Genomic DNA, 54,523 nt, shown 5'->3' with positions numbered 1-54,523 from the left:
GTCCGCGATCGCTGCTCACCGTCATCGAGAACGAAGCGTCCGCGACATCGAAGGCAAGCTCGGCGCGGTCGTCACCAGCAGCCCACATCAGCCGTGCGCGTGCGCCCCGGACGTCCCAGGAGAACGTGCCATCGAAGGCTGCGTGCGCGGTGCGATGCCGGAGGGCTTCGAGCTGGGCACGCACCACAGGTCGCGCGAGGTCGAGGGCGACCTCATCCGGTGTGTAGTAGTGACGATTGACGTCTCGGCCGACCCCGGTCCGGCCGAGGAGGTCCAGGTCGTTCGTGCCGGCGAGCAACCCGACGTAGTAGACCTGCGGAGTGCCCGGCACGAACAGCTGGATCAGGCGGGCAAGCACGTAGCGCCGATCGTCTCGACCCAGGGCGTCGTAGAACGTGCAGTTGACCTGGTAGAGGTCCAGGTTCGACGCCGCTGCGCCGGTTGCCAGTCTCGACGTCCCGCCGCTGTTGGTATGGATTGCTTCGACGAGCGCATCGATCTGTTCGAGCCTGAGCAGACCAGCCTCGCCGGCTCGCAGGTCGGAGGGCCCCACGTCGACGATCCCGATGCCGTCGTGCGTGTCGAGCACGGTCACGGCGTTGGTCGGTCGGATCTGCAGCCAGTGATCCAGGGGAGCCAGGTCCCCGGCGGTCAGCGCGTGGAGCACCAGGGGCGGCAGAGCGAAGTCGTACACGAGATCCACCTTGCGAGCGATGTCGATCTGCTGCGTGTGGTGGCCGTGAACCTCGACCAGGACGGTCGCGCCGCGCGCGTGCGCCTGCCGGACGATCCTCTCGGTGTACTCGTCCGTGCTGGGCGTCATGAAGCAGTCCGTGCCAGCCTCCTTGCCCGTGTATCCGACGGCGTCGAGCCGGAGCTGGGTCACGCCGCCGGAGATGAGGGCGTCGACGACCGACTCCAGGTACTCCCAGGCTTCGCTCGTTCGGAGGTCGATGTCGACCTGATCCGCTGTGAAGGTCGTCCACACGAGACGTCGCTCGTCGCCGAGCTGCATCGCGGTGAAGGGCAGGCCGGGGCGCGGACGATAGATACGAGCAAGGTCGGCTTCGGTGGCGCCGTCAGGGAACACCGATGACAGCGTGAGGAACATGGGCGCCCACGGTGATGCCCCGCCGCGCTCGCGAACATCAAGGAACTGCGCGGACTGCGCGGAGACGTGGTTGACGATGACGTCAGCCATCACGGTCCGTTGCTCAGCGAGACGCCGTATGTCGTCCCACGTGCCCAACCGCGGGTCGACGACCGTGTGGTCGCGCGGGTCGAACCCCGCATCCACGCCGTCGTGCGGTGTGAAGAACGGCAGGACGTGCACTCCGCTGAAGACTCCGGCGAGGGGTCCGTCGAGAAGGTCGGCGAGGCCGGAGACCGTGCCCGCGAGCCGGTCGGCATACGCGATCAGTTGAGGACCGTGGCTGTTCACAGAGTGACTCCGTCGAAGGAAGTGCTGCATGGGGTCGGATCAGCGGCGCAGCAGGCGCGCCGAGGTTCAGGCGGAGCGGTGCAGGAGCCGGTCGAGCCAGCTCGCACGGGCGGCTCGAGCGGCGCGCGACAGCCGCGCACGTGGCGCGAGCCCATCGAACCCGTGGTAGGCGCCCGGCCACACGTGCAGCTCAGCATCGCCGCCCTCCGCCCAGATGCGGGCGGCGTACGCGACGCACTCGTCACGGAACGTCTCCGCCGAGCCGACGTCGACGAATGCCGGCGGTAGGTCCCGCAGACTGGCCGTCCGTGCTGCGGATGCGTAGCCCGGGGTGTCCGGACCGCCCGCCTTCGCGCCGAGGTAGGCCCCCCATCCGGTGGCGTTGGCGATCCGGTCCCACGACCCCGTGCCCGCCATCTGATGGCCAGAGGCGCTGTCGTTGCGATCGTCGAGCATGGGGTAGATCAGCAGCTGCCCCAAGATGGGCGGCCCGCCTCGGTCGCGGGCGAGTATGGCGAGCGCAGCCGCCAGTCCTCCGCCGGCGCTGACTCCTGTGACGACGATGCGGTCGGGGTCGAGACCGAGCTGACTCGCCTGGCGAAGGAGCCAGTCGAGTGCGGCGTACGCGTCCTCGATGGCCGCCGGGTAGGGGTGTTCGGGCGCCAGTCGGTAGTCGACAGAGGCGACTGCCCAGCCGGGAGCGACGTCCACAGCCATGTCGATGTTGTCGCGGACGTCGCCGGCGACGAGGCCGCCTCCGTGCAGGTGCAGGAGAACTGGCACTGGACCCGTGGGGCGCTCGGGTCGGACCAGGACGATGCGGACGTCTCCCGCTGACCTGGGCGCGCGATGCTCGCTCACGGTGCAGTGGGCATGCGCAGCGACAGTGGCCAGGTCGGGCACGGTCGCTCTGGCGCGCAGGTCCTCGATCTCGTCGGGCGCGAGCGACGTCACCACGTTGTCCGCCTGGGAGACGAGCTCCGCCGCGATCTCTCGGTCGAAGAGCGGCCGGGCGTGTTCGAGATCGGTCACCCCTTCACCGAGCCTTGGAGCAGCGCGGCGACGAACTGTCGCTGGAAGACCAGGAAGATGATGAGTGTCGGCGTCAGGATGAGGAGCGAGCCAGCACAGAGCAGGGGGATGTCGGTCCCGTACTGGCCCTGGAACGCGCCGAGAGCTCCGGCCATCGTCCGCTTCAAGGGGTCGTCGACGAGCACCACGGCAAGGAGGAACTGGTTCCACGTCCACAGGAACATCAGGATGCCGAGCGAGGAGAGCGCCGGGATGGAAAGGGGGACGTGGATCCGCCAGAAGAGCTTCCACGTCGAGGCACCGTCGATGCTTGCCGCTTCGGAGAGCTCGTGAGGCATGTTGATGAAGTGGGCCCGCATCCAGAACACGGCGAACGGCATGTACAGGCCGATGAGCGGCAAGATGATCGCCCAGCGGGTGTTGAGCAGGCCCATGTCGCGGATCGAGTTGTAGAGCGGCACGATGATGCCCTCGAACGGCAGCGTCAGGCCCAGGAGGAACGCGAGGAAGATCCAGCGACCGCCGGGCGGGTTCAGGTGCCCGAGCGCGAAGCCCGCGAGTGTTCCGATCAGGAGCGCGATGGGCACGACGCCGAGCTCGATGAGGAAGCTCGACACCAGGAGCTGCCACATGTGCGCCGACTGGAAGGCCGTCACGAAGTTCGACCAGTGCGGCGTTTCCGGCCACGACAGCCCCGCCGGATACGTTCCCGCTTCGTGCAGTGCCGTGAAGAACAGGCTGACGAACGGCATGACTGTCACGAGCATGAGGAGGACGAGCAGGATGCGTCCGATCCATCGCTCGCGGGCTGAGACGATCATGACTTGTCGCTCCTGGTCAGACGCTGTACGGGCAGAACGACGACGAGGACGAGGACCATGAGCACCACGGCGAGCGCGGAGGCAGTACCGATCTCTCGCTGGAAGAACGCGAGGTAGTAGATCTCGAGCCCAGGCACGAGCGTGCTGTTGCCTGGTCCGCCTTGCGTCGAGATGTAGATGATGTCGAAGCTCGCCAGGGCCGCGATGATCGTCACGGTGAGGCACACGCCGACCTCTTGGCGAAGGCTCGGCAAGGTGATCGAGAAGAACTCCCGGAGCGCCCCCGCGCCGTCGATGCGGGCCGCCTCATAGAGCGACGGATCGATCTTCGTCATCCCTGCCAGCAGCAGGAGCATGCACAGCCCGAACAGCACCCATGCCCCGATGACGCCGACCGCGGGCAGCGCGGTGTCGAAGTCACCGAGCCAGGCCTTGGTGACCGAGCCGAGTCCGATCAGGCGCAAGAACTGGTTGACCAGACCGTTCGTCGACAGCATCCAGCTCCACATGATGCCGGCGGCGACCAGCGGGATGATCTGGGGCAGGAACAGGACGGTGCGCGATCCCACGGCCAGAGGACTGGTGGCGAACTTGCGGATGGTGGCAGCCGTGGCCAGGCCCAGTGCCACCGGGATGAAGCTGAAGAAGATGATCAGCTCGAAGGCGTTGACGATCGAGCCGCCCAGCTCCGGGTCTTGGAAGACCCTGACGTAGTTGTCGAGTCCGACCCACGTCGCCGCAGTCACGCCGTTCCACTTGTAGAACGAGTACTGGACGGTCAGAGCGATCGACCTGAGGACGAATACTGCGTAGAACAACGCCGCGGGCAGCACGAGGGCCAGAGCAAGCCACCCGCGACGCAGGCGCCGCGCGCGCAGCGCGCGGCGCCTGCCTTCGGAGGACGACGAGTCCTCGTGCGATACCCCGCGGCTCGCCGGCCCTGGCCGGACCAGCCGCTGGTCGGTCATGTCAGCTACCCAGCTCGCTCTCGTAGTCCTTCTGGACGGCGGGCAGGAGCTCTTGCGGCGTGATCTCGCCCGCGACCAGCTTCTGCAGGTTCGGCGTCCAGCTCTTGGCGTAGATCGAGCCCGTGGCGTTGGCGATGAAGTCCATCGCCCCGTTGTCCTCGCTGACCTTCGAGCCGGCGGCGAGAGTCTGCGCGGTCACCGTGTTGGGGTCGACATCCGGCATGAAAGCGTCCGGCGCACCCATCGGCCGAGATCCACCCACCTGGACACCGATCGTCCGGGCCTCTTCGTTGGTCGCCGTCCAGTTGAGGAAGAACGCCGCACAGTCCGGGTGCTCGGCCTTCGCGGAGACGCCGTAGGTGAGCGGAGCAGACATCGCAGCCTGCGGCCCACCCTCCGTCGCGGACGGCATCAGGAAGAAGCCGGCGTTGCCCGGCATCTGCTTGTCGAGGTTGCCCGACTCCCAGTCGCCATCAAAGATGAACAGGCTCTGACCACCGATGAAGCGGCTCATCATCGTGGCGTAGTCGAGGGAGTTGATGTCCTCAGCGAAATAGCCAGCCTTGATCCACGTGTCGAGGTGCTCGGCGGCCTGCTGGTTGGTGTCCGTGTCGATCGTGGCGTCCGACTTCTGGAAGATCCAGTCGTTGATCGGTGCGGGGTCGCCGTAAGCCGCCATGAGGTTCTGCAGCGGGAACGCGAGACCCCCGGTCGCGCCGCCGTTGAACTGGGCGATCGGAGTGATGCCGGCGTCCTTGGCCTTCTGCAGGTAGGAGTCCAGCTCCTCGAGGCTCGTCGGAGCGCTCGTCATACCGATCTGCTCGGCAAGCTGCTTGTTGTAGAAGACGCCTGTGACGGAGGAGTTCAGTCCCATCGCGTAGAGCGGTCCGTCCCCGCGCTGGCCGTCTTCGTCGACACGCATCTGCACCAGCTGCGAAGCGGGCCACTTGTCCCAACCGAACGCCGCCGCGTACGGGTCCATGTTGTAGAGAAGTCCGTCCTTGGCAAGCTCGGACATCTGCGGCAGGCGCATGAGGTCCGGCGGGTCATCCACCAGGACTCGCGGAGCATTCTGCGTGATGACGGCGAACTGGTCCTCGCGGACGTCGAAGGTCACGTTCGGGTACTGCTTCGTGAACTCGTCGAACAGCGCCTTCGGCAGCGGGAATCCGGTCTCGATGTACGCCTTGAGCTCGACGGGGTCCGTGCCGCAGGTCGGGGCGGCGCCGCTGGCGCTGGTGCTCCGGGCAGTGGGGTTCGAGTCGGAACTGTCGGTGCCGGGCGCACTGCATGCGGCCGCGGCCATGACGCTCGCGAGGCACAGCGCCGCAGCGGCTGTCGCGCGACGGGTCCTCTTCCTGGTTCGAGACAACGGTGTCTCCCTTTCATCGAAGCGCGTCCGGGTGGGGAGGCCGGATCGGTTGCTAAATCGGCTTAGCACGACCGATACTCGCTATGCGAGACCAGTGCTGTCAAGCACGCTCCGGTTACAGATCGATTACGCCCAGGCAGTTCGGCCGGGGTTGCGCATCGACGCGCAGAGGGGTCGTCCGTCTAGGATCCAAGCTGGCAGAAGGAGTCATGTGGGTCGTAGTCGAGTGACGTTGGCAGACGTCGCCCGTGCAGCGGGCGTGTCATCCACGACCGCTTCGTTGGTCCTGTCCGGCCGCGGTGACGAGCTGAGGATCTCCCAGATCGTCCAGGAGCGCGTCCGCGCCGCCGCCGTGGACCTGTCGTACCGACCGAACATCGTCTCGGTCGGGCTGCGGAAGGGTAAGACGCGCACCCTCGGACTCGTGTCTGACACTGTGGCGACGTCCCAGCTCGCGGGAGACATGATCAAGGGGGCGATCGAGGCCGCCCGGGACCACGGCTTCATGCTGTTCATCGGCGAGACCGAGGGCGACGACGAGACCGAGGCCGCGCTGCTCGACGCGATGCACGACAGGCAGGTCGACGGCATCATCCTGACCTCGATGTTCACGCGCACACGACAGGTGCCCGCCGTTCTCGACCGCGTGCCGACCGTGCTGCTCAACACCCTGTCGCGAGACACGACGGTCGCCCCGGCGGTCGTGCCCGACGAGATCGAGGCGGGGCGGGCCGCCGCCAGGCTCTTGATCGAGGCGGGCCACCGCGAGATTCACCTCATCGGTGCTGGCCCCGAGCGCGACGACATCCCGCCCACCACGGTCGCGGGGGCAGAACGACTCGCTGGGATCCGCGAGGCGCTCGAGGCTGCCGGACTGGAGCCGGCGTCCGGCCATCTCTGCGAGGACTGGCTGCCACCGTACGGCTGGAAGGCAGCGCGCGACCTGCTCGAGAAGCATCCTCGGCCGGGCTCGATCATCTGCTTCAACGACCGCCTCGCCTTCGGCACCTACCAGGCGCTGCACGAGGCCGGGCTGGCGATCCCCCATGACGTTTCCGTCGTCTCGTTCGACGACTATCCCCTGGCGGAGTGGCTCCGGCCCGGGCTGTCGTCGTTCGCCATCCCCCACGAGCAGCTGGGACGCCGCGCGGTGGAGCTTCTGATCGAGATCGTGCACAACGGCGTCGGCGTCGAGAACGGACGCGTGTACCGGTATCCCCTGCCCTTGCATGCCAGGGAGTCCGTAGCGCCGGCCAACAGCCCGGGCGCCGAGATCTTCGGTGACCGGTCGCGCGATGCTGCCCCGAGCACCACGTCGCGCACCTAGGGCACAGACCGATCGACGCTCGCGTAGCTACGACCACGTCACCGCATGTTCGGTCAGGGGCGCGTCCGGGAGGATCAGCTCGGTGAATGTGGTGACCCCGTCGACAAAGATCTCGAGGATGCTTGCGTCCACCACGATCCGCAGGTTGGTCACGTCTCGCGAGTGAAGTGGCCCGACCGCGACGGAGGAGAAGTGCTCGCCGAGGGCCGGCCCACAACGCGAGCGATCGACCGTGACGGTGCCCGCCTCGCGGTCGACGTTCACCTCGACCTCCGACGAGCCCGCGTCGGCCGCGGTGTGCAGGCGCACCCGGCCGCTGGCCCGGAGGTTCAGCACATGCTCGACGACGTCGTGTCCGTCAGGCAGGACAGGGGCCTGGTGCAGGACGAGATCCCCGTGTGGACCACGCACCAGCTCGAGGATCCGGGCGAGGCTCATGGCTGAGCGCCACGGATGGGTCGGTACCCGTTCGGCGTACTCCCACGAGCTCGCCCAGCCGATCGTGATCGCCGCACCGCCCGGTGCATGGTTGAACGACACCGCGGCGTAGTAGTCGTGTCCATGGTCCAGCCAAGCCGCGTCGGGCCGGGTCGGGGAGAAGGTATGGCCATCGAACTCACCCACGAAGAACTGGGTGCCCGACCCGCCCGTCGCGCCGCCCGGGCTCAGGCTGATGATCATCACCCATGCGCACGCGTCCTCGTCGCGGACCGGCACACGAACCAGGTCCGGACACTCCCAGATGCCTCCGACGTTGCCGATCGGCCCGAAGGTGGAAGCGCGGGCCCACGTGCGCAGGTCGGGCGACGTGTAGACGCCGACGCGGTGGTCGTGCGGCTCGGCGACGATCATCACCCAATGTCCGTCGTCGCCGCCGAACCAGAAGACCTTGGGATCGCGAAAGTTGGCCAGGTGCTCGTCGAGCACCGGGTTGTGGGCGTGCCGTTCGAAGGTGTAGCCGCCGTCCACGCTCACCGCGAGCGACTGCGCCTGAACCCCCTCGCGCGGCGAGCCTGGTCTGTAGCTGCTCGTATAGACGGCGACGATCGCGCCAGCACCGAATCCTGCGGTGTTGCGCACGTCAACCACGGCGCTGCCGGAGAAGACCATCTCGTCGGCTGTGGCCGGGATCGCGATCGGCTGGGCCGTCCAGGTCAGCAGGTCGGGAGAAGTCGCGTGCCCCCAGGCGATGTCTCCCCATCGGTCCCCGGTCGGGTTGTTCTGGAAGTAGAGGTGATACACGCCGTTGTGAAACACGAGCCCGTTCGGGTCGTTGAGCCACGTGTCGACAGCGGTGAAGTGGACGTGAGGTCGCCAGAGCGGGGTCGCCTGCCTGGCGCCCGTGTCGATCTGAGCCATGCGAGGCAGTCTGACAGTCGGATGCGGTGCTCGAGCGAGCCGACCGACCCCGATGCGCACGTGGACAATACGCTCGGGGCCGGTGCCGGCTGCCGTGCCTCGACACAGCGGACCCGTCGGGACGTCACCGCTGCACCCGCCCGGCCGTCGTGTTCCTGGGAGGTCTGATGACCGAGCTCACCACCGACCGGCTGCTGCTGCGGCAGTGGCGCGACGACGACCTGGACGCCCTGGCCGCCATCGACGCGGACCCGGAGGTCATGCGCTGGATCGGCGACGGGAGCCCGCGGGACCGTGCGCAGACGGCCGCCGCGCTGGACCGGTTCCGCGCGGCGTGGGAGGCCCAGGGATTCGGGCTGTTCGCCGCCGAGGAGGACGGCGACCTCGTCGGCTGGGTCGGCCTGGCCGTGCCGGCGTTCCTGCCGGAGATCCTGCCGGCGGTCGAGATCGGCTGGCGGCTCTCGCGGGCGGCGTGGGGGCGAGGGCTGGCCACGGAGGGTGCGGAGGCGGTGCTGGCGTTCGCGTTCGAGGACGTGGGCCTGGACCGCGTGGTGAGCGTCTGCCACGTCGAGAACACGGCCTCGGAGCGCGTGATGACCAAGCTCGGGATGCACCTGGACCGGGACACCGTCGTTCCGTCGAACGGTGTCCCGGCCCATGTGTACGCGATCGACCGCGCCGGGTATCAGCTGCGCGGCCCCAGGTAGGACGCGTCGCCGTCGGCGGTGTGGATGCCGACCTTGACGGAGGCGTTGGGGTCGGTCGGGGCGTCGACGGTCTGGCTGCCGTCGCGGGCCGCGATCGTCAGGGCGACCGGTTCGCCGTTGCCGTAGACCGTCACGTCACCGTCCGAGGCGCGGGCGTCGATGTCGCCCTCGACCGCCTCGACGGTCGTGTGCCCGTTCTCGGTGTGCGTGGAGACCTCGCCCGTCACGCGGGAGACGTCGATCCAGCCGTCCGAGGTCCGGGCGTCGACGTCGCCACGGACGTCGTCGATCGAGACGCTGCCGTCCGACGCGTGCAGCGAGACGTCGCCGGAGACGTCCTCCACGACCGTCGACCCGTCGCTCGTGCGGATGGTCAGCGGGCCGGTCAGCGAGGTCGCCTCGACGGACCCGTCGGAGGCCCGGACCACGACCTCGGTGCCCTCGGGCACCCGGACGTTCAGGCCGGCGGTGCAGAACCCGGGCCGCCACCAGTCGCAGGTGTGCTTCACGATCAGGCGTTCCCCGCTGAGGGACGCCGTGTACTTCGCCTCGGTCGACGCGGTGCGCGACGTGCGCTCGACGTCCACACCGGTGTCCCCGGTCGTCACGGTGATGTCGCCGTCGGCCACGATCTCGACCACGGGTGCTGCGTCGTAGGACGCCGTGCCCACCACGGTCGACGGGTCGCCGTTGGTGTACACGAGCAGGTTGACCAGGCTGTAGGCGCCCGCGGCGAGCATGAGCGCTCCGAGGATGGCGCCGAACCAGAGCAGGACGCGCGCCCCCTCGGACCGCTGCGGCGGTGCGGGCGGACGGTCGAGGGTCGTGGTCATGAGTGGTCTCCCGGTTCGTGCTCGAGCCAGCGGAGCACCGCCAGCACGCGACGGTGGTCGTCGGCGTCCTGGGCCAGCCCCAGCTTGGTCAGGATGGAGGTGACGTGCTTCTCGACGGCGGGCAGGCCGACCACCAGCCGCTCGGCGATGGCCGCGTTGGAGCGGCCCTCCGCCATGAGGCCCAGCACGTCGCGTTCGCGGGGAGTGAGGGTCTCGAGGCCCGACCGTCTGGTCCGGGCGAGGATCTGGGCGACGACGTCGGGGTCGATCACGGTGCCGCCGGACGCGACGCGGCCGAGGGCGTCGAGGAACTCGTCGACGTCGGCCACCCGGTCCTTCAGCACGTACCCCAGGCCGCGCACGTCGCCCGCGAAGAGCTCCTGGGCGTAGCGCTGCTCGACGTACTGCGAGAGCACGAGGATCGGCAGCCGCTTGTGCAGGCTCCGCAGGTGCACGGCCGCGCGCAGGCCCTCGTCGGTGTGCGTCGGGGGCATCCGGACGTCGGTGACGAGCACGTCGGGCAGCTGTACGCCGGCCCCGAGGGCTGCCACGGTCTGATCCGCCGTCGTATAGCCGGTGACCTCGTGGCCCTCGGCCTCGAGCAGCCTGGTCAGGCCGTCGAGCAGGAGGACGGAGTCCTCGGCGATCACGATGCGCACGGCACCTCCACGGTGAGTCGGGTGCCGGCTCCGGCCGGGCTGTCCAGGTCGAAGGTGCCGTCCAGCGCGGCGACGCGGCTGCGCAGCCCGTCCAGACCGCTCCCGGGCGTCGGGGTGGCGCCGCCGGCGCCGTCGTCGGAGATCTGCAGCCGCAGGTTCTGCGACGGGGTGATCGTCGCCGTCACCGTGACCTGGGAGGCCTGGGCGTACTTGGCGACGTTGGTCAGGGCCTCGGCGACGACGAAGTACGCGGCGGCCTGCGCGGAGGTGCTGGCGCGGTTGAGCGGCCCGGGCACGTCCACAGTGACGGGCACCGGGCTGCGGGCGGCCAGCGCCGACAGCGCCGCGTCGAGCCCGCGGTCGGTCAGGACGGCCGGGTGGATGCCGCGCACGAGGTCGCGCAGCTCGGCAAGGGTCTCCTTGACCTCCTGGTGCGCGTGCTCCAGCGCCGCGGCGGCCTCCGGGTCGCTCGACGCCTTGCGGCGGGCGGCACCGAGCTCGACGCCGAGGGCGACCAGCCGCTGCTGCGCGCCGTCGTGCAGGTCGCGCTCGATCCGGCGGCGTTCCTCGTCGGCGGCACCGACGGCGGCCGTGCGGGTCTGCGTCAGGACGACGGCGCGGCCCTCGGCCTCGTCGGCCCGGGCCCGTGCCTGCCGCGCGGCCTCCATGGCCTCCGCACGCGGCGACCCGCCGAGCATCGACCGGGCCGCGCGGACGAGCCCGAACGACGAGGCCTGCACCCCGAGCGCACCCACCCAGGCCGCGACGAGCGCCGCGACGACCAGGAGGGGCGCGGGCACGGGCATCGTCACCGTGTCGCCGTAGAAGATCACGAAGCCCAGCAGTGCCAGCGCGCCCGAGAGGCCGAACGAGACGATCACCGTGGAGACGGTCAGGATCAGGCTCCCCACCACGAGGTAGGCCAGGTGCGCCCAGGAGCGGCTGTCGCCGAGCACCGCCGTCCAGGACGCCCACCAGCCCGGCCGACGCGGACGCTTGTAGGTGGGGACGTCGATGTCCACCCGCAGCATCGCGTGCAGGCGGGCCCGCTCGAGCCGGGCGAACGGGCGCGCGGCGAGCAGCGCGACGACGAGCATCGGGATGCCGACGAACAGCACCAGCACGCCGGCGGCGACCGAGAGCCAGACGACGGCGGCCGTCAGCACGGCGCCGACGAAGAACGCGCCGATCACCGTCTGCGAGATGCCCGCCCAGGTGGCACCCGACACGGGAGCGAGGAGGAGCGGCCGCCAGCCGGTGAAGGCCGGCGCGACGACACGCAGGTCGGCGGCGCCGGGGACGCCGGCGCTGCCCGCGTCCAGGTCCGTCGAGAGGTCTGAGGTCATGACACAGACGCTAGGGGTCGCGGGCCACGACCAGACAGCCAGCCCACCCACCAACGCGTGGTGGGGCCAGCCCTACCGTTTGGTCGGGACCCGCGCGCCGCGCACCAGCTGGTCGTAGACGAGAGCGAGGACCGCCGCCACGAGCAGAGCGAGCACGCTGCCGAGGAGGAGGCCGCGAACACCGCCGAACAGCCCGGTGCCCCACCCGAGCAGGCTCGACAACGCCAGGAGCGGGCCGACCGTCAGCGGCAGGGTCAGCGTCCCCCACCAGCCACCGCCCCGCAGGTAGACGGCCGCGACGAGCAGTCCCGACACGTACGCGACGACGAGGGTCGCCGCGTTCGCGACGAGGAACGCCGCGAGGTACGAGCCCGACGACCCGACGTTCACGGACACGCCCTCGGCGATCTTCCACTGCCACCCGAAGGCGGCGTACGTCGCACGCTCGGCCACGAGGAGGAGCGCGTACCCGCCGCCGTACAGCAGTGCGGTGCTCAGGGCGCCGATCACCGAGCCCCGGGACAGCGAACGACGCGTGAGCCCCGACGCCACGTGGACGGGCAGGTAGACGGCGGTCAGGCCGATGAAGATCGAGAACGGGACCCACATGGTCGCCTGCCGGCCGAAGGCGACGACGCTCGTCGTGACCTCGTCGGCGACCAGCGCGTAGACCGAGATCGCCAGCACGGACACGACGACGGCGATCGCCCAGAACCACTTCGCGACGCGGAGCTGCGCGCTCAGGAACCAGCGGGCGGTCAGGTCCACGGCCCCGCGTCGCACGGGCGCGTCCAGGGTCAGGGTGCTCATCGGACGGCCTCCGTCGCGTGGTCGGTGAGGTGCACGAACAGGTCCTGCAGCGGGACGGGTCCGAGCTCGAGCCCGCCCAGGCGGGCGTTGCGCTCGTCGTCGGGAAGCGCGCCGACGACCGTGGCCTGGACCGTGCTCCCGAGTCGCTGGCGGGCCACGACGTCCCTCCCCACGACGAACGCCTCGACCGCGTCGACCGGACCCGTGACCGTCATGCCGCGCGTGCGCAGCGACTCCGCGTCCTGCTGCACCAGCACCGACCCGCGGTCCAGCACGACGACGTCCTCCAGCAACCGCTCGACCTCGCCGATGAGGTGGCTCGACAGGACGATCGTGCGCGGGTGCTCGAGCCAGTCGGCCAGGAGGGCGTCGTAGAACGCGTACCGGGCGGGTGCGTCCATGCCGAGGTGCACCTCGTCGAGGAGGGTCAGCGGGGCGCGGCTCGCGATGCCGACGACGACCCCGAAGGCCGACTTCTTGCCCCGCGACATCCGGTCGGGCCGGTCGTCGGGCCCGAGCTCGAACGTGTCGAGGAGCCTCGCCGCGAGCCCGACGTCGAATGTCGCGCGCCGGTTCGCCAGCATGCGCACCATCTCGGACACCGGGCGGTCCGGCAGCAGGTCGCCGCTCTCGCGGATCAGGCACGTCCCGCCCATCACCCGTGCGTTCTCCCACGGCTCCTCCCCGTCGACGAGCACGGTCCCGTCGCTCTTGGGCAGGAACGACGCGAGCACCGACAGCGCCGTCGTCTTGCCCGAGCCGTTGCGCCCGAGCAGCCCCGTGATCACACCGGGCCTCAGGGCGAACGAGACGCCGTCCAGCGCGGTCGTGTCGCCGTACCGGACCGTCAGGTCGCTGACCTGCACACCGAAGCCGCTCATCGCGGTCCCCCGTTCCTCAGGTGCTGGATGATGTCCTCGACCGGGATGCCGAGGACCTTCGCCTGCGCCGCGACCGGGTCGACGACGTCCGCGAAGAACGCGGCCCGGCGTTGGGTGAGCAGCCGCTCGCGGGCGCCCGGCGCGACGAACATCCCGATGCCCCGACGCTTGTAGAGCACGCCCTCGTCGACGAGCTCGGTGAACGCCTTGGCCGCGGTCGCCGGGTTGATCCGGAACGTCGTCGCGTACTGCGTGGTCGACATGACCTGCTCCTCCGCCTGCAGCGCGCCCGACAGCACGTCCGCCCGGATCTGGTCGGCGATCTGCACGTACAGCGGATCTCGTCCGTCGAACACGCCGATCACCTCCTCACTGGTTCATTACATGACCAACTAACCATAGAACCAGTGAGAGGCGCAACCCTGATGGGCCGCTAAAGAGACAACAACGTCCGCACTCGTGAGGGCTATAGGCCCCACGAGTGCGGACGTTGCAGTGGTCAGACGGTGGTCAGGCGCTGGGCGGCGACGAGCTCGGCGATCTGGACCGCATTGAGGGCGGCCCCCTTGCGCAGGTTGTCGTTGCTGACGAACAGCGCGAGCCCGCGACCGTCCGGCACGCCCTCGTCCTGGCGCAGGCGGCCGACGAAGGACGGGTCCTTGCCGGCGGCGTGCAGCGGGGTCGGGACGTCGGTCACGACGACACCGGGGGCGTCGGCGAGCAGCTCGAGCGCACGCTCGGGGCTGAGGGCCGAGGCGAACTCCGCGTTGATCGACAGCGAGTGCCCGGTGAACACCGGCACGCGCACGCAGGTGCCGGAGACGAGCAGCGACGGGATGTCGAGGATCTTGCGCGACTCGTGCCGCAGCTTCTGCTCCTCGTCGGTCTCGAACGAGCCGTCGTCGACCAGCGAGCCGGCCAGCGGGATGACGTCGAACGCGATGGGCGCGACGTACTTGACCGGCTCGGGCAGGGTGACCGCGGAACCGTCGTGGACCAGCGCGAGCGTGTCCTGCTCGACCGCCGCGCGGATCTGGCTGTCGAGCTCGTCGGCACCGGCGAGGCCCGAGCCGGAGACGGCCTGGTAGGTGGAGACGACGAGACGGGTCAGGCCGGCCTCGTCGTGCAGCACCTTGAGCACCGGCATCGCGGCCATGGTGGTGCAGTTCGGGTTGGCGATGATGCCCTTGACCGCGTCGGCGATCGCAGCGGGGTTCACCTCGGAGACGACCAGCGGGACCTCGGGGTCGCGACGCCAGGCGGACGAGTTGTCGATGACCAGCGCGCCGGCCGCGGCGAACCGCGGGGCGTGGACCTTCGAGGCCGCGCCGCCGGCGGAGAACAGGGCGACGTCGATCCCGGACAGGTCCTCCGTGGAGATGTCCTCGACGACGACGTCGGTGCCCTTCCAGGGCAGCGTCGTGCCCGCGGACCGCGGCGAGGCGAAGTAGCGGATGGAGTCGACGGGGAAGTCGCGCTCCTCGAGCAGCCGGCGCATGACGCCGCCGACCTGGCCGGTCGCACCGACCACCGCGATGTTGAGTCCCACAGCCCTACCGTCCCGTCCCGCCGTACACGACGGCCTTGTCCGACGTGGAGTCCAGATCGAAAGCCGTGTGCACCGCGCGTACGGCCTCGTCCAGCGAGTCCGCCCGGGTGACCACGGAGATCCGGATCTCCGACGTCGAGATCATCTCGATGTTGATGCCCGCGTCGGACAGCGCGGCGAAGAACCGTGCCGAGACGCCGGGGTGCGACTTCATGCCCGCGCCGACGAGCGAGAGCTTGCCAATCGTGTCGTCGTACTGCAGCGACGCAAAGCCGATATCCGGCTGGTGCTCGGTGAGCGCGGCCGTGCCGGCGGCGCCGTCCGTGGCCGGGAGCGTGAAGGAGATGTCCGTCAGGCCGGTCGAGGCGGCCGACACGTTCTGCACGATCATGTCGATGTTGACGCCGGCGGCGGCGACGACCTCGAAGATGCGCGCGGCCTTGCCGGGCACGTCCGGGACGCCGACGACGGTGATCTTGGCCTCGCTGCGGTCGTGCGCGACGCCCGCGATGATCGGCTGCTCCACGGTCTCTCCTTCGGGGGCGGGCTCGTCTGTCACGAGCGTGCCGGTATGAGTACTGAACGACGAACGGACGTGGATCGGTACCCCGTAGCGGCGGGCGTACTCGACGCAGCGCAGGACGAGCACCTTGGCGCCGCTCGCCGCGAGGTCCAGCATCTCGTCGTACGTGACCCGCTCGAGCTTGCGCGCGTTCGGCACGATCCGCGGGTCGGCGGTGAACACGCCGTCGACGTCCGTGTAGATCTCGCAGACGTCGGCCTTCAGGGCTGCCGCCAGCGCGACCGCCGTGGTGTCCGAGCCGCCGCGGCCGAGCGTCGTCACGTCGTTGGTGGACGGGTTCACGCCCTGGAACCCGGCGACGATCGCGACGGACCCCTGCGCGATCGTCTGCCGGATGCGGCTGGGCGTCACGTCGATGATGCGGGCCTTGCCGTAGGCCTCGTCGGTGAGCACGCCCGCCTGCTGGCCGGTGAACGACTTGGCCTCGACGCCCAGGTTGTGGATCGCCATCGCCAGGAGCGACATCGAGATGCGCTCGCCCGCGGTCAGGAGGATGTCCATCTCGCGCTGCGGCGGCAGCGGCGTGACCTGCCGGGCGAGGTCGATGAGCTCGTCCGTCGTGTCACCCATCGCGCTGACGACGACCACCACGTCGTGGCCCGCCCGCTTCGCCTCCGTGACCCGCTTGGCGACACGCTTGATGCTGGCGGCGTCGGCGACGGAGGAACCGCCGTACTTCTGCACGATCAGGGCCACGGGGGAGCTCTTTCGCGGGCTCGGGATTGGACCGGGCGAGTGTACGGCGGTGTTCATCTGCTGGAAACGCGGTTTCAGATGCCGGATCGACACAGACACTTCACAGACTTCCGGGACGCCGACGTCGTCCCGGTCCTAGCGTGTCGCCCATGGACGACGACGCCGGTATCCAGGTCAGCGGCCTGCGCCGCGCCTTCGGTCGTGTGCGGGCCCTCGACGGCGTGGACCTGACGGCGCGGGCCGGTGCGGTGACGGCACTGGTGGGCCCGAACGGCTCGGGCAAGACGACGCTGCTGCTGGTGCTGGCGGGGCTGCTGGTGCCCGACAGCGGCCAGGCGCTCATCGCCGGGATCGACCCCGTGCTCGACAGCCGCGGAGCCCGCGCCCGCACCGGCTGGATGCCCGACACGTTCGGCACCTGGGACTCGCTGACCGCGCGCGAGGTCCTGACCACGTTCGGCCGCGCCTACCGCGTGCGCGACGCCGGCTCCAGGGCTGCCGAGCTGCTCGAGACCGTCCACCTCACCGAGTTCGCCGACCGCCCGGCCAGCGTCCTGTCCCGCGGGCAGAAGCAGCGCCTCGGCCTGGCCCGCGCGCTCGTGCACTCCCCCGACGTCCTGCTCCTCGACGAGCCCGCCAGCGGCCTGGACCCACGGTCGCGCGTCGACCTGCGGATCCTGCTGCGGCGCCTCGCCGACGACGGCACCGCGGTGCTCGTCTCCAGCCACGTCCTGTCCGAGCTGGAGGAGATGGCCGACGACGCCGTCTTCCTCTCCCGCGGCCGCACGGTGATCCCGTCCCAGGCTCCCTCCCAGCGGTCCTGGCACGTCCGAGCCCTCACCGACGCGCTGCCGGCCTGGCTCACCTCCGTCGGGGCGCAGTGGCGGCCCGGCGACGCACCCGGAGCGGTCCTCGTCGAGATCGACGGCGACGAGGGTGCGGCGCAGCTCGTCGCGGACGCGGTCGCGGCCGGCGTCCCGATCGTGTCCCTCCATCCCGTCGGCGGCGCCCTGGAGCACGCCTACCTGGCGCTCGAGGAGGACCGGCGATGACGACGCAGACCGTGGAGCTCGAGGTCGACCCTCCGATCGAGCCGTCCGTCCCCACCGAGCGGGGTGGCTGGTGGTCGGGCGTCTGGACCGTCACCGTGCTGGAGCTTCGGCAGCGCGTGCGGTCCACGCGGTGGATCGTCGCTCTGGTCGTGTGGTTCGTGGTGGTCGGCGGCATCACCCTGCTCACGTCCGGCGCTCTGGCGACCCTGTCGGACGACGCCGCCTCGTCCTCGTCGAACGGCCCGCTGCTGTTCGCCGTCGTCTCGTTCCTGGTGCTCGGCCTGGGCCTGCTGGTCACGCCGACGCTCACATCGACCGGCATCAACGGCGACCGCAACGCGGGCACGCTGGCGACGCTGCAGGTCACGCTCCTGACGCCGTCGCAGATCGCCGCGGGAAAGGTGCTCGCCGCCTGGTTCGCCGCGTGCGCGTTCCTCGTCGCGAGCCTGCCGTTCCTCATCCTCGCGCTCGTCATGGGCGGCACGCCGGTGATGTCGCTGGTCCGGGTCGTGGTGATCGTCGCACTGCTGCTGGCCGCCGTCTGCGGGATCGGTCTGGGCTACTCGTCGCTCGTCGCGCGCACGGCCGGGTCCACCGTGCTGACGTTCCTGACGGTCGCCGCGCTGACCCTGCTCACCCCGATCCTCTTCGCGACGACGTACCCGTCGATCACCCGCGAGGAGACCGTGCAGGTCTACACGACGGTCCCGACGGCCGACGGCCAGGACTACGAGTGCGACTACGTGACCGCGCAGCGCGACGTCGCGCACACCGAACGGACCTGGTGGCTGCTGGGCATCAACCCGTTCGTGGTCCTCGCGGACGGTGCCGAGGCGGCCCGCACGGGACCGGAGCCCTTCGACGATCCGCTGGCCGTCATCCGCTCGGGCGTCCGGATCCTCCGCGCGGGCACCACCTCGACCGACGAGTGCTGGGTGAACGGCACCCCGCTGGAGCGGCCGGAGATCTCCGACAACCCGTTCTGGTTCTGGGGCCTGGGCGCCAACCTCCTGCTCGGCGCCGCCGGCTTCACGGTCGCCGTCCGCCGCCTGCGCATCCCGCAGAAGAAGCTGGCCCGCGGCACGCGCGTGGCGTAGCGCAACGTCCGACCAGAGGTGCGCCCTGGCCTACGTCTGCTCGGACGTCACGGCTGGAGCGCGTCGTACTCCGCCTCGGCAGCGACGTCGTCCTCCACGTCGAGGCGCAGGTGGGCGAGGATCGCCTGCAGGGTGCGCAGCACGCTCGACGCGCGCTCGCCCCAGTCGGACAGGTAGCTGAACTGCCACCACCACAGGGCCTCGAGCACGTGGCCGCTCTCGTAGTGGCGCAGGCCCTGGGCCAGGGCCCCGGCGATGGCGACGAGGTCGCCGGAGACGCTCGAGCGCTCGACCTCGACGCCCAGCAGCGGGTCGACGACCTCGGCGTACTCGTCGATGCCCTCGAACACGTTGGCCAGGTTGGCGCGCAGCGGGTCGACGTCCGGGTCCGGGCCAAGGTCCGGCTCGAACCGCTCGAGCGGCACCACGTCGGTCGTCGCGCCCAGGCGGGCGCCCGAGGCGAGGATGTCGGAGACGGCCAGCAGCAGGAGCGGCAGGGCGGCGTCGGGGGCGGAGCCGGCCGCGACCTCGGTGACCGTGCTCAGGTAGCGGCGTGCCTCGTCGGCCACGGAGACCGCGATGTCCCGCAGGTCGGCGTCGACCGTCGTCTGGTGCGGTGTCATCGTCCCGTCCTCCCTACGCGCTGATCCGGCGTCGACCTTCGAATGCCCGCCCGAGCGTGACCTCGTCGGCGTACTCCAGGTCGCCGCCGACCGGCAGACCCGAGGCGAGCCGGCTGACCGTCAGGCCCATCGGTACCAGCATGCGCGCCAGGTACGTCGCTGTCGCCTCGCCCTCGACATTGGGGTCCGTGGCGAGGATCACCTCGGTGACCGTGCCGTCGGCCAGCCGCGTGAGCAGCGACTGGATGCGCAGGTCGTCGGGACCGACACCCGCGATCGGGTTGATGGCGCCGCCGAGCACGTGGTACCGGCCGCGGAACTCGCGGGTGCGCTCGATCGCGACGACGTCCTTGGGCTCCTCGACCACGCAGATCGTGGCCAGCGAGCGGCGCGGGTCGCGGCAGATGCGGCACTGCGTCTCCTGCGCGACGTTGCCGCAGATCTCGCAGAACTGGACCCGCAGCTTGACCTCGGTGAGCGCGTCGGCGAGCCGTCGCACGTCCGCCGGGTCCGCCGCGAGCAGGTGGAACGCGATGCGCTGGGCGCTCTTGGGACCGACGCCGGGCAGCCGCCCGAGCTCGTCGATCAGATCCTGGACCGCACCCTCGTACACGCCCGCCAGCCTACGGGGTCGGGTCCGCGGAACCGGCGGGCGCGCGGGCCCCGCCGGCCACGAGCTCGACCTCGAAGCCGCTGTCGTCCTTGAGGTACGCCGCGTAGTGCTGCGGGCCGCCCGCAAACGGGTGCCGGTCCGCGAAGAGCAGCGTCCACCCATGCTCCGGGGCCTGGACCACCAGATGATCCACGTCGCTGCGGGAGCCCGCGTGGAACGCGAGGTGGTTCAGGCCCGGTCGGAGGCGGTCGTGACGGGTCGCGACGACGTCCGGGCCCGACTCGAGCACGACGTACGGTCCGTCCGGCCGCGACCAGCTCACGCCGCCCGTCCAGCGGTCCCTCTCCCGGTAGCCGAGCGCGGTGAGCAGCCAGCCCCACGACCGCTCCGCAGCCGTCAGGTCGCCGACCCAGATCTCCAGGTGGTGCAGGTCGCCTGCGCTCCCCGACGGTTCGCGCTCGGCACCCTCACCCTCGGTCACGCCGTGCCGTCGTCCAGCTGCTCGTCGATGACCGTGCCGCCGAGCATCTGCGCCACCAGCGGCGCACCGATCAGGGAGGAGCCGCTGATCTCCGGGTCGTCCGGCGACGGCTCGTCGGGCACCCCGGGCACGACCCGGGCCGCCGACTCGCGCGCCGCGGCCATGCCGCGCTCCCGGGCGGATCCCTGCGGCCCCGGGCCGGTGGCGTCGAGGTCCTCCGGCGGTTCGGGCGCGTGGGCCGGCTCGCCCGGGTCGTCCAGCGGGGGCTCGGCGGCGGGCGGCTCGTCGTCCCAGGACGCCGCCGCCTCGGCCGGGGTGACCGCGCGCGGGTTCTCGCGGTCGTTCACCGGGCGGACGGGGGATTCCTTGACGGCCGTCGCGGCCGCGGCCTGCTCGGCGAGGATGCCCTCGACGCGCACGTCGAACCCGAGGGTCTCGCGCACGGCTCGGGCGACGACGTCCGCGTGGGCGCCGTTCCGGAACGTGGTCGCGAGCGCGGGGTTGTCGAACGCGATGCGCAGGGTCGTCGCGTCGAGGTCCGCGACCTGCGCGTTGCGCGGGTCGATGAGCGCCCAGGTCACGCGGCGCAGGCCCTTGACGGTCTCGAGCACCTCGGGCCAGCGCCGACGGATGACCTCGGTCTCCGGACCGCCACCGGCCGGCGCGGAAGCGACCGGCGCCGGTGCGACGACCGGCGCAGGCGTTGCGACGGGCTCGGGTTCGACGACGGCGGCGGGCTGGGTCTCGACCGCCTCCACCGGCTCGGGGACGACCGGCTCGAAATCGGACCCTGCCTCGACGTCACGCTCGGCCGGCGAGTCGGGCACGTCATCGGGCACGGCCGGCACGTCGGTGGGCTCGGTGACCGCTCGCGGCGCCTGCTCGGCCGGACGCGCGACGGGCGGCGTCTCGGCTGCGGGGGCAGGCACGGGCGCCGGGTCGGCCACCGGTGCGGCCGTGGGAGCAGGACGCGGGGCCGGCTCCGGCGGCGGGTGGGCCGCGGGAGTCGTGGCGACCGGGACGCGGACCCCGTCGGCGGGCAGCCCGCGCTCGAGCCGGTCGAGGCGGGCGCCGATCGACGACCGGGTGTCCTCGGCGGCCGGCAGCAGCAGCCGCGCCATGAGCAGCTCGAGGTGCAGGCGCGGGGAGGTCGCGCCGGTCATCTCGGTGAGCGCGGCGTTGGCCAGGTCGGCCGACCGCGACAGCTCGGAGGCGCCCAGGTGCCCAGCCTGCAGCCGCATCCGCGTCAGCTGGTCGGAGGGCACGTCGCGCAGGGCGGCCTCGGCGGCGTCCCCCGACGCGGCGATGACGATGAGGTCGCGGAAGCGTTCGAGCACGTCCTCGACGAACCGGCGCGGCTCGTGTCCGGTCGAGATGACGCGGTCGACCACCCGGAAGGCAGACGCACCGTCGCGGGCCGCCACGGCCTCCACGACGTCGTCGAGCAGCGAGGCCTGGGTGTACCCCAGCAGGTCGGCCGCGCCCTCGTACGCGAGCTCGGCACCCCCGGACCCGGCGATCAGCTGGTCGAGGACCGAGAGGGTGTCGCGGACGGATCCGCCACCCGCGCGCACGACCAGCGGCAGCACGCCGGAGGCCACCTGGACGTGCTCGGAGTCGCAGAGCTGCTGCAGGTACGGGACCAGGACGTCCGGCGGGACCAGCCGGAACGGGTAGTGGTGCGTCCGCGAGCGGATGGTTCCGATGACCTTGTCCGGCTCCGTCGTCGCGAAGATGAACTTGATGTGCGGCGGCGGCTCCTCGACGATCTTGAGCAGCGCGTTGAAGCCCTGGTTGGACACCATGTGGGCCTCGTCGAGGATGAACACCTTGTACCGGTCGCGCGCGGGCGCGAACGTGGCGCGCTCCCGCAGCTCGCGCGCGTCGTCGACGCCGCCGTGGCTCGCCGCGTCGATCTCGACGACGTCCAGGCTGCCCGGGCCGCCGCGCGCCAGCTCGACGCACGACTCGCACACGTTGCACGGGGTGTCGGTCGGGCTCTCCTCGGTGTTCTGGGCGCAGTTCAGGATGCGGGCCAGGATGCGCGCGGACGTCGTCTTGCCGCAGCCGCGCGGGCCGGAGAACAGGTACGCGTGGTTGACCTGGCCGCTGCGCAGCGCCTGCCGCAGGGGTGCGGTGACGTGGTCCTGCCCGATCACCTCGGCGAAGTTCTCGGGCCGGTACCGCCGGTACAGGGCTGTGCTCACGCCAGAACCCTAGACGCCCCCGCCAACACCTACGATCCGTTCGTGGCGATCGATCAACGCGCGCTGGACGAGCTCTGGGACTTCTCCGACCCGGTCGCGAGCGAGGACCGCCTCCGCACGGCTGCTGCGCAGACGACCGGCAGCGCACGGGACGAGCTCCTCACCCAGGTCGCCCGCAGCCTCGGCCTGCAGGAGCGGTACGACGAGGCCGCGGCGCTGCTCTCGACGATCGACGGCGACACCCCGACCGTCCGCGCGCGCCTGGCCCTGGAGCACGGGAGGGTCCACAACAGCGCCGGCCGCGCTGCGCAGGCGATCCCGTTCTTCGAGGAGGCCGCCACCGAGAAGGTCGACCCGTTCCTCGTCGTCGACGCCCTGCACATGCTCGCGATCGCCGACCCGGCGCGATCGGACTCCGCGACGACGCGCGCGCTCGGCGTCCTGGAGGCCGTCACCGACGAGCGCACCTTGCGCTGGCGCGTCGCCCTGCACAACAACCGTGGCTGGTCGCTGTTCGACGCCGGCGACCCGGCGGCCGCCCTGACCGAGTTCGAGAAGGCCCTCGACGCCGCGCAGCGCTGGGGCACGCCGCAGCAGGTCCGCTGGGCCCACGAGGCGATCGACGAGTGTCGCGAGGCCCTCCCCTGAGCGGAGATCCTCCATCTCGACAGTCGATACGTTCCCTCCACGTATCGACTGTCGAGATGTCGGACCTGAGCCCGGTCGCCCGGGTGGCTCAGTCCGCGCGCACCACCGTGTCGGCGAGCACCGACCGCAGCAGCGGGCGCGACGTCTCGGTGGCCGCGAACACCAGCGCGCACCCGACCGCCAGGAACGTGAGCAGCAGCAGCAGCCCGGTCGGGTCGGTCACCGCGACGGTGCCGAGCAACGGCAGGCACATGAGCAGCGCGACCGCCGCCGACCCGACCGACACGAAGAGCAGCGGCACCAGCACGGACCGCCGGCGCACGGAGTCGAGCAGCTCGACGGGCATCCCGGCCAGGTTCTGCAGGGCGATCTCGCGACGACGGTCGAGCACCGCTGCCGCCTGCGCGATCCCCGCGGAGACGGCCGCCAGCAGGAACGCGACGACCAGCGTCACGAGTGCCCCGGTGACCAGGTCGTCCAGCAGGATCGCGCCCTGCGGGTCCTGCGACGCGTCCACCCGGGTCAGGGACGGGATCACGGCGAGCGCACCGGCCACGAACCCGGCCAGCCCGAGCCCGCCGACCACGCGCCAGGCGGCACGAGGGTCGTCGAGCAGGCGGCGGGCCGCGAGGAGTCGCGCGGGCGTCGTCGCGCGGCGCAGCTGGACCTTGCCGACGAGGCCGAGCACCCACGGCCCGACCGCGTTGAGCGTCGCGAAGCCGACCGCCAGGGCGCCGACGAGCGCGGCGATCGCGGCCGCACCGAGTGCACCCCCGACCGCGCTGACGATCATGAACAGCCCGATCCCGGCGAGCGCGACGAGCAGCCGGACGAAGCCCAGCGCCTTGGGCATGGTCCGTCGCGCGACCCCGAGCGGCGAGATCGCGACCCGACGCAGCGAGAACGCCCCGGACAGCCCGGCGAGCAGAGGCACCGCGACCAGCGCGATCAGCAGCCCCTGCCACCCCACCCACAGCTCACCGACCGTGAACGTCGTCCCCTGGAACGGCAGCATCGCGGCGAACGGCAGCAGCAGCCCGTAGAGCGCGATGCCGAGGAGTGCGCCGATCAGACCCTGCCAGGCGGTCTCGACGAGGGTCAGCCCGACCACCTCGCGCGACGTCACGCCGAGCAGGCGCAGCGTGGCAAGACGCGCGTCGCGGCGGGCGACCCCGAGGCGAGCGGCGCTGCCGCCGAGCGTGACCAGGGGGACGACGAGCAGGACGACCGCGACCCACGCGAGGATCTCGTAGACGGAGCGGATGTCGGTCTCGCCGGGCGCCAGGGGTTCGTCGGCACGCGTGATGAAGCCGAGCAGGCCGCCGACGACGCACAGCGTCAGACCGGTGGTGACGGCGAACGCCGTGATGGCGAGCACGGTGGTGACGCGCGAGTCGCGGCCGCCGGCGCGCTGGAACCGGGGCGCGAGGGCGACGACGGGATTCATCGGGGGACCCCGGCCCCGACGACGAGCCCGTCGCGCACCTCGATCCGTCGGTCGCACCAGTCCGCGACCTGCGCGTCGTGGGTCACGACGACGAGCGAGGCCCCCGCAGCCTTCGTCGTCTCGACGAGGATCCGCATGACGTCGTAGCCGGTCGACTGGTCGAGCGCACCCGTCGGCTCGTCGGCGAAGACCACGTCCGGCCCGGTGATCAGGGCACGCGCGACCGCGACCCGCTGCGCCTGGCCGCCGGACAGCTCGCCCGGGCGCCGGCCCTCCATCCCGGCGAGCCCGAGCGAGCCGAGCCAGCGCATCGCCTGCGCGGTCGCGTCCTTGCGGCTCGCGCCGAGCAGCATGGCCGGCAGCGCGACGTTCTCCACCGCGGGCAGCTCCGAGAGCAGCTGACCGAACTGGAACACGAAGCCGTAGTGCTGGCGCCGCAGCAGCGAGCGCTCGCGGTCGTTCAGGGCGCCGACGTCGCGTCCCTTCAGCGACACGGATCCCTGGTCCGGCACGAGAATGCCGGCGAGGCAGTGCAGCAGCGTCGACTTGCCGGAGCCGGACGGGCCCATGACGGCGAGCGACTCGCCATCGAGGAGGTTCACGTCCACGCCGGCCAGTGCGGTGGTGCTGCCGAAGGTCTTGACCAGCCCGCGGGCGGACAGCCGAGGTTCGATGCTCATGTGTCCAGCGTCGCCGACGGTCCCACGGTCGGTCGTCGGCCCACGGGCGCGTCCTGGGCGCCGGTCCGTGCACCCCTAGGGGGACGGCGGTCCACCCCAGGGTTCAGACGAGCACCGCGACGCCGACCAGCACGACGACCGCCGACCCGGCGATCGAGACCCACCTCTTGGCCGCCTCGGGGATCCGCATCCCCAGCAGTCCGCTCGACAGCGCCAGCACGAGCTGCCAGGTCAGCGACGCCAGACCGACGCCGGCGACGAACGCGACCGCCGCCGACCAGGCTCCGCCGAGGCCGGCGGCCATGCCGATCGCGACGGTCGTGAACGTCACCGCCGTGAGCGGGTTGACCGCGGTGAGCCCGACGAACCGCAGGTAGGTGCCGTGCGTCGATCCCGGCTCTCTCGCCTGGTCGGGCTGCGGACGCCTGAGCAGCCCGTACACGCCGATCGCCACGAGCACCGCCGCGCTGACGACGCGGATCGCCCGCTCGTGCGCCTCGACGAGCCCGCTCACGGGCGCGCCGACCGCCACCGCCACGACCCCGTACAGCAGGTCGACCGTCGCGATCCCGCACGCCGCCGCGACCGCCACGCGCAGCCCGTCGACCAGCCCGCTGCGCATCAGGAGCACGCCGACAGGCCCGACGGGCATCGCGACGGCGAGCCCGGCGAGCGCACCGAGCAGGAACGCTGACATGGGGCCAGCGTGGTTCCGGGTTCCGACGAGGTCACGCGGAAACTGCGGATATCGTCGTGGAACTGCGATGATCGCTGCATGGACCCCATCGACGAGGCAATCCTGCGCGAGCTGACGCTCGATGGGCGGCTTCCCTACAGCGACCTGGGCGAGCGGGTCGGCCTGTCCCCGAACGCTGCCGCCAACCGCGTCCGCCGCCTCGTCGACAGCGGCACCATCCGCGGCTTCACGGTCCTGACCGGCTCGTCCGCGTCGCTGCCGGCGGGTCTGGAGGTCTTCGTCGAGGTGCGGATGGCCGACGGGACGACGAACGAGGAGTTCACGGCGGCGCTCGCGCGCGGCTTCCCGCAGGTGCTCGACGCCGTCCACGTGACCGGCTCGTACGACTACCTGCTGCACGCGGTCGTCGCGGACCCGTCGGCGCTGGACCAGCTCGTCCGCCGGCTCAAGCGCGAGGCCGGCGCCGGCCAGACGTTCACCCGCCTGGCCCTGCGCGGCTGAAGACCGCCCGAGCGACGCCCCCGCCCCGCCCGCCCGCCGCTCCCCTTCCCCGAGCCCGCCCCTGCCCCCGCCCCTGCCCCCTGCCCGCGCGAGAACAACCTGAACGACGTCATGAATGCTCTTGGCGCTCATGAGGTTGTTCTCGCGGCGTACATCGGGCTCAGGGGCCGGGCGGCCGTGACGTGCCCACAGCCCCGGTGTGGTTCGGCGAGTGCCGGGTCGCTCTCGCGCGCCAGGTCCGGATGGTCGGATCAGGCATGCGCCCGAAGTTCGAGCCGCCGGCTTCGCTGCGCTCGCTCGCCTATCGCCAGGAGGATCTCGTCTCGTCGCACCAGTGCGATGCACTCGGTGTGACGATGGGGATGCGGAGCCGCCTGGTCGCCGATGGCCGTTGGGCTCGCCCGACGCGGGGCGTCTACGACACCGAGCCGGCGCGCGACCGCCGACGCGAACCGGATCATCGCCGACGACGCGCTGCGTGGCTCGGCATGCTCGCCTACGGTCCGGACGCGGTCGCCGTCGGTCCTGCCGCCCTGGCGCTGCACGGTGTCCGCGGGCTCCCGCTGGACATCCGTCCCGAGGTCGCGCTTCCCCATGGGGTGTTCGGGAAGCGCCGCGACGGCATGCTCGTGCGACAGCTCGCCGAGGTCGCGTTGACCCGGTTCGGCGACCGCCGGATCGCGACGGTGCCGTATGCGCTGCTCACCGCGATCCCGGCACTGGGGCGGGTCCATTCCGTGGCAGTTCTCGACGACCTCGTCCATCGCGGGATGCTCTCGCCGACTCAGCTGGACGGCCTGCAGACCCGGTTGAGTGGTCGACGCGGTTGTGCGGAGGCGCCAGCCTGGATCGCGCTCGTCGACGGTCGCGCCGAGTCTCCGCTCGAGACCCTTGCGCGGCTCGACTGCGTGGACGCCGGCGTCGCGCCGGACGAGCTGCAGGTAGAGATCAAGGCACCCGACGGCCGATTCCTCGGGCGCGGCGACATGGGATGGCGGCTGCCGGGGAACCGGTGGCTCGTCGCCGAGATCGACGGGCGCGAGTTCCACGAACGACCCGATGCGCTGCTTCGAGACCGCAGCCGCCAGAACGCGATGCTCATGCGCGGCGCGATCGACCTCCTGCGGTTCACCCACCACGACATCGGCACGGTGGGTCTCACCGTCCGCGACGCCCTGGGTGCCGCTCGAGAACAACGACATGAACGGCAAGCGTTCTCATGACGTCGTTGAGGTTGTTCTCGCGGAGCCGAGCGGGGGCGGTCGGGTGCGGGTGCGGCCGAGGGTCGCGGACGTCTCCGGGCATGCGAGGACCCCCCGCACACCCGCCAGAGCTCACCTGCCCTTGCTGCCTTCCGGCCCTGGGGGAGTTCAGCGAGATGACGCCGCACGAGGGGTCGTGGACGATTCTAGCCCAGCCAGGAGGGGTCCTCGATCACGTGCCGCAGGTAGCGCCGAGGGTCGTCGAGGAAGCCGCGGTAGCGCTGGACGAGGTCGAGCTCCTCCCACTCGCTGCGGCGCATGCCCCAGTCGCCGACCTCGTAGATCGTCGCGCCCGGGATGGCCGCGAGCACGGGCGAGTGGGTCGAGAGGAGGACCTGCGACGAGCTCGTGCGGACCAGTGTGGTCAGGTGCGAGACGACAGCGAGGCAGCCGGTGAACGACAGGGCCGACTCGGGCTCGTCGAGAAGGAAGAAGCCGGGGCGATCGGGCGTCATGCGGTCGGTGATGAGGGACAGGAACGACTCGCCGTGCGACATCTCGTGGAAGGCGGGCTCAGGGCCTCCCGGGTTCGCCTCGAGGTACGTGTAGAACGAGTGCATCGTCTCGGCGCGCAGGAAGTACCCGCGCCGAGGTCCTCCGGCCTCGCGTTCGAGGAGCAGGTGCTGCCACAGGTCGGACTCGGTGGCGCGGGTCGCGTGCATGGAGCCGGTGGACCCGCCCTCGGCGCCCATGCCGAACGCCATCGCGACGGCCTCGACGAGCGTGGACTTGCCGGCCCCGTTGTCGCCGACGAGGACCGTGACCTGGTCGAGCGGCCAGCCCTCGCGCAGCACCTGCGCCACCGCGGGCACGTGCGTGAACCAGACGTCGCGCGGGACCGGCTCCCGGTCCTGGACGCGGACGGCGCGCACGGGCAGAGGGCTCATCGGGACACCTCAGCACATCCGGGTGTGTCCGGTGGGTTACCGATGTGCCAAGGCCCTCACGCAGGAGCAGGATTGTGGGCAGACTGCGCTCATGACGGTTGAGGAAGTGCTGGACGTGCCTGCTCCCGACGAAGGTCCTTACGACTACGACCTCGCCGTCATCGGCTCCGGACCGGGCGGCCAGAAGGCGGCGATCGCCGCCGCGAAGCTCGGGCACAAGGTCGCGATCATCGAGCGCCGGCACATGATGGGCGGCGTCTCGGTCAACACCGGGACCATCCCCAGCAAGACGCTGCGCGAGGCCGTCATGTACCTCACCGGCATGGCGCAGCGGGAGGTCTACGGCGCCAGCTACCGCGTGAAGTCCGACATCACGATGGACGACCTGTTCGCCCGCACGCACCACGTGATCGGCCGCGAGATCGAGGTCATCCGCGCGCAGCTGCTGCGCAACCACGTCGACATCCTCAACGGCACGGGCTCGTTCGTGGACCGGCACACGATCGCGGTCGAGGACGGCGGGGCCCATCCGACGACGATCACGGCGCGGTTCGTCGTCATCTCGACCGGCTCGAAGCCGCACCGCCCCGACACCGTGCAGTTCGACGAGAGCCGGGTGCTCGACTCCGACGGCGTGCTCGAGCTGGACAGCGTGCCGGGGTCGATGGTCGTCGTCGGCGCCGGCATCATCGGCATCGAGTACGCGTCGATGTTCGCGGCACTCGGCACCCGGGTGACCGTCATCGACCAGCGGCCCGCGATGCTCGAGATGTGCGACCCCGAGGTGGCTGAGTCGCTGAAGTTCCACCTGCGCGACCTGTCGGTGTCGTTCCGGTTCGGCGAGCAGGTGGCCGGCGTCGAGAGCAACACGCACGGGACGGTCACGCGCCTCGCGTCGGGCAAGCGGATCGCCGCCGACGCGGTCATGTACTCGGCCGGCCGGCAGGGTCAGACCGACTCGCTGCAGCTGGAGAACGCCGGCCTGTCGGCGGACTCGCGCGGACGCATCAAGGTCGACGACCAGTACCGGACGATCGTGCCCAACATCTTCGCGGTCGGCGACGTCATCGGCTTCCCCGCGCTCGCCGCGACGAGCATGGACCAGGGGCGCCTCGCGGCGTACCACGCGTTCGGGGAGCCGGCCCGCGAGCTGCAGTCGGTCCAGCCCATCGGCATCTACACGATCCCCGAGATCTCCTACTGCGGTCGCACCGAGGAGGAGCTCACGACGGCGGCGGTCCCCTACGAGGTCGGCGTCGCGCGCTACCGCGAGCTTGCCCGCGGGCAAATCGTCGGCGACTCGTACGGGATGCTCAAGCTGCTGGTGCACACCGAGACCCGCGAGCTGCTGGGCGTGCACATCTTCGGGACGTCGGCCACTGACCTCGTGCACATCGGCCAGGCGATCATGGCGTGCGGCGGGACCGTCGACTACCTCGTCGACACCGTCCTCAACTACCCGACGCTGTCCGAGGCGTACAAGGTCGCCGCGCTCGACGCGACCAACAAGATCCGCCAGGTGGCGCGCTTCAGCCTCTGAGGGACGCGACGACGATCCCGACCACGGAGACGCCGACGAACGTCAGGAAGACGCCGCCGACGAGGCCCAGCGCACCCCAGCTGACCCCGCGCCACCGTCGCAGCACGTAACCGACGACGAGCGGGGTGACGACGGCGACGGCCAGGACCACCAGAGGCCAGGACTCACGCGCCTCGGCGGTGTCGAGACCCTGCAGCGCCCACACGATCACGGACATGAAGGCGATGAACCCGCAGGCGAGGGCGACCCCGACGACGAGGAGCGTCCGCCTCCGCCGACCCGGCGCTGGGGCAGGCGGAACCGCCTCGGTCGCGTCCATGGCGCGCAGACTACGTGGCTGAGCCGTCACGCAATGGCAACAAACTCGGGCTTCAGCAGCGGCGTCCCCGTGCCGATGTCCATTTCACGATGAACACGACACCTCAGGGCTGGTACCGCGACCCGGCGGACCGGACACGCGTGCGGTGGTTCGACGGCCAGACCTGGACGGCGAACAGCCAGCCCGCGCCCGAACCCGGATCCGCCCCTCTGCCGCCACCCGTACCGACCGCCGAGGCCGCCGAGGCGACGCGCCCCCGCGCCGCCGTCGCGACGCTGCCGGCACGCACCGAGGAGGTGCCCAGCCCGCACCCGCCCGTCGCGATGGTCATCCCGTTGCTCGAGCCCGACGAGCCGGACGAGTTCGAGGACGAGTACGGGTACGACGAGCCCGCGGCTGCTGCCGTCGCCGAGCCGACCGCTCCCGGGCAGCCGGCCGCACCCGAGCAGCCGGTCGCGCCCGAGCAGGCCGCCGCCGAGCCCTACTCGCAGCCGGCCGCGCCGCCCTACGGCCAGGGTTTCGCACCGGCACCGCCGGCGATGCCCGGCGTTCCGCAGCAGTACGCGCCGGCCCCGTCGGCACCCCCGTCGCAGTACGGCGCCGAGTTCACGCCGGCTCCGGCGCAGTACGGCGCCGAGTACGCACCCGCGCCCGTCGCGCAGCCCGATCTCCCGCCCTACGTGGCCCAGTCGCTCCCCCCGATCGCTCCGGCCCCCGTCCCGTTCGGGCAGCCGCCCGCTCCGTTCGGGCAGCCGCCGGCCGCGTTCGGCCAGGCACCGTTCGGCCAGGCGCCCGCCGCCTTCCCGGCGCCCCCGACCGCACCGGCACCCGGCTTCCCGCCGCCCGGCCAGCCCTGGCAGGGCGGACCGCAGCCGTGGGAGCAGCCCGCCAAGAAGAAGATGGGCGGCGGGAAGATCACGCTGATCGTCCTGGCGTCGATCGTCGTCGGGTTCGTCGTGATCTCCATCCTCGCGGCGATCGCCATCCCGGTGTACCTCAACCAGCGTGCCAGGTCGGAGGCGTCGGGCATCGGTCTCGACGGGGTGACCTGCGAGCAGGTGGCCGACTACGCCGTGCAGATCTCCGACGCCGGGCAGTCGCAGGACGCCGGCCCGCTGGTCTCGATGACCGGGGTGTCGATGTCGCAGGACAACCGCGGCTCGGTGCGCGTCCCGTCCGCGGGCGGGGACCCGGCATTCGTCCTGAGCTGTGTCGGCACCGGCACCAAGCCGGACGGCACCACGGCGCCGGTCACGGCCAACCTCTACATCGACTCGAGCACCCAGCAGCTCGTCGCCTACGCCTGGGACGAGTGATCCGGACAGGACCATGAACAACGCGGCACCCGGTTGGTACCCGGACCCCAAGGACCCGTCCGCGGTCCGCTGGTTCGACGGCCGGTTCTGGACCGAGCACTACGGTCCGGCGTCGACGGGGCAGGTCCCGCCTGCCGTCGAGCCGGTCCGGCGGGCACCCCGGACCGGTCTGCTGATCGCCGGCGGCATCGCCGCGGGCACGGTGGTGGTCGCTCTGATGGTCGCCGCTGCCATCCCGGTCTACCGCGAGCAGCACGACCGCGGGAACGTCGGATCCGTGACGACGATGACGTGCGACGACGTCGCCGACGAGGCCATCCAGCTGGCCGCTGTCGAGAAGGACCTCGACCCGCTCGCCTCTGTCACCGGCGCCGCGGTCGCGCGCGACGCCCGCGACATCGTCCGGCTCCCCGCGCCGGGCGCCGAGGCGTTCGTCATGAGCTGCTCCGCCATGGGCACCCGCCCCGACGGCTCCAGCGGCCCCGTGACCATCGACCTGTACATCGACCACGAGCGCACGCACCTGCTCTGGTACACCTGGGACACCTGAGCCCGGGCGGTTCGGTCAGGAGCCCGCGTTCGGGTATCCTCTGTCGGCCGGGAGGATTCGCCTAGTGGCCTATGGCGCACGCTTGGAAAGCGTGTTGGGTGAAAGCCCTCGGGGGTTCGAATCCCCCATCCTCCGCCGGTCGAAGGGCCCGTGAGCAGCTGCTCACGGGCCCTTCGCTTGCCGCCTAGGCGATCCGGATATCCAGCGGCGTCGCCTCGAGAACCGCGTGGCACGGCGACGACATGCCGACGGCATCGTCAGCCACGCCGCGCACGACGAACCTGGGCAGCACGAAAGTGATCAGCACGATGACGAGGGCCAGGGCGATGGCGACCACCAAGCAGCCACACCCGATGCCGCTCCAACCCGACCGTGCAGCACTCGGCACCTGGGGCGTTCGGCTCACTGACACAGCATCGGGCATCGGCATCGCGCTCTTGAGGTCAGCTGTGAGCACAACCCGCTCGATCGACCGCGGCCTCGCCGAGGGCAGCGCCGAGCGCGCCGACGAGGTCCTCGAGCAAGCCGCCTAAGCCCCGCGGACGCGGTCGCGCACCTGCGGTCGCGGCTCGAAGCCCGCGGCCCGGTAGGTGGCGACGCCTCCGGTGTTCGAGCTAGGCGTGCAGACGAGCGCGCTCGACGCGCCCATCGCCCGCAGGGCGGCAGCGGCGGCCACGGTGATCGCGGTGCCGTGGCCGCGTCCGCGGTGGTCGCGGTGGACACCCATCGGCTCGATCAGTCCGGGCCGGCCCGGGCCGGCGGACCACACCGTCACGGCCGCCACTGCCGCATCCGTCGCGTCATAGGCGACGAGGCAGCGGGCGTCCGCGTACGCCGGACCGGCCGCCATCGCGTGCCAGCGCTCGTCGGTGAAGATCGACTGCTCGAACGCGGCACGCTGCACGGCGGTGCGGTCGGAGACGAGGTCGGGACCGACGCCCTCGATCCGCAGTCCCGGTTCGGGAACGGGCTCGGTGAGGTCACGACGCAGCGGGGTCCAGGGTTCGCCGGTGCTCCAACCGTGCTCTCCCAGCACCTCGTCGACGAGGGCGCCGGGCGGGGCCTCGACTGCCGCCTCCCCCGCCGGCAGGACGCCGCCGATGATGTCCGCGGCGATCGTGCGCGCCAGCTCCTCGTCGCGAAACGCCTCGGGCGCCACGGTCATCCGCAGCAGGTCCGGTCCGTCCAGCATCCCGACGGCGAGGATCTGGTCCCCGCGCCGCCACGTGCGCACCGCGTCGGCCACGGCCGGCGCACCGAACCGCCAGAGCCAGCCGACGTCCCCCGGGTGCAGCTGCATCGGCGCACCCTCGTGCTGCCACGACCGCAGGGCGTCCAGCGCCTCGCCCAGACCCTCGACCCGCGGTGACCCCAGCATCCCCCGATCCTCACACCGGGCCGACCAGTCCGCCCGCTCCGACGTAGGCTGAGGCACCGTGGCAACCTTCTCCTCCGTGACGAGACACAACGTCCTCCAGGCGATCGCCGAGTACGACGAGCGGGGCGGAGACGAGTTCCTCGACATCTACGGTTTCGCCCCGACGCCCGCATACGCGGTGGTCCACGAGGGCGGCCGCTACGACGCGCGAGCCGTCCTGGGCGTCGCGCACCGGTACGCCACCGGACGCCTCGCCACGTCCGACGAGTTCCACGGCGGGATGCAGGACGCGGTCCAGATCCTGCGCAAGCGGGGCTTCGAGGTGAGCGAACCGGTCTCCGCGCCGCGCCCGGTGCCGGTCCGCGCGACCAGGACGCGCACCCCGCGCGCGACGAGCACCAGCACGCGCACCCCCGCCGCGCGCGTGGCCGAGCCGCAGATCTGCCCCACGTGCCTGATGACGCTGCCCGCCACGGGCATCTGCGACGACTGCGGCTAGAGCCGTTCCAGTGCGCCTCGCGCGGCCACGACCCCGGTCGCGAACGACGCCTGCAGCAGGTAGCCGCCCGTCGGCGCCTCCCAGTCGAGCATCTCGCCCGCGACGAACGTCCCCGGCATGCGCCGGAGCATGAGCGACTCGTCGACCTCCGACCACGCGATACCGCCCGCCGACGAGATCGCCTTCGCGATCGGCATCGTGTCGCTGATGGTCACGGGCACGGCCTTGACCATCGCGGCCATCGTCGCCGGGTCGTTCGGCATGGCCGCCGTCGTCTCGCGCAGCAGCGAGATCGACACGGGGTCGAGCGCGATCGAGCGGCGCAACCAGTTGGAGACGGAGTCCTTGGGGCGCCGTCGCGCGAGCCGCTCGGTGAGCTCGGACAGAGTCAGGGACGGCCGCAGGTCGACCTCCGCCACGCACGTGCCGGCGTCGAGCGCGTCGCGGATGGCGGCACCGACCCCGTAGACGGGGCCGCCCTCCAGTCCGGTGCGCGTGACCATCGCGTCGCCGCGTGACCGCTGCCCGCCGACGGTCAGGCCGACGTGCTTGAGGGGCGTGCCGTGGAACCTGTCGGCGAACGTCGCGCTCCAGCCGACCCGCACCCCGACGTTCGCGGGCCGGAACCGGTGCACCTCGACACCCCGCTCGGTGAACGCCTCCACCCATCCGCCGTCCGACCCGAGCCGCGGCCACGACGCGCCACCGAGCGCGAACACGGTCACGTCGGCTTCGACGGTGCCCGTCGCATCGTCGCGACCCAGGAACGACAGCCCCGTCCCCGCCCAGCCCGTCCACCGCTGCCGCCGCTCGATCACCACGCCGAGGTCGGCCAGCCGCGTGAGCCAGGCCCGGACCAGGGGAGTCGCGCGGAACGACTGGGGGAACACGCGCCCGCTCGACCCGACGATCGTCGGCTCCCCCAGACCGTCGCACCACGACCGCAGGTCGTCGGGCCCGAACACCTCGAGCATCGGTGCGAGCCGGTCGGCCGAGGCGCCGTACCGGGCCAGGAACGGCGCGCGGTCCTCGGAGTGCGTGAGGTTCAGCCCGCCGTGCCCGGCCAGCAGGAATTTGCGCGCGGGCGACGGCATCCGGTCGAACACCGTGACGGCCACGCCCTCGCGGGCGAGCACCTCGGCGGCGATGAGCCCGGCCGGCCCACCCCCGACCACGCTCGCCGTCCGTATCGGGCTCACGCCTGGGCGGCCGCGCGTCGCTGGCGTGCCGCCTGCCGAAGTCGACGCTGGTGGAGGGCGTGCGTCGCTTCCACTCCGACGACAGGGTCGTCATGGAGCGCCTCGATCTCGGCCACACCCGCGGGGCCCCCGTACCGCAGCACCGGGCGCACGAAGAAGATGCGGTTGCGGCCGAGCTCCGCTCGCCCGAGCAGCATGCGGAGACTGTCGATCTGCTTCCGTCGACCGATCGTGGAGAGCGAGGCCGCGAGCCCCTCCGCCGCGGCATCCGACTGTGTGTGGACCAGGAGGTCGACGAGCATCTCCCAGTGGGACAACGACGAACCGAGCGCTCGGGCGACCCCCTCCGTGACGCGGTCCGGATATCCCCCTCGGCGCAGGTGCTCGAGCAGGATCGAGAACACGGGCTCGCGAATGTCAGGGTCGATGAGCTCCCACACCGAGCCCACGTCGACTCCCACTCCGTGAAGGTCGCGGAGGATCGGCTGCTCCGCGAGGGCGAGCTCAGCGGCACGACGGTCGTGCTCGCGTTCCCGCTCCGAGTTCGCCGCGACCCACTCGGGATCTGCCTGGAGCTGCGCCATGAACTCGTCGGCGCTGACACCCCTGGTCACAAGGCGAACGTAGCCCTTCGCGTCGTCGGCACGTCGCCGGTCGACGCGGATCATCCTCCCGGTGCCCGCCCGATCGCGATGACGTGTCGCAGCTCGAACGGGACCACGTCCCCCGCTCGCAGCCCGTGCAGCTCGGCCGGGTCGCTGTCGAGGGTTCCGACGAGGCCGTCGACTGCCGTCACCGTGACCCAGACCCGCTCCGGGATGCCCGTGTCCGGCTCGACGATCACCTTGACCCGGTCGCCGGCACGCAGGGCGGCCTTCGCCTCGTCGCTCGGGATGCGGAACGTGTCCGGCGTGAGCCGGTGTCGCTCGACCGCGTCGGCGAGGGACCAGGGTGTCCGTCGTCGGAACAGGTCGGACCCGAAGAGCGCCACGCTCCGATCGTCTCAGACCCCGCGCTCGATCGGGAGCCGGCCGGACGACACCGCCCGCACCAGGGACTCGTGGTCGGCCTCGGTCTGCTCGGCGTACGCGAGCGCGAAGCGCGCCATCGCGACGTCGAGCTTGTCGGAGCGGCCCGCGTACCCGGAGATCATCGACGCGCCGCTGGTGCGTGCGTGCCCCTTGGCCAGCAGCCGTCCGACGATGGCCGCGTAGTCCGCGAGCGCGGCGGCGTCGATCGCGTCGAGCGCGACCGTCCCCTTCATGTTGCGGAACTGGCGCACGTAGAACTGCAGCCCGCCGACGTTCGTCCACCCCAGCAGGGGGTCGCTGACAGTCTGCAGCGCCTGCTGGTACTCGACCACGCGCTGGCCCTGGTGCGCGTGCCAGGCGCTGTCGCCGTGCACGTGCTGGGCGAGGACCGACCGGCGCGCCTGCTTGAGCTGGAGGAAGACGACGTCGTCGGGACTCGAGCCCTCGAGCAGCGCGATGTAAGCACGCAGGCCCACCGACCCGACGCCGACGACCTTGTGGGCGACGTCGACGAGCGTGTAGCCGCCGAGCGCGCGCCGCCAGTGCGGGGCCAGCGTGGCGAGGTAGTCGTCGAGCCCCTGGGCCACGGCGTCGCCCTCGGCGTCCGGCAGCCGCGTGATCAACGGCGGCTGCTCGACGATCCGTCGCTGTCCTCCGTCGGACGACGTGAACTTGGGGAGCGCGCGGTCGCTGGTGCGCGTGCGGGCGCGCTTGGCGGCGCGGTCGATCTCGGCCGCGAGCGTGCCGTTCGGCGCGCGCTCGTGGATGCGGTCGACGTCCAGGCGCTCGAACGAGCGGGCCAGCAGCGGCCGGTCGGCGAGGCGCCGGATCTCGTCGCGGTAGGCCGCGCTGCACGAGAGGACTGCCGAACGGCACGCCTCCTCGGACGCGTTGTTCTGCCGACCCGCCACCCAGATGCTGGCGACGAGCCGCCGCAGGTCCCACTCCCAGGCGCCGGGGTGGGCCTCGTCGAAGTCGTTCAGGTCGATGACGAGGTCGCGCTCCGGCGAGGCGTAGAACCCGAAGTTGCCCAGGTGCGCGTCCCCGCAGACCACCGGGGTGATACCCGTCGCGGGCAGGGTCGCCAGGTCGTTGGCCATGACGACCGCGGACCCGCGCAGGAACCCGTACGGCGAAGCGGCCATGCGTCCGACGCGCAGGGGGACCAGCCGGTCGAGCCGCCCCTGGTGGCTCTCCTCGATCTGCGCGACGGGGTCACGGTCCGCGGGCGCCCACTCGCCGAGCGCCGAGCGCGGCACCGAGTCGCGCAGCGCCCGGCCCGTCGCGTAGCGCTCCTCACGGGTGGCGGGCCGACGACGAAGCGACGCGTAGTCGCTGCTGTCCGCGCTGGCCAGCACCACATGACCGGTCGTCATCCCGTGCCTCCTCGACTCCACACCCCCGCCTCCTCGCACGGTAACGCTCACACGGCCGGGCGCTCGACCGCCCGCCGGGCCGAAGGTGAACATCGGGCGAACGAACCGGCCCGCGGGAGCCGCCGAAATCCGGCGGAAACGCACGATGTGTAACCCTCGAAGGACGCCCCCGGGGCCTTGGTTCGAGCGCTGCTCCCGGGGCCTCGGGGCGCCTGCTCAGGGTCCTGGCGACGCGTCAGAACGGCCTCAGCCAGCGGCGAGCGCCCGCACGGTCTCGATTGTGTCGGCCTCTGCGGCGGTCTTGTCGTCGCGGTAGCGCAGGACGCGGGCGAACCGCAGCGCGACGCCACCCGGGTACCGCGACGAGCGCTGCAGGCCGTCGAACGCGATCTCGACCACTTGCTCCGGGCGGACCGTCACCACCCATCCGTTGTCATCGGTCTTCAGCTCGGAACCGTTCCGTCTGCCACGCGAGAACGACGGGGACGCGACGGAGCAGGCGGCAGCGCTGAGTGTCTCGTCGGTCATCCCTTGCACGTCTTGCATGCAACGTAGTGACTGAACATTCCGTCGCCCGGAGGCTCGTCAGCAAGGATGGCCGGGTGACGGATGAACAGCGAGGGTGCGACTACTGCGCGAGCCACGACAACATCTACTTCGAGCACGTCGAGCGCGTCGCGAGCAACGAGTCCACAGGTTCGCTCCTCCTGCGGTGCCCACAGTGCGGCTGGCTGTATGAGACCGACCCCGCTGGTGCGCACGCACCGCGCCACCTGAACGAGGAACAGGCAAGCACCAGATTCGAGTACTGACGGCGACGACGAAGGTCAGAGAAACGACCCGCAATCTGTGGCCGGCGCTCAGCCGGCAGAGAGCGCCCGGACCGTGTCGATCGTGTCCACCTCGGCGGCGTCCTTGTCGTCGCGGTACCGCAGCACGCGGGCAAAACGCAGCGCAACGCCACCCGGGTAGCGGGTCGAGCGCTGCAGGCCGTCGAACGCAATTTCCACGACCTGCTCGGGACGCACGCGCACGACCCAGCCATCGTCGGAAACCTGCAGTTCTCGGAACCGCTCGGTCTGCCACGCGAGCATCTCGTCGGTCATCCCCTTGAACGTCTTGCCGAGCATGACGAACCCGCCGCCGGGGTCGCGGGCGCCGAGGTGGATGTTGGACAGGAAGCCGCGACGACGCCCCGAGCCCCACTCGACCGCGAGCACGACGAGGTCGAGGGTGTGCCGGGGCTTGACCTTGACCCAGCCGGCGCCGCGTCGGCCGGCCTCGTAGGGCGCGGTCGACGACTTCACCACGACACCCTCCTGGCCGGCGGCGACGACCTCGAGGAAGCGGTCGGAGGCCTCGTCGACCGACGCCGTCACCAGCCGCTGCACCGCCCACGGCCCGGCGACGGCGTCCAGGGCGGCCAACCGGGTCAGCAGCGGCGCGTCCAGCAGGTCCGCGCCGTCCACGTGCAGGCAGTCGAAGAAGAACGGCGTCAGGACCACGTCGCTGGGCGCGGATGCGGACCGGGACGCGGTCTCCTGGAACGGTCGCGGACGCCCGTCCGGGCCGACCGCGAGCGCCTCCCCGTCGAGCACCAGGGACGAGGACGCCAGGCCACGCACGACCTGGACGATCTCCGGCACCCGCGCGGTGATGTCGTCGAGGGACCGCGTGAAGACGCCGACCTCGTCGCCACGCTTGTGCACCTGGATCCGGATCCCGTCGAGCTTGGTGTCGACGACGACCGGCGGCGTCAGCGCGTCGAACGCGCCCGGGACGTCCGGTGCGGACTGCGCGAGCATCGGCCGCACGGGCCGCCCGACGACGAGCCCGAACGACGCGAGCGCGCCCAGAGGATCACCGGCGGTCAAGGCCGCGACGGCCACCGGCTCGGTCGCCCCCGCGAGCATCGCTGCGCGACGAACGGTGTCGGCGGGCACCCCGGCAGCCTCGGCCACCGCCTCGAGCAGCAGCGCGTCCAGCGACCCCTGCCGCAGCTCCCCGGTCACCAGGCCACGCAGCATCGCCTGCTCGTCGGCGGTCGCGGCCGAGAACAACGAGACGACCAGCGCACCCCGTTCCGTCGAGGAACCCGGGCCGGACAGGGACGCCATCTGCTCGAACGCGAGGTCGACGTCGGCGACGGTCAGCGACGGCTCCGAGGCCGGCGACGGGAGCGACGCGAGCGACCTCCACCCCAACCCGGTCCTGCGCTGCCGCAGCTCACCACCGAGGTACCGCGACACGACGGCGACGTCGTCGGCGGGCGTCCGCGCCAGGAGACCGGCCAGCAGCGCCCGCTTGGCCAACCGCGAGCGTGTGGCAGCGACCGACGACGACGTCGAGGCGAGCTCGGCGAACAACATGACCGCATCCTCTCGCGCTCCACCCACACCCACGAGCGCGACGACGCGCGGCTGACCCTCCTCCCACCTGGGCGCCGCGGGCCCGAGTCCGCGGCGCCGTTACGCTTTCCGGCATGGCTTCCTGGAGAGACACCACGCCGGCCGCCGTCCTGGACGACCTCGACGGCCTGGTCACGGCGGCGCTGAAGAGCGCACAGGCGCTGCTCACCAAGAACAAGGGCTTCGCCCCTTACGGCCTGCTGATCGACGACTCCGGCACGCTGGCGCCGCTCAAGCCCGCCGACGACGCGATGTCCTCCCCGGAGACGATCCTCGACAGCCTCTACCTCAGCGCTGCGGCCCGCGACGACGTGCGCGCGGTCGCGTTCGTCGCCGACATCACCTACGACGGGGGTGACGCCGTCCGCGCGGCGATCGAGCACCGCGACGGAGGTCCGGCCCTCTCCGTCGTGGCGCCGTACACGAGCAAGGACCGCGCGACGAGCCCGGTCACCTACGGCAACCTCGAGATCGTCGAGGCGGTCCGCCGCACCTGGGTCTGACGGCCGCCGGGCTTCTTCAGCCGAACGCGAGCAGGCTCGCGGTCTCCTCGAACCACCCGCCTGCCGGCAGCGTCGGCAGCGGCGCGGGCCGCACCTCGGGCTCGGGGACGGGCTCCCACGGCCACAGCTCGATGATCGCCTCGCGCGCCGCGGCCATGTCCTCGGCGGAGATGACGTGCCGTGTCTCGGGCACGCCGAGCGCCTCGCACGACGTCACGACGACGAGCTCGCCGGGCGGCGGCGCTGGCGTGAGCCAGACGATCTCGTCGAACTTGCGGCCCGCCCCGACGCCGCCGCGCCGCGCGATCGTCGGCTCGTCCTGCGGTGCGTCGCCCGGCTGGAACCAGCGGTCGGCGGACATGGCGCGGCGTCCGTCGGCGAGCTCCACGCCGATCAGCAGGGTGCTCCAGTCGGCCGCGATGTCGTGCCCCGCGAACCCCTGCGGGTTGCGGCTGCGGAGCCCGAACCAGAACTGCAGCCCGACCGAGTAGATCCTCGTGTCGGCCAGCGCGAACGCGAAGTCGGCGGTCTGGTGCAGCACGGCCGGTCCACGGACCAGGCCCGGGACCTCGTTGTCGGGGGCGTCCTTGCGGATCAGGGTGCGTCGCGCCGCGTCCCGGGCGGCCTGCTCGTCGCCGGGGCCGAACCCGTCATCGTTGCTCGCGTCACCTGCCACCGGCCGAGCATCTCGGTACCCGACCGGCGCGCGCAATGCCCGCGGGCCTATGTCGCCCTCTTGACGTGAATAGACAGGTCTGTCTAATGTCGCCTTCGAACTACTAGACAGACCGGTCTACCTAAACCCGGGAGGCGTCATGACCCAGACCATCCAGCTCGGTGCGCCGCCCCAGACGAGGGCCGGTCTCAGCGGTGGTGCCGGCATCGCCGTGATCGCCTCGGTGTTCGTCGCGTTCCTCGCGGCATCGAGCGCGCCCACCCCGCTCTACGCGATCTACCAGGCCGAGTGGGGCTTCTCGGCGATCACCACGACCGTCGTCTTCGGCACCTACGCCGTGGCGGTCCTGCTCTCGCTCCTGACCCTGGGCCGCCTGTCCGACCACGTGGGTCGACGACCCGTCGTGCTCGCCGCGATCGCCGTCCAGGCGCTGGCCATGCTCGTCCTCGCGACCGCCCACGGTGTGCCCGAGCTGCTCGTGGGTCGCGTGATCGGAGGCTTGTCGACGGGGGCAGCGGTGGCTGCCGGCGGCGCGTGGATGATCGACCTGAACCGCGAGAAGGGGACGTTGGCCAACGCGGCCGCGCCGGGCTTCGGCACCGCGTTCGGCGCGATCCTCGCCTCGATCGTCGTCGCGACCCTGCCCGCGCCGAAGCACCTGATCTTCCTCGTCGTCGTCGCGGTCCTGGCGGTCCAGGCGCTGTTCGTCGCGCGCATCCCCGAGACGGCACCGCGGACTCCTGGCGCGCTGGCCAGCACGCGACCGCACCTCTCGCTGCCCCGGCACCTGCACCGCGCGGCGACCGCGGCACTGCCCGTGATGTTCGCCGTCTGGGCGCTCGCCGGCTTCTTCGGCTCGCTCGGACCCGCCCTGATCAGCACCCTCGTCGGCTCGCACTCCGTCGGCCTCGCGGGCCTCGGGCTGTTCGTGCTGGCCGGCGTCGCGGCCGTGACCGTCCTGGTCCTGCGCAACGTCGAGGCCCGGCTCCTGCTGCTCGTCGGCATCCTCGCGCTGATCGTCGGCGTCCTCGTCGTGCTCGTCGGCGTCACGGTGCTCTCGCCGGTCCTGCTGTTCGTCGGCACCGGGATCGCCGGGGTCGGGTTCGGCGCCGGGTTCCAGGGCGGTATCCGGCTGATCGTCCCGCAGACGCACCCCGACGAGCGCGCCGGGGTGCTGTCGCTGCTCTACGTGGTGTCCTACCTGGGGCTCGGCGTCCCCGCGGTCCTGGCCGGCGTGGTGGTCGTGCACAGCGGAGACCTGCTCGCCACGGCCCGGGACTACGGGATCTTCGTCATCGCGCTCGCCCTGGTGGCGCTCGTCGGTCTGCTGATCCCGCGTCGTACGCTGGACAGGTCGGTCTAGAAGGATGGTGGCCATGGCAACGGCGACAGCACGCGAGCGGCTGCTCGAGGCCGCCGACGACCTCTTCTACCGGGTAGGCGTGCAGACCGTCGGCATCGACCGGGTCATCGAGCAGGCCGGCGTGGCCAAGGCGTCGCTGTACAACACGTTCGGCTCCAAGGAGGCGCTCGTCGAGGCCTACCTCGAGGGTCGCCGGGTGCGGATCACCGACCGCGTCATGCGGCACGTGTCCGCGTACGACGCGCCCCAGGACCGGATCCTCGCCGTCTTCGAGGCGCTCGCCGAGATGGTCCAGCAGCCCACCTACCGCGGGTGCGCGTTCGCCCTCGCCTCCGCCGAGGCCCCTTCGGACGGCCTGGTCGTGCACGCGACCGCGAGCTACCGCTCCTGGGTCCGCTCCCTGTTCACGGACCTGGCCCGCGAGGCCGGCGCCGCCGACCCGGAGCTGCTCGCCCGTCAGCTGCACCTGCTCTACGACGGCACGAGCCAGGCGGTGCGGATGGACCGGAACCTGTCGGCGGCGTTCGAGGCGCGCGCGGTGGCGTCGGTCCTGCTCGACGCGTCGGCCCCCGTCGGGTGACCGATCGCGCCTACTGAGCGATCGCGTCGAACCCACCGTCGACGTACAGCCAGCGACCGTCCTCGCGGACGAACCGGCTGGTCTCGTGCAGGCGTCCGCGCTGGCCGATCGCCGTGCCGTCGTCGATCCGGTAGTGCGCCACGAACTCGACCGTCCCGGACTCGTCCCAGGGACCGCCCGCATCCGTCGAGACGATGTCGAGCCTGCGCCAGATCATCTGCTCGTCCAGCTCGAGCTCGTCGGGCCGGGTGCTCGGGTGCCAGCTGGCCAGCAGGTAGTCGCGGTCACGCGTCGCGAACCCCGTGTAGCGGGACCTCATCAGGGCTTCCGCGGTCGGTGCGCGACGGCCTTCCAGCAGGTAGCGGCCGCAGCAGTCGACGAACGCATCGCCCGACCCGCACGGGCACCGGTCGTCGTCCACGTCCATCGTCAGCTCCTTGTCGAGGGGGCTCCGTGGGCGCGAACCTACAGGCTCGCCGCACCACGCAAGGTGTCCCGTTTCACGATCGAGACAGTGCTCGCGTTCCGGTCAGGGCCATGTTGCCGTACGGTTGTCCCTGTAGTCGCAGTGAATCGCTTGTCAGAAAGCCGCGGGAGACCCGGCAGAACGTTCTCGAGGATCACCTCGGAGCAGGACGACGAACACCGCTACCACCGGTCCCGGTCAGACGGGGTTGTCCATACCGCACGTGAGAGAAGAGAGCATCATGCCTGTTGGCACCGTGAAGTGGTTCAACGCCGAGAAGGGCTTCGGCTTCATTGCCCCCGAGGACGGCGGACCCGACGTCTTCGCGCACTACTCGGCCATTACGACGAGCGGCTACCGCACGCTCGAGGAGAACCAGAAGGTTCAGTTCGAGGTCACGCAGGGCCCGAAGGGCCCGCAGGCGTCGAACATCACGCCTCTCTGAGCCGAATAGCTCCAGAGCACGAGACCCCGGCCGATCTTGTCGGTCGGGGTCTCGTCGCATCATCGGCAAGTGCGCCCGACGATGTCGTTCCACACGTACGTCTGCGCGCCACGCACGATGGAGGGGACCCCTCATGAGCTCTGCAACAGCCCTACCCACGCGGCCGCGCGACCGTGCCGTCAGTGACTTCACCGAGCTGACCCGCACCGTCCAGGCCGCCGGCCTCATGAAGCGCCGGCCCGCGCACTACGCCGTGCGCCTGTCGGCAGCCGTGCTCGCCGTGCTGGGCCTCGTCGCGACGATCATCCTGGTCGGCGACTCCTGGTGGCAGGTGGCCGTCGCGGCCGTCGCCGCCGTCATCCTCACGCAGGTGGCCTTCCTGGGCCACGACGCAGCGCACCGGCAGATCTTCGCCGACGGACGCGCGAACAACTGGACCTCCCTCGTGCTCGCCGACCTGTTCGTCGGCTTGAGCCACGGCTGGTGGCAGCGCAAGCACACCCGCCACCACGCCAACCCGAACAAGATCGACGTCGACCCCGACATCGACCTCGAGGTCCTCGCCTTCACGCCCGACCAGGCTGCCGCGAAGACCGGCAAGCTCAGCAAGTGGTTCATCCGCCACCAGGGCTACTTCTTCTTCCCGCTGCTCTTCCTCGAGGGCGTGGCGCTGCACGTCGCCGCGGTCAAGCGGCTGTCGTCGCGCGAGAAGCTGGACCACCGAGCCGCCGAGATCGTCATGATGACCATCCGCCTCGGTGGCGGCCTGGCGCTGGTGTTCCTGGTGATGTCCTGGCCGATCGCGCTCGTCTTCCTGGCCGTCCAGATGGGCATCTTCGGGTTCTACATGGGCGCCTCGTTCGCGCCGAACCACAAGGGCATGCCGCTGATCCCCAAGGACTCGCGCCTCGACTTCCTGCGCCGCCAGGTGCTCACCAGCCGCAACATCGGCGGCGGCAAGTGGGTCGACGTGCTCATGGGCGGGCTCAACCACCAGGTCGAGCACCACCTGTTCCCGTCGATGCCCCGGCCGTCCCTGCGCCGCGCCAAGCCGATCGTGCAGGCGTACTGCCGCGAGCACAACATCCCGTACATGCAGGTGTCGCTGCCCAAGTCGTACGCGATCATCGTGAAGTACCTGAACACCGTGGGCCTCGCCGACCGCGACCCGTTCAACTGCCCGATCACGGCCGTCTACCGCGCCTGATCCACCGGCCTTCGCAAGCCGTCACGAAGCCCCCGCCGCCTGCGAGCGACGGGGGCTTCGTCGTCCCGTCGCGGGCGTCGCCCGGCTGGCCCGATCCAGGCTCAGACCTCGAACGTGTACCCCAGGCCGGGCGACGTGAGGATGTGCCGCGGGTGCGCCGGGTCGTCCTCGAGCTTGCGGCGCAGCTGGGCCGAGTAGACACGCAGGTAGTGGGTCTCGTCGGAGTAGCCCGGCCCCCAGACCTCCTGCAGCAGCTGGCGACGACCGACGAGGCGACCCCGGTTGCGGACGAGCACCTCGAGCATCGACCACTCCGTCGGGGTCAGGCGGACCTCCTCGCCATCGCGCAGGACGCGGGCGCGGGCGAGGTCGATGGTCAGCGAGCCGGCCGTGACCACGGCCTCGTCCTCCCCGGCGGCGGGTGCGGCGCGCCGCACGGCAGCACGCAGGCGCGCGAGCAGCTCGTTCATCGCGAACGGCTTGGTGACGTAGTCGTCGGCCCCTGCGTCGAGGGCGTCCACCTTGTCCTCGCCGTGCTGGCGCGCGGACAGGACGACGATCGGCATCCGGCTCCAGGCGCGGACGGCCGTGATGACGTCGAGGCCGCTCATGTCCGGCAGGCCGAGGTCGAGCAGCAGGACGTCGGGGGTCTGGGCAGCCGCGGCGCGCAGGGCGGAGGCGCCGTCGGACGCGGTCTCCACGGACCAGCCCGAGGCGCGCAGCGTGATCGCGAGGGCGTGCGCCAGCCCGGGCTCGTCGTCGACCACGAGGACCTTCATGCGAGCGGGACCGTCACGAGCATCGTCAGCCCGCCGCCGACCGTGTCCTCCGCGGCGAGGTCGGCGCCGATCGCCGTCGCCAGGCCGTCCGCGACCGCCAGCCCGAGGCCCAGGCCCGGACCGGCGGTGTCGCCGAGCCGCTGGAAGGGCGCGAAGAGCCGGCCCTTGAGCGCGTCGGGAACGCCCGGCCCGTTGTCCACCACACGCACGACCATCGCACGCCCGACCACCGACGCCCCGACGACCACCGGCGAGCCGGGCGCGTACCGGACCGCGTTGGACACCAGGTTGGCGACGACGCGCTCCAGCAGACCGGGGTCCGTCTGCACGAAGGGCAGGTCCTCCGGCACGTCGAGCCGCACGAGACCCGCCGGGTAGCCCTCGACCGCGAACGGCACGATCTCGTCGAGGCTCGTCGCGCGCAGCACCGGCCGGACGCTTCCGGTCTGCAGGCGCGAGAGGTCGAGCAGGTTGTCGATCAGCCGCTCCAGCCGGGCGGTGGACTCCTCGAGTGTTCCGACGAGGGCCGCGCGGTCGGTCTCGTCGAGCTCCAGCGACGGCGAGGTGAGCCCGTCGACGGACGCCCGGATGGTGGCCAGCGGCGTGCGCAGGTCGTGCGAGACCGCCGCCAGGAGCGCGGTCCGCGTGGCGTCGGCCTGCTCCAGCACCCGCGCCTGCTCCGCCGCGGCGCTCAGGCGCTCGTGCTCGAGCACGATGCTGACCTGCGACGCGAACGCCTCGAGCACCCGCCGGTCGGAGGCGGGCAGCACGCGGCCGGAGAGCAGGAGCACCCGCCGCTCGTCGACGGTGAGGACGACCTGCGAGTCCGCGACGTCGAGGGCCGGCCCGTCGGCAGCCAGGACGGTGGACCCGTCCTCGACCAGCGACACGGCGTCCAGCCCGAACGTCTCTCGCAGCCGCGCCACGAGCGCCGCCGCGGTGTCCTCCCCGGAGAGCACCGACCGCGACACGGCCGCGAGCGCAGACGCCTCCGCGCGGGCCCGGAACGCCTCGGCCGTGCGTCGTGCGGCGAGGTCGACGACGGACGCGACACCGGCCGCGACCAGGACGAACACCACCAGCGCGAGCGCGTTCTCGGGCCGCTCGATGGTGAGCCGGCCCGTCGGCAGCACGAAGAACCAGTTGAGCAGCAGGAACCCGACGACCGCGCTGACAACGGCCGGCCACAGACCGCCGATCAGTGCGACCAGCACCGTGAGCGCGAGGAAGAGCATGAGGTCGGTGGGCAGGCTGACGACGTCGCGCAGCTGTCGCAGGAGGACGGTGAGCAGGACCGGCCCGACCACCGCCGCCAACCAGCCGGCGATCAGACGGCCGCCCGACAGCGACGAGCGCCGCGGCCGGCGCCGGCCCGCCCTGGCCTGCTCGTGCGTCACCAGGTGCACGTCGATCTGACCGGCCAGCCGGGCGATCTCGGTGCCGTTCGACGACGAGAACGCCTCCCGCAGCCGACTCCGCCGGGAGACGCCGACCACGATCATCGTGGCGTTCACCCCGCGCGCGAAGTCGACGACGGCCGTCGCGACGTTCTCGCCGACCACCGTGTGGAACGTGCCGCCGAGCGACTCGACCAGCCGCCGCTGGGCCGCGATGGTCGCGGGCGGCGCGCTCGGCAGGCCGTCCGTGGCGAGCACGTGGACCGCGACCAGCTCGGACCCGGCGGACCGCTGGGCGATGCGGGCGCCGCGGCGCACGAGCGTGTCCACCTCGGCGCCCCCGGTCACGGCGACGACCACCCGCTCGCGCGCCGGCCAGGGCTGCTCGATCCGGTGGTCGCGCCGGTAGACCGCGAGCGCATCGTCCACCCGGTCGGCCAGCCACAGCAGCGCCAGCTCGCGCAGCGCGGTGAGGTTGCCGACGCGGAAGTACTGGGTCAGCGACGCGTCGATCTGCTCGGCGCGATACACGTTTCCGTGCGCCAGCCGCCGCCGCAGGGCCTCGGGCGAGAGGTCGACGAGCTGGATCTGGTCGGCGTCGCGCACCACGCTGTCGGGCACGGTCTCGCGCTGCTTGACGCCCGTGATCGCCTCGACCTCGTCGTTCAGCGACTCGAGGTGCTGCACGTTCACCGTGGTCACCACGTCGATCCCGGCCGCAAGCAGCTGGTGCACGTCCTGCCAGCGCTTCTCGTGGGTGCTGCCCGGCACGTTGGTGTGCGCGAGCTCGTCGACGAGGACGACGTCGGGGTCGCGGGCGAGCACCGCCTCGACGGAGAGCTCCGTGAACTCCGCGTCGCGGTGGACCAGCACGCGACGGTCCAGCACCTCGAGCCCCTCCAGCTGGATCGCGGTCGCGGGCCGGCCGTGCGTCTCGACGAGCCCCACGACGACATCCGTCCCACGGGACAGCCGCCGGTGGGCCTCGTCGAGCATCGCGTAGGTCTTGCCCACGCCGGGGGCCGCGCCGAGGTAGACGGTGAGCCGACCCCGTCGCGGGCCTTCGCTGGTCACGACCCCATTGTCCGCAGCGCCCGGTTCAGCCGCAGGACGTCGACGCGCGGTTCGCCGAGCACTCCGAGATCCAGTTCCGCAGGCAACGACGACCAGGTCGATGAGCTTAATGCCGACGAACGGCGCGATCACGCCGCCGAGGCTCGGGCCGGAACCTGTATCTGCGTCGCCGGAAATGTCTCTTCACCGGTGACAGCACCACACGACGCAGGGGGAACCATGACGCTCAGCACCACGGTGATCGGCATCATCGGCCGGCACCATCCCGAGATCTTCGAGCTGTACGGCAACCCGTTCGGCCCGTACGGCCACACGCACGGCCAGGAGGTCGCGCTCAACCCGCAGCCGCTGCCGCCCGCCTTCCGGTCCGGCATCGCCTCCGGCTTCGAGCTCGTCGAGCTCGCCCGCTTCCAGCACGCCGTCCGGGGGGACGTCACGATCGAGGTGTCCGACTACTGCGGCAACGAGGTGCACCCGCCGATCCCCGTCCCGCACGGCGACGGCCCGCAGCCCGACCCGTGGATCGACTACCACCTCGGGCTCGCGTTCGCGCTCGAGCTGACGGCGCACGCATGGGAGCACACGGGGCTGTCCGACGAGGTCGAGAAGGTGCACGCCACGGCGCTCGTCGAGACCCAGCGACGGCTCGCGCGCGGGTGATCCTGCGCGACCGTCACACTCGTCGGCCCCTGTCCGCTTAGACTCCCCCAGTGATCTTCAAGGCCGTGGGCGAGGGCAGGCCCTACCCGGACCATGGCCTCACCACGGCCAAGCAGTGGGCGGAGGTCGCTCCGCGCCAGGTACGGCTCGACGAGCTGACGACCACCAAGCGCACCCTGGACCTCGACGCGCTGCTCGCGGAGGACTCCACCTTCTACGGTGACATGTTCGCGCACGTGGTCCAGTACCGCGGGGTCCTGTACCTCGAGGACGGGCTGCACCGCGCCGTGCGCGCCGCGCTGCACCAGCGTCCGGTCCTGCACGCGCGCGTCCTCGTCCTGCCGAGCGACGCCGTCCCCGTCGTGGCAGCGACATGAGCGACCTCGACCGCAACCGGCAGCTGCGCCGCCGCCACATGCACGAGCGGCAGGCCGTGATCTTCGGCGTGCTGCTCGCCGGCCTGGCGCTCGTCGGGCTCGGTGCTGCGGCCGTCTACACCGGCAACCTCGACCTGCCCGGCCTGGACCGCGCGATCGCGCAGGCCCCCTCGCCGACCGAGGCCCTCAAGGCGTTCCCGTGCCCGCCCGAGGGTGCGCTGCCGGTCCCGGCCGCCGCGATCACGGTCAACGTCAACAACGCGACCTCGCGCGTCGGCCTCGCCGGCGCGACCGCGACGGCGCTCCAGCAGCGCGGGTTCGTCGTCGGTGCCACGTCCAACGTCGACGGGTACGACGGGGTAGCGCGCATCACCTTCGGCATCAACGGGATCACCCAGGCCTACACGCTCCTGGCGCAGTTCGACGGCGCGACGCTGCTGCTCATCGCCGGCCAGGATGCGACCGTCAACGTCGCCCTCGGCGAGGAGTTCGACGAGCTCAAGCCCGTCGACGCGGTCGGCCTCGACCCCGCCGTCCCGCTCGTCGCCCCCGCGGGCTGCACGCCGTACGCGGACGTCATCGCCCCCGCCGACACCCCGGCCCCCACCCCCGCAGGCTGACCTCCGGGTTCGTCCGCGTGGCACGGACCGGCGGGCTAGCCTGGCATCCCGCACCGCACGGCCCTGTGGGTCACGTCCTGGGAGGTCCCGCTGCGCCAGCTGATGCAGTCCAAGCCCGCGGTCTGGGTCTCCTTCGGCCTGGTGCACGTGTGGCTGGCGTTCGTCGGCCTGGTGTGGATCCCGAACCGGGCGTTCTGGGACCTCGAGCTCTACCGCTACTGGATGTGGCTGGGCCTGCACGACGGCCAGTGGCCGGTGCTGTCGGGCGACTGGGTCTACCCGGCCGGCGCCATCCTGCCGATGCTGGCCGCGGCCGCGGGTGGGACGGGCGACCACTCGCACTACGCGACCGTGTGGGCCCTGCTCGTGATCGTCCTCGACGCGGTCGCGGTCGCGTTCCTCCTGCGCGTGCCGCGCCCCTCCGACCCCCACGGCCGGGGCACGACGACCGGCGCGTGGTGGTGGCTGGGCTTCCTGCTCCTGCTCGGCCCGATTGCGATGGGCCGGCTCGACGCGGTCGTCGCGCCGGTGATCATCGTCGCGCTCGCCATCGCCCTGAACCACCCGCGCATCGCGTCGTCGCTGCTCACCGCGGCCGCGTGGGTCAAGGTCGCCCCCGGCGCGCTGCTGCTGTCGATGTTCTTCGCGGTCCGACGCCCGTGGCGCAGCGTCGTCGTGCCCGGCGCCCTGGTCTCGGCCGTGATCATCGGGGCCGTCGCGCTGGGCGGCGGGGTCGAGCACATCGCCTCGTTCCTCACCGAGCAGGACAAGCGCGGGCTGCAGATCGAGTCGCCCGGTGCGACCCCGTGGATCCTCGCCGGGCTGTTCACGTCCGCGGTCCACCCGTTCCTCAACGAGCCGATCATCACGTGGGAGATCGTCGGACCCGGGACACCGGTCGCCGTGACGCTCCTCGGCATCCTCCAGCCGGTCACCCTCGCCCTCGCGGTGCTGCTGCTGTGGTGGCGTCGCGAGCGGATCGGCGCGGCCCTGTGGGCGGGCGGGCTGGCGCGCACCGAGATGCTGATTCGCGGCGCCATGCTCATCACCCTCGTGCTGCTCGTGTTCAACAAGGTGGGCTCGCCGCAGTACATGACCTGGCTCGCACCGCCGGTCACCGTCGCCCTCGCGCTGCGGCTGCCCGGGTGGAACGTGACCGCCTGGACCACGCTCGGGATCGCGGGCGCGACGCAGATCGTGTTCCCGTGGTTCTACGGCGAGGTCATCAACGGCGGCCCTGGCACGACCCTGGTGCTCGCCGCCCGGAACATCGCGCTCATCGTGCTTCTCGTGCACACGGTGGTCGTGCTGATCCGGGCGCCTCGTGCGGACCCGTCGGTCCCGGCACCGGTCTCGTCGTTGGCCGTCGCCTAGAGCTGAGTGGCCACCTCGGACGCGATGAACGCCAGGTGGTCCAGGTCGTGCAGGTCCAGGACCTGCAGGTACACGCGGTTGACGCCCAGCTCGCGGAAGTCGGCGATCCGGTCGACGACCGCCGACGGCGTGCCGGCGAAGCCGTTCGCACGCAGCTCGGTGACGTCCCGGCCGATGGCTGCCGCACGACGGGCCACCTCCGCGTCGTCGCGACCCGCGCACACGACGTTGGCGACCGAGAACGTGAGGGTCTCGGGGTCCCGGCCGGCGGCCTCGCACGCCGCACGCAGCACCTTCACGCGGGCCTCGACCTCGTGCGGCGCGGGGAAGTTGAGGTTGAACTCCGCGGCGTACTTCGCGGCCAGCGCGGGCGTCTTGGTCGAGCCGCTGCCGCCGATGATCACCGGGATGTCGTGGGCCGGCTTGGGCAGCGCCGGCGAGTCCGTGAGGTCGTAGTGCTCGCCGTGGAAGCTGTAGGGCTCCTTCGCGTTCCACAGGCCCGTGATCACCTCGAGCTGCTCCGCGAACAGGCCGAACCGCTTCTCCGGGAACGGGATGCCGTACGCCGCGTGCTCGCGCTCGAACCAGCCCGCCCCGAGGCCCAGCTCCACGCGGCCGCCGGACATCTGGTCCACCTGCGCCACCTGGATCGCGAGGATCCCCGGATGGCGGAAGGTTGCCGACGAGACGAGCGTGCCCAGCTTGATCCGGCTCGTCTCGCGTGCGAGGCCCGCGAGGGTCGTCCAGGAGTCCGTCGGACCCGGGTCCGGGTCGCCGGCGCCCATCCGGACGTAGTGGTCGGAGCGGAAGAAGGCGTCGAAGCCCAGTTCCTCGGTGGCTTTGGCGACGGCCAGCTGGTCGTCGTAGGAGGCGCCCTGCTGGGGCTCGACGAAGATGCGGAGATCCATGTGCTCCAGCCTCACACACGACCAGGTTCGCTTCATCCGCGCGTCCCGACATGTGGAGAACCTCTCCCACCGCCTCCCAGCAGATGTGGGCCCCGCCCACATCTGCTCGGCGTTGGTTCGCTGATCGTGGGTGCGACGTGCGACCGTGGTTCTCGTGACAGCCCCCGCCTCGGCCTTCGACCCTGTGGCCATCGCCGACTGGCGCCGCCGCGTCGCGCAGATGTACGCCGACGTCCGTCGGATCGCCGCCTCCGATCCCTCCGCGGCGCACGCCGTCTGGGTGCAGCAGCGCGACGAGCTCTTCGCCACCCACCCCGCCTCGCCGCTCGACGTCGTCGCGTCCGCGTCGTTCGCCGGCCTGGACGTGGCGCAGTACGACCCCGCCTATCGGTTCGAGGTCGCCATCGAGCCCGCCGGCCAGCAGCGGATGGACGTCGCGACGGCCACCGACGGCGTCGTGCCGTTCGAGCGCATCGGGACGGTCGAGCTCGGGTCGCTGGGGTCGCTGGCCGTCTGGTCGCTGAAGACCTACGGCGGGGGGCTGTTCGTGCCGGTGCGCGACGCCCTGGCGGGCACCTCGACCTACGGCGGCGGCCGGTACGTGCTCGACACCGTCAAGGGCGCCGACCACGGGATGGCCGGTTCCCTGCTCGTCGTCGACCTGAACTTCGCCTACAACCCGTCTTGCGCCTACAACCCCGCCTGGACGTGCCCCTTGGCCACGCGCGCCAACACGCTCGCCGTCGAGGTGCCCGTCGGCGAGCTCGCCTTTCCGTCCTCGTCAGTCTCATGACCGCGTCCGCGCTCACCTCGATGTGGGCGTGGGACAACCCCGTGCTGCCGGCCGACGACGCCCGCGGGCGGGCGTACGAGCCGGCCTCGGTGTCGGGCCTGGTGTCGTTCTGCGCCTCGCGGTCCCTCGGCCGGGTCTTCCTCTCGGCGCCCTGGGCCGCCGACGAAGGACCGGTCGGCTCGTGGTTCGCGTCCGCGTGCTCGGCCCTGCGTGAGGCGTCCGTGGAGGTCGAGCCGCTCGGCGGGGACCCGTCGTGGCTCGGCCGACCGACGCTGGCGTCGACCTGGGCGGTCGCCGCGGTGCGTTCCGGCGGGATGTCGTCGTGCGTGCAGCTCGACGTCGAGCCGTGGACGACGCCCGCCTGGACCTCGTCGCGCGAGCTGGTGCTGGACCAGTGGATCGCGCTCCTGACGCACGTCGGGTCATCGGTGGCCGTCGGCGTCGACGTGCCGTGGTGGCTCGCGCACGAGCCGTACCGCGACGGCACCGTCCTCGACGCCGTGCTGCCGCTCGCATCCCGCGTGGCCGTCGTCGCGTTCGCCAACCACGCCCACGGCCCCTCCGGCATCGTCTCGCTCGCCGGCCCCGCCGTCGTCGCCGCCTCTGCCGCGGGCCTGCCCTTCACCGTCGGCGTCGAGACCGACACCGCCGAGGTCGCCGGCGGCCCGCAGTACACCTTCGCCTCCGTCGGAGCCGCGGCCCTCGAGACCGAGACGGCCTTGGTTCGCGACGCCTTCAGCGAGCTGCCCGGCTACGAGGGCGTGACCGTCGAGCACCACCGCGCCTGGCGCCGCCTGCTGGGCCTGGACTGACGCCTCGTCCCCAAGGCCGCTGTCCACAGGCATCGTCGACGCCCGGTCGCGTGTCGGTGGTCGATCGTACACTTGTTCGAACGGATCGATCCGGCGAACAGGAGGCGCGACGAATGAGCACGACACGACCCGACGCGTCCGACCCGGCGTCCGCCTCCGACCCTGGGTTCACGTCGGCGTCCAGCCCCGCGTCCGGGTCCAGCCCGGCCTCCGCTTCGAACTCCTCGGCTGCGCCCGATCCCACGTCTGCGGAGTCCACCTCTACGGCGGGGCCAGCGGCCACGACCGCCGGGG

The 54,523-nt window shown here is 71.6% G+C and carries 60 protein-coding genes, 1 tRNA gene, 1 other RNA gene and 1 pseudogene (1 of these 63 cut by a window edge); 26 read left to right on the top strand and 37 right to left on the bottom strand.

Annotated features, from left to right (window positions below):
• From gtfA to AC1DZC_RS08075, 5 genes are all read right to left on the bottom strand, one after another.
• Positions 1-1,441, bottom strand: partial view of a sucrose phosphorylase gene (gene gtfA, locus AC1DZC_RS08095; protein ID WP_477042888.1) — the 5' portion only. The gene continues 50 nt to the left of window position 1, outside the view; the window shows 1,441 of its 1,491 coding nt (coding positions 1-1,441); the start codon lies at positions 1,439-1,441; its stop codon lies off the left edge, out of view.
• A gap of 66 nt (positions 1,442-1,507) precedes the next feature.
• Positions 1,508-2,473, bottom strand: coding sequence for an alpha/beta hydrolase (locus tag AC1DZC_RS08090; RefSeq protein ID WP_477042887.1), 966 nt, complete (start codon positions 2,471-2,473; stop codon positions 1,508-1,510).
• Positions 2,470-3,294, bottom strand: coding sequence for a carbohydrate ABC transporter permease (locus AC1DZC_RS08085; RefSeq protein WP_477038485.1), 825 nt, complete (start codon positions 3,292-3,294; stop codon positions 2,470-2,472). Before AC1DZC_RS08085 ends, AC1DZC_RS08090 begins: the two co-directional genes overlap by 4 nt.
• Positions 3,291-4,262, bottom strand: coding sequence for a carbohydrate ABC transporter permease (locus AC1DZC_RS08080; protein ID WP_477042886.1), 972 nt, complete (start codon positions 4,260-4,262; stop codon positions 3,291-3,293). The genes AC1DZC_RS08085 and AC1DZC_RS08080 overlap by 4 nt, the downstream gene beginning before the upstream one ends.
• Before the next feature lies 1 nt (position 4,263).
• Entirely contained in the window at positions 4,264-5,634 is a 1,371-nt protein-coding gene (locus AC1DZC_RS08075; protein WP_477042885.1) for an ABC transporter substrate-binding protein, read from the bottom strand.
• 94 nt (positions 5,635-5,728) lie between these two features.
• Between AC1DZC_RS08075 and AC1DZC_RS08070 the strand changes: the two genes are divergently transcribed.
• The gene (locus AC1DZC_RS08070) at positions 5,729-6,961 is read left to right on the top strand and encodes a LacI family DNA-binding transcriptional regulator (protein ID WP_477042884.1); all 1,233 of its coding nucleotides are present in this window, start codon (positions 5,729-5,731) and stop codon (positions 6,959-6,961) included.
• A 27-nt stretch (positions 6,962-6,988) separates the two neighbouring features.
• On the opposite strand, the gene AC1DZC_RS08065 is transcribed toward AC1DZC_RS08070, so the two are convergent.
• Positions 6,989-8,380, bottom strand: a complete 1,392-nt coding sequence (locus AC1DZC_RS08065; RefSeq protein WP_477042883.1) for a glycoside hydrolase family 32 protein — start codon at positions 8,378-8,380, stop codon at positions 6,989-6,991.
• 107 nt (positions 8,381-8,487) lie between these two features.
• On the opposite strand from AC1DZC_RS08065, the gene AC1DZC_RS08060 reads away from it, so the two are divergent.
• Positions 8,488-9,027 carry a GNAT family N-acetyltransferase gene (locus AC1DZC_RS08060; RefSeq protein WP_477038490.1) on the top strand — a complete coding sequence of 180 codons (540 nt, stop codon included), beginning with the start codon at positions 8,488-8,490 and terminating at the stop codon, positions 9,025-9,027.
• Here AC1DZC_RS08060 and AC1DZC_RS08055 read toward each other — a convergent pair.
• The 8 genes from AC1DZC_RS08055 to AC1DZC_RS08020 form a co-directional block, all read right to left on the bottom strand.
• Complete coding sequence (locus AC1DZC_RS08055; RefSeq protein WP_477042882.1) at positions 9,006-9,860, bottom strand: DUF4097 family beta strand repeat-containing protein; 855 nt, start codon at positions 9,858-9,860, stop codon at positions 9,006-9,008. The two genes, AC1DZC_RS08060 and AC1DZC_RS08055, sit on opposite strands and share 22 nt — an antisense overlap.
• On the bottom strand, positions 9,857-10,519 hold the full coding sequence (locus AC1DZC_RS08050) for a response regulator (RefSeq protein ID WP_477042881.1): 663 nt from the start codon (positions 10,517-10,519) through the stop codon (positions 9,857-9,859). Before AC1DZC_RS08050 ends, AC1DZC_RS08055 begins: the two co-directional genes overlap by 4 nt.
• Positions 10,507-11,865, bottom strand: a complete 1,359-nt coding sequence (locus AC1DZC_RS08045; protein WP_477038493.1) for a sensor histidine kinase — start codon at positions 11,863-11,865, stop codon at positions 10,507-10,509. The genes AC1DZC_RS08050 and AC1DZC_RS08045 overlap by 13 nt, the downstream gene beginning before the upstream one ends.
• A 72-nt stretch (positions 11,866-11,937) precedes the next feature.
• A complete protein-coding gene (locus AC1DZC_RS08040; protein ID WP_477042880.1) occupies positions 11,938-12,675 on the bottom strand; it encodes a hypothetical protein in 738 nt (245 codons plus the stop codon).
• A complete protein-coding gene (locus AC1DZC_RS08035) occupies positions 12,672-13,556 on the bottom strand; it encodes an ATP-binding cassette domain-containing protein (RefSeq protein ID WP_477042879.1) in 885 nt (294 codons plus the stop codon). The genes AC1DZC_RS08040 and AC1DZC_RS08035 overlap by 4 nt, the downstream gene beginning before the upstream one ends.
• Positions 13,553-13,912: a GntR family transcriptional regulator gene (locus AC1DZC_RS08030; RefSeq protein ID WP_477042878.1), complete on the bottom strand. Its 360-nt coding sequence runs from the start codon at positions 13,910-13,912 to the stop codon at positions 13,553-13,555. The genes AC1DZC_RS08035 and AC1DZC_RS08030 overlap by 4 nt, the downstream gene beginning before the upstream one ends.
• A gap of 143 nt (positions 13,913-14,055) precedes the next feature.
• The gene (locus tag AC1DZC_RS08025) at positions 14,056-15,105 is read right to left on the bottom strand and encodes an aspartate-semialdehyde dehydrogenase (RefSeq protein WP_477042877.1); all 1,050 of its coding nucleotides are present in this window, start codon (positions 15,103-15,105) and stop codon (positions 14,056-14,058) included.
• Positions 15,106-15,109: 4 nt separating this feature from the next.
• On the bottom strand, positions 15,110-16,384 hold the full coding sequence (locus AC1DZC_RS08020) for an aspartate kinase (RefSeq protein WP_477038498.1): 1,275 nt from the start codon (positions 16,382-16,384) through the stop codon (positions 15,110-15,112).
• 149 nt (positions 16,385-16,533) lie between these two features.
• Here AC1DZC_RS08020 and AC1DZC_RS08015 point away from each other — a divergent pair, with 149 nt between their 5' ends.
• Positions 16,534-17,436, top strand: coding sequence for an ABC transporter ATP-binding protein (locus AC1DZC_RS08015; RefSeq protein ID WP_477042876.1), 903 nt, complete (start codon positions 16,534-16,536; stop codon positions 17,434-17,436).
• Positions 17,433-18,533 carry an ABC transporter permease gene (locus AC1DZC_RS08010; protein WP_477042875.1) on the top strand — a complete coding sequence of 367 codons (1,101 nt, stop codon included), beginning with the start codon at positions 17,433-17,435 and terminating at the stop codon, positions 18,531-18,533. Before AC1DZC_RS08015 ends, AC1DZC_RS08010 begins: the two co-directional genes overlap by 4 nt.
• A 47-nt stretch (positions 18,534-18,580) precedes the next feature.
• Here AC1DZC_RS08010 and AC1DZC_RS08005 read toward each other — a convergent pair whose 3' ends face one another.
• Genes AC1DZC_RS08005 through AC1DZC_RS07990 form a run of 4 tightly spaced genes read right to left on the bottom strand, consistent with a single transcriptional unit; the run spans position 18,581 to position 22,457 of the window.
• Positions 18,581-19,156, bottom strand: a complete 576-nt coding sequence (locus AC1DZC_RS08005; RefSeq protein WP_477038501.1) for a DUF5063 domain-containing protein — start codon at positions 19,154-19,156, stop codon at positions 18,581-18,583.
• A 13-nt stretch (positions 19,157-19,169) separates the two neighbouring features.
• Complete coding sequence (gene recR / locus AC1DZC_RS08000; protein WP_477038502.1) at positions 19,170-19,769, bottom strand: recombination mediator RecR; 600 nt, start codon at positions 19,767-19,769, stop codon at positions 19,170-19,172.
• A gap of 10 nt (positions 19,770-19,779) precedes the next feature.
• On the bottom strand, positions 19,780-20,250 hold the full coding sequence (locus AC1DZC_RS07995; RefSeq protein WP_477042874.1) for a VOC family protein: 471 nt from the start codon (positions 20,248-20,250) through the stop codon (positions 19,780-19,782).
• The gene (locus AC1DZC_RS07990; protein WP_477042873.1) at positions 20,247-22,457 is read right to left on the bottom strand and encodes a DNA polymerase III subunit gamma and tau; all 2,211 of its coding nucleotides are present in this window, start codon (positions 22,455-22,457) and stop codon (positions 20,247-20,249) included. The genes AC1DZC_RS07995 and AC1DZC_RS07990 overlap by 4 nt, the downstream gene beginning before the upstream one ends.
• A gap of 42 nt (positions 22,458-22,499) precedes the next feature.
• Between AC1DZC_RS07990 and AC1DZC_RS07985 the strand changes: the two genes are divergently transcribed.
• Positions 22,500-23,105: a hypothetical protein gene (locus tag AC1DZC_RS07985; protein ID WP_477042872.1), complete on the top strand. Its 606-nt coding sequence runs from the start codon at positions 22,500-22,502 to the stop codon at positions 23,103-23,105.
• Positions 23,106-23,193: 88 nt separating this feature from the next.
• Here AC1DZC_RS07985 and AC1DZC_RS07980 read toward each other — a convergent pair whose 3' ends face one another.
• From AC1DZC_RS07980 to AC1DZC_RS07970, 3 genes are all read right to left on the bottom strand, one after another.
• Positions 23,194-24,552, bottom strand: coding sequence for an FtsX-like permease family protein (locus AC1DZC_RS07980; RefSeq protein WP_477042871.1), 1,359 nt, complete (start codon positions 24,550-24,552; stop codon positions 23,194-23,196).
• Positions 24,549-25,232, bottom strand: a complete 684-nt coding sequence (locus AC1DZC_RS07975) for an ABC transporter ATP-binding protein (RefSeq protein ID WP_477038507.1) — start codon at positions 25,230-25,232, stop codon at positions 24,549-24,551. The genes AC1DZC_RS07980 and AC1DZC_RS07975 overlap by 4 nt, the downstream gene beginning before the upstream one ends.
• A gap of 103 nt (positions 25,233-25,335) precedes the next feature.
• Positions 25,336-25,929: a LysE family translocator gene (locus AC1DZC_RS07970; protein WP_477042870.1), complete on the bottom strand. Its 594-nt coding sequence runs from the start codon at positions 25,927-25,929 to the stop codon at positions 25,336-25,338.
• A 78-nt stretch (positions 25,930-26,007) separates the two neighbouring features.
• Here AC1DZC_RS07970 and AC1DZC_RS07965 point away from each other — a divergent pair, with 78 nt between their 5' ends.
• Both AC1DZC_RS07965 and AC1DZC_RS07960 read left to right on the top strand, forming a co-directional pair.
• Positions 26,008-26,430: an Lrp/AsnC family transcriptional regulator gene (locus AC1DZC_RS07965; protein WP_477042869.1), complete on the top strand. Its 423-nt coding sequence runs from the start codon at positions 26,008-26,010 to the stop codon at positions 26,428-26,430.
• 629 nt (positions 26,431-27,059) lie between these two features.
• Positions 27,060-27,653, top strand: coding sequence for a hypothetical protein (locus tag AC1DZC_RS07960; protein WP_477042868.1), 594 nt, complete (start codon positions 27,060-27,062; stop codon positions 27,651-27,653).
• 81 nt (positions 27,654-27,734) lie between these two features.
• Here the strand turns inward: AC1DZC_RS07960 and ffs are convergent.
• An RNA gene (gene ffs, locus AC1DZC_RS07955) (signal recognition particle sRNA small type) lies at positions 27,735-27,831 on the bottom strand.
• Between the two features lie 7 nt (positions 27,832-27,838).
• Positions 27,839-28,579 (bottom strand): AAA family ATPase, encoded by a 741-nt coding sequence (locus AC1DZC_RS07950; RefSeq protein ID WP_477042867.1) that lies wholly within the window; start codon positions 28,577-28,579, stop codon positions 27,839-27,841.
• 91 nt (positions 28,580-28,670) lie between these two features.
• Here AC1DZC_RS07950 and sthA point away from each other — a divergent pair, with 91 nt between their 5' ends.
• Positions 28,671-30,119, top strand: a complete 1,449-nt coding sequence (gene sthA, locus AC1DZC_RS07945) for a Si-specific NAD(P)(+) transhydrogenase (RefSeq protein WP_477038512.1) — start codon at positions 28,671-28,673, stop codon at positions 30,117-30,119.
• Here sthA and AC1DZC_RS07940 read toward each other — a convergent pair.
• Positions 30,109-30,438: a hypothetical protein gene (locus AC1DZC_RS07940; protein WP_477042866.1), complete on the bottom strand. Its 330-nt coding sequence runs from the start codon at positions 30,436-30,438 to the stop codon at positions 30,109-30,111. The two genes, sthA and AC1DZC_RS07940, sit on opposite strands and share 11 nt — an antisense overlap.
• A gap of 89 nt (positions 30,439-30,527) precedes the next feature.
• On the opposite strand from AC1DZC_RS07940, the gene AC1DZC_RS07935 reads away from it, so the two are divergent.
• The 3 genes from AC1DZC_RS07935 (at position 30,528) to AC1DZC_RS07925 (ending at position 32,439) form a co-directional block, all read left to right on the top strand.
• The gene (locus AC1DZC_RS07935; protein ID WP_477042865.1) at positions 30,528-31,754 is read left to right on the top strand and encodes a DUF2510 domain-containing protein; all 1,227 of its coding nucleotides are present in this window, start codon (positions 30,528-30,530) and stop codon (positions 31,752-31,754) included.
• A gap of 13 nt (positions 31,755-31,767) precedes the next feature.
• The gene (locus AC1DZC_RS07930) at positions 31,768-32,304 is read left to right on the top strand and encodes a DUF2510 domain-containing protein (protein ID WP_477042864.1); all 537 of its coding nucleotides are present in this window, start codon (positions 31,768-31,770) and stop codon (positions 32,302-32,304) included.
• Between the two features lie 50 nt (positions 32,305-32,354).
• Positions 32,355-32,439, top strand: a tRNA-Ser gene (locus AC1DZC_RS07925).
• A gap of 49 nt (positions 32,440-32,488) precedes the next feature.
• Here the strand turns inward: AC1DZC_RS07925 and AC1DZC_RS07920 are convergent.
• Positions 32,489-32,641, bottom strand: a complete 153-nt coding sequence (locus AC1DZC_RS07920) for a hypothetical protein (protein ID WP_477042863.1) — start codon at positions 32,639-32,641, stop codon at positions 32,489-32,491.
• Here AC1DZC_RS07920 and AC1DZC_RS07915 point away from each other — a divergent pair.
• Positions 32,631-32,837, top strand: a complete 207-nt coding sequence (locus tag AC1DZC_RS07915; protein WP_477042862.1) for a hypothetical protein — start codon at positions 32,631-32,633, stop codon at positions 32,835-32,837. The genes AC1DZC_RS07920 and AC1DZC_RS07915 overlap by 11 nt on opposite strands.
• On the opposite strand, the gene AC1DZC_RS07910 is transcribed toward AC1DZC_RS07915, so the two are convergent.
• On the bottom strand, positions 32,834-33,682 hold the full coding sequence (locus AC1DZC_RS07910; protein WP_477042861.1) for a GNAT family N-acetyltransferase: 849 nt from the start codon (positions 33,680-33,682) through the stop codon (positions 32,834-32,836). The genes AC1DZC_RS07915 and AC1DZC_RS07910 overlap by 4 nt on opposite strands.
• A 76-nt stretch (positions 33,683-33,758) precedes the next feature.
• On the opposite strand from AC1DZC_RS07910, the gene AC1DZC_RS07905 reads away from it, so the two are divergent.
• Positions 33,759-34,181, top strand: a complete 423-nt coding sequence (locus AC1DZC_RS07905; RefSeq protein WP_477042860.1) for a ScoMcrA-related endonuclease — start codon at positions 33,759-33,761, stop codon at positions 34,179-34,181.
• On the opposite strand, the gene AC1DZC_RS07900 is transcribed toward AC1DZC_RS07905, so the two are convergent.
• The 5 genes from AC1DZC_RS07900 to AC1DZC_RS07880 form a co-directional block, all read right to left on the bottom strand.
• A complete protein-coding gene (locus tag AC1DZC_RS07900; protein WP_477042859.1) occupies positions 34,178-35,380 on the bottom strand; it encodes a BaiN/RdsA family NAD(P)/FAD-dependent oxidoreductase in 1,203 nt (400 codons plus the stop codon). The genes AC1DZC_RS07905 and AC1DZC_RS07900 overlap by 4 nt on opposite strands.
• Complete coding sequence (locus AC1DZC_RS07895; protein WP_477042858.1) at positions 35,377-35,994, bottom strand: hypothetical protein; 618 nt, start codon at positions 35,992-35,994, stop codon at positions 35,377-35,379. Before AC1DZC_RS07895 ends, AC1DZC_RS07900 begins: the two co-directional genes overlap by 4 nt.
• Positions 35,995-36,044: 50 nt before the next feature.
• Positions 36,045-36,371: a hypothetical protein gene (locus AC1DZC_RS07890; protein ID WP_477042857.1), complete on the bottom strand. Its 327-nt coding sequence runs from the start codon at positions 36,369-36,371 to the stop codon at positions 36,045-36,047.
• 12 nt (positions 36,372-36,383) lie between these two features.
• Positions 36,384-37,787, bottom strand: a complete 1,404-nt coding sequence (locus AC1DZC_RS07885; protein ID WP_477042856.1) for a DUF2252 domain-containing protein — start codon at positions 37,785-37,787, stop codon at positions 36,384-36,386.
• Positions 37,788-38,033: 246 nt separating this feature from the next.
• Entirely contained in the window at positions 38,034-38,315 is a 282-nt protein-coding gene (locus AC1DZC_RS07880) for an ATP dependent DNA ligase (protein WP_477042855.1), read from the bottom strand.
• A 74-nt stretch (positions 38,316-38,389) separates the two neighbouring features.
• Here AC1DZC_RS07880 and AC1DZC_RS07875 point away from each other — a divergent pair, with 74 nt between their 5' ends.
• Positions 38,390-38,599, top strand: a complete 210-nt coding sequence (locus tag AC1DZC_RS07875; RefSeq protein ID WP_477042854.1) for a hypothetical protein — start codon at positions 38,390-38,392, stop codon at positions 38,597-38,599.
• 48 nt (positions 38,600-38,647) lie between these two features.
• On the opposite strand, the gene AC1DZC_RS07870 is transcribed toward AC1DZC_RS07875, so the two are convergent.
• Complete coding sequence (locus tag AC1DZC_RS07870; protein WP_477042853.1) at positions 38,648-40,156, bottom strand: ATP-dependent DNA ligase; 1,509 nt, start codon at positions 40,154-40,156, stop codon at positions 38,648-38,650.
• Between the two features lie 113 nt (positions 40,157-40,269).
• Here AC1DZC_RS07870 and AC1DZC_RS07865 point away from each other — a divergent pair, with 113 nt between their 5' ends.
• A complete protein-coding gene (locus AC1DZC_RS07865; protein ID WP_477038526.1) occupies positions 40,270-40,698 on the top strand; it encodes a hypothetical protein in 429 nt (142 codons plus the stop codon).
• Positions 40,699-40,714: 16 nt separating this feature from the next.
• Here AC1DZC_RS07865 and AC1DZC_RS07860 read toward each other — a convergent pair whose 3' ends face one another.
• On the bottom strand, positions 40,715-41,374 hold the full coding sequence (locus AC1DZC_RS07860; protein WP_477038527.1) for a hypothetical protein: 660 nt from the start codon (positions 41,372-41,374) through the stop codon (positions 40,715-40,717).
• 139 nt (positions 41,375-41,513) lie between these two features.
• On the opposite strand from AC1DZC_RS07860, the gene AC1DZC_RS07855 reads away from it, so the two are divergent.
• Together AC1DZC_RS07855 and AC1DZC_RS07850 are read left to right on the top strand one after the other, a co-directional pair.
• Positions 41,514-42,737 (top strand): MFS transporter, encoded by a 1,224-nt coding sequence (locus tag AC1DZC_RS07855; protein ID WP_477042852.1) that lies wholly within the window; start codon positions 41,514-41,516, stop codon positions 42,735-42,737.
• Positions 42,738-42,750: 13 nt separating this feature from the next.
• Entirely contained in the window at positions 42,751-43,317 is a 567-nt protein-coding gene (locus tag AC1DZC_RS07850) for a TetR/AcrR family transcriptional regulator (RefSeq protein ID WP_477038529.1), read from the top strand.
• Between the two features lie 10 nt (positions 43,318-43,327).
• Here the strand turns inward: AC1DZC_RS07850 and AC1DZC_RS07845 are convergent, their stop codons facing one another.
• Positions 43,328-43,744, bottom strand: a complete 417-nt coding sequence (locus AC1DZC_RS07845; protein WP_477038530.1) for a YchJ family protein — start codon at positions 43,742-43,744, stop codon at positions 43,328-43,330.
• Positions 43,745-44,024: 280 nt separating this feature from the next.
• On the opposite strand from AC1DZC_RS07845, the gene AC1DZC_RS07840 reads away from it, so the two are divergent.
• Positions 44,025-44,228 (top strand): cold-shock protein, encoded by a 204-nt coding sequence (locus AC1DZC_RS07840; RefSeq protein ID WP_028049733.1) that lies wholly within the window; start codon positions 44,025-44,027, stop codon positions 44,226-44,228.
• A 133-nt stretch (positions 44,229-44,361) separates the two neighbouring features.
• Positions 44,362-45,435 carry a fatty acid desaturase family protein gene (locus tag AC1DZC_RS07835; protein WP_477038531.1) on the top strand — a complete coding sequence of 358 codons (1,074 nt, stop codon included), beginning with the start codon at positions 44,362-44,364 and terminating at the stop codon, positions 45,433-45,435.
• Between the two features lie 101 nt (positions 45,436-45,536).
• Here the strand turns inward: AC1DZC_RS07835 and AC1DZC_RS07830 are convergent, their stop codons facing one another.
• Both AC1DZC_RS07830 and AC1DZC_RS07825 read right to left on the bottom strand, forming a co-directional pair.
• Positions 45,537-46,214: a response regulator gene (locus AC1DZC_RS07830; protein ID WP_477042851.1), complete on the bottom strand. Its 678-nt coding sequence runs from the start codon at positions 46,212-46,214 to the stop codon at positions 45,537-45,539.
• Positions 46,211-48,685, bottom strand: a complete 2,475-nt coding sequence (locus AC1DZC_RS07825) for a DUF4118 domain-containing protein (protein WP_477042850.1) — start codon at positions 48,683-48,685, stop codon at positions 46,211-46,213. The genes AC1DZC_RS07830 and AC1DZC_RS07825 overlap by 4 nt, the downstream gene beginning before the upstream one ends.
• Positions 48,686-48,904: 219 nt before the next feature.
• On the opposite strand from AC1DZC_RS07825, the gene AC1DZC_RS07820 reads away from it, so the two are divergent.
• The 4 genes from AC1DZC_RS07820 (at position 48,905) to AC1DZC_RS07805 (ending at position 51,716) form a co-directional block, all read left to right on the top strand.
• Complete coding sequence (locus tag AC1DZC_RS07820) at positions 48,905-49,345, top strand: hypothetical protein (protein WP_477038534.1); 441 nt, start codon at positions 48,905-48,907, stop codon at positions 49,343-49,345.
• Between the two features lie 50 nt (positions 49,346-49,395).
• Complete coding sequence (locus AC1DZC_RS07815) at positions 49,396-49,722, top strand: type II toxin-antitoxin system VapB family antitoxin (RefSeq protein ID WP_477038535.1); 327 nt, start codon at positions 49,396-49,398, stop codon at positions 49,720-49,722.
• Positions 49,719-50,342 (top strand): LytR C-terminal domain-containing protein, encoded by a 624-nt coding sequence (locus AC1DZC_RS07810; RefSeq protein ID WP_477042849.1) that lies wholly within the window; start codon positions 49,719-49,721, stop codon positions 50,340-50,342. The genes AC1DZC_RS07815 and AC1DZC_RS07810 overlap by 4 nt, the downstream gene beginning before the upstream one ends.
• A gap of 102 nt (positions 50,343-50,444) precedes the next feature.
• A complete protein-coding gene (locus tag AC1DZC_RS07805; protein WP_477042848.1) occupies positions 50,445-51,716 on the top strand; it encodes a glycosyltransferase 87 family protein in 1,272 nt (423 codons plus the stop codon).
• Here AC1DZC_RS07805 and AC1DZC_RS07800 read toward each other — a convergent pair.
• Complete coding sequence (locus tag AC1DZC_RS07800; protein ID WP_477042847.1) at positions 51,713-52,624, bottom strand: LLM class F420-dependent oxidoreductase; 912 nt, start codon at positions 52,622-52,624, stop codon at positions 51,713-51,715. The two genes, AC1DZC_RS07805 and AC1DZC_RS07800, sit on opposite strands and share 4 nt — an antisense overlap.
• Before the next feature lie 220 nt (positions 52,625-52,844).
• Here AC1DZC_RS07800 and AC1DZC_RS07795 point away from each other — a divergent pair, with 220 nt between their 5' ends.
• From AC1DZC_RS07795 to AC1DZC_RS07785, 3 genes and pseudogenes are all read left to right on the top strand, one after another.
• Positions 52,845-53,417, top strand: coding sequence for a DUF1684 domain-containing protein (locus AC1DZC_RS07795; RefSeq protein ID WP_477043053.1), 573 nt, complete (start codon positions 52,845-52,847; stop codon positions 53,415-53,417).
• Positions 53,414-54,229 (top strand): hypothetical protein, encoded by an 816-nt coding sequence (locus AC1DZC_RS07790; protein ID WP_477042846.1) that lies wholly within the window; start codon positions 53,414-53,416, stop codon positions 54,227-54,229. Before AC1DZC_RS07795 ends, AC1DZC_RS07790 begins: the two co-directional genes overlap by 4 nt.
• 113 nt (positions 54,230-54,342) lie before the next feature.
• Positions 54,343-54,523: pseudogene (locus AC1DZC_RS07785) on the top strand (hypothetical protein); the annotation flags it as partial.

The organism is Cellulomonas sp. P2_B4, from assembly GCF_056404795.1.
Note: the sequence above shows the minus strand (reverse complement) of the source record. Positions and strands in the feature narration are given on the sequence as shown.

Coding starts and splice junctions, on each gene's coding strand:
- AC1DZC_RS07865 (WP_477038526.1), top strand. CDS start 40,270: ATGGCTTCCTGGAGAGACACCACGCCGGCCGCCGTCCTGGACGACCTC.
- AC1DZC_RS07870 (WP_477042853.1), bottom strand. CDS start 40,156: ATGTTGTTCGCCGAGCTCGCCTCGACGTCGTCGTCGGTCGCTGCCACA.
- AC1DZC_RS07805 (WP_477042848.1), top strand. CDS start 50,445: ATGCAGTCCAAGCCCGCGGTCTGGGTCTCCTTCGGCCTGGTGCACGTG.
- AC1DZC_RS07975 (WP_477038507.1), bottom strand. CDS start 25,232: ATGAGCATCGAACCTCGGCTGTCCGCCCGCGGGCTGGTCAAGACCTTC.
- AC1DZC_RS08015 (WP_477042876.1), top strand. CDS start 16,534: ATGGACGACGACGCCGGTATCCAGGTCAGCGGCCTGCGCCGCGCCTTC.
- AC1DZC_RS07810 (WP_477042849.1), top strand. CDS start 49,719: ATGAGCGACCTCGACCGCAACCGGCAGCTGCGCCGCCGCCACATGCAC.
- AC1DZC_RS08035 (WP_477042879.1), bottom strand. CDS start 13,556: ATGAGCGGCTTCGGTGTGCAGGTCAGCGACCTGACGGTCCGGTACGGC.
- AC1DZC_RS07980 (WP_477042871.1), bottom strand. CDS start 24,552: ATGAATCCCGTCGTCGCCCTCGCGCCCCGGTTCCAGCGCGCCGGCGGC.
- sthA (WP_477038512.1), top strand. CDS start 28,671: ATGACGGTTGAGGAAGTGCTGGACGTGCCTGCTCCCGACGAAGGTCCT.
- AC1DZC_RS08005 (WP_477038501.1), bottom strand. CDS start 19,156: ATGACACCGCACCAGACGACGGTCGACGCCGACCTGCGGGACATCGCG.
- AC1DZC_RS08045 (WP_477038493.1), bottom strand. CDS start 11,865: ATGACCTCAGACCTCTCGACGGACCTGGACGCGGGCAGCGCCGGCGTC.
- AC1DZC_RS07850 (WP_477038529.1), top strand. CDS start 42,751: ATGGCAACGGCGACAGCACGCGAGCGGCTGCTCGAGGCCGCCGACGAC.
- AC1DZC_RS07855 (WP_477042852.1), top strand. CDS start 41,514: ATGACCCAGACCATCCAGCTCGGTGCGCCGCCCCAGACGAGGGCCGGT.
- AC1DZC_RS08080 (WP_477042886.1), bottom strand. CDS start 4,262: ATGACCGACCAGCGGCTGGTCCGGCCAGGGCCGGCGAGCCGCGGGGTA.
- AC1DZC_RS08055 (WP_477042882.1), bottom strand. CDS start 9,860: ATGACCACGACCCTCGACCGTCCGCCCGCACCGCCGCAGCGGTCCGAG.
- AC1DZC_RS07935 (WP_477042865.1), top strand. CDS start 30,528: ATGAACACGACACCTCAGGGCTGGTACCGCGACCCGGCGGACCGGACA.
- AC1DZC_RS07940 (WP_477042866.1), bottom strand. CDS start 30,438: ATGGACGCGACCGAGGCGGTTCCGCCTGCCCCAGCGCCGGGTCGGCGG.
- AC1DZC_RS07795 (WP_477043053.1), top strand. CDS start 52,845: ATGTACGCCGACGTCCGTCGGATCGCCGCCTCCGATCCCTCCGCGGCG.
- AC1DZC_RS08060 (WP_477038490.1), top strand. CDS start 8,488: ATGACCGAGCTCACCACCGACCGGCTGCTGCTGCGGCAGTGGCGCGAC.
- AC1DZC_RS07965 (WP_477042869.1), top strand. CDS start 26,008: ATGGACCCCATCGACGAGGCAATCCTGCGCGAGCTGACGCTCGATGGG.
- AC1DZC_RS08010 (WP_477042875.1), top strand. CDS start 17,433: ATGACGACGCAGACCGTGGAGCTCGAGGTCGACCCTCCGATCGAGCCG.
- AC1DZC_RS07800 (WP_477042847.1), bottom strand. CDS start 52,624: ATGGATCTCCGCATCTTCGTCGAGCCCCAGCAGGGCGCCTCCTACGAC.
- AC1DZC_RS07820 (WP_477038534.1), top strand. CDS start 48,905: ATGACGCTCAGCACCACGGTGATCGGCATCATCGGCCGGCACCATCCC.
- AC1DZC_RS07880 (WP_477042855.1), bottom strand. CDS start 38,315: ATGACCGACGAGACACTCAGCGCTGCCGCCTGCTCCGTCGCGTCCCCG.
- AC1DZC_RS07915 (WP_477042862.1), top strand. CDS start 32,631: ATGGCGACCACCAAGCAGCCACACCCGATGCCGCTCCAACCCGACCGT.
- AC1DZC_RS07950 (WP_477042867.1), bottom strand. CDS start 28,579: ATGAGCCCTCTGCCCGTGCGCGCCGTCCGCGTCCAGGACCGGGAGCCG.
- AC1DZC_RS08085 (WP_477038485.1), bottom strand. CDS start 3,294: ATGATCGTCTCAGCCCGCGAGCGATGGATCGGACGCATCCTGCTCGTC.
- AC1DZC_RS08040 (WP_477042880.1), bottom strand. CDS start 12,675: ATGAGCACCCTGACCCTGGACGCGCCCGTGCGACGCGGGGCCGTGGAC.
- AC1DZC_RS07790 (WP_477042846.1), top strand. CDS start 53,414: ATGACCGCGTCCGCGCTCACCTCGATGTGGGCGTGGGACAACCCCGTG.
- AC1DZC_RS07845 (WP_477038530.1), bottom strand. CDS start 43,744: ATGGACGTGGACGACGACCGGTGCCCGTGCGGGTCGGGCGATGCGTTC.
- AC1DZC_RS07970 (WP_477042870.1), bottom strand. CDS start 25,929: ATGTCAGCGTTCCTGCTCGGTGCGCTCGCCGGGCTCGCCGTCGCGATG.
- AC1DZC_RS07840 (WP_028049733.1), top strand. CDS start 44,025: ATGCCTGTTGGCACCGTGAAGTGGTTCAACGCCGAGAAGGGCTTCGGC.
- AC1DZC_RS07830 (WP_477042851.1), bottom strand. CDS start 46,214: ATGAAGGTCCTCGTGGTCGACGACGAGCCCGGGCTGGCGCACGCCCTC.
- AC1DZC_RS07885 (WP_477042856.1), bottom strand. CDS start 37,787: ATGACGACCGGTCATGTGGTGCTGGCCAGCGCGGACAGCAGCGACTAC.
- AC1DZC_RS07930 (WP_477042864.1), top strand. CDS start 31,768: ATGAACAACGCGGCACCCGGTTGGTACCCGGACCCCAAGGACCCGTCC.
- AC1DZC_RS07910 (WP_477042861.1), bottom strand. CDS start 33,682: ATGCTGGGGTCACCGCGGGTCGAGGGTCTGGGCGAGGCGCTGGACGCC.
- AC1DZC_RS07835 (WP_477038531.1), top strand. CDS start 44,362: ATGAGCTCTGCAACAGCCCTACCCACGCGGCCGCGCGACCGTGCCGTC.